Consider the following 57,671-nt stretch of genomic DNA (forward strand, 5'->3'; position numbering starts at 1 on the left):
GGCAACACCCATGACAAAAATTCCTGTAACTGTACTCAGCGGCTATCTGGGTTCTGGCAAAACCACCTTGCTGAATCATATTCTGAACAATCGCGAAGGCTTGAAGGTCGCTGTTATCGTCAACGATATGAGCGAAGTCAACGTTGATGCCAATCTGGTGAAATCGGGCGGGGCGTTGTCCCGCACGGAGGAGAAGCTGGTGGAAATGTCCAACGGCTGCATCTGCTGCACCTTGCGAGACGATCTGCTGCGTGAAGTGGAGAAGCTGGCATTGGAAGGCCGTTTTGATTATATTCTAATCGAGTCCTCCGGTATCAGCGAGCCTGTGCCCGTTGCTCAGACCTTTACTTACGAAGATCCTGATCTGGATATTGACCTGACCACACTGGCTCGCCTGGATACTATGGTTACCGTGGTGGATGCGAATCGCTTCTGGCATGATTTTGCTTCCGGCGACAGTCTACTCGACCGGGGGGAAACCGCTGGTGAAGGGGATGTCCGCGATATCGTGGACCTGCTGATCGATCAGATTGAGACCTGTGACGTGCTGTTGCTGAACAAATGCGATCTGGTGGAGGAAAAAGAACTGAACAAGCTGGAAGCGGTACTCCGCAAACTTCAGCCTACAGCCAAGATCATCCGTACCGTCAACGGTGTTGTTGATCCGAAGGAAATTCTTAACACGGGCTTGTTTGATTTTGATAAAACAAGCCTGTCCTCCGGCTGGATTGCCGAGCTGAACAAGGAGGAGCATACGCCAGAGACCGAGGAGTATGGCATCAGCTCCTTCGTGTACCGGCGCAGAACGCCGTTCCATCCGCAGCGGCTGAGCTTTTTCTTCAGCAATTGGCCGGATGAAATCGTACGGGCCAAGGGTTTTGTGTGGTTGGCGGCGAAAGGCGATATTGCCGGCAGTCTGAGCCAGGCTGGACCATCGATTCAGTTCGGGCCAGCAGGGTACTGGCTGGCTTCAATGGCGAAGGAACAGCAATTGGAGGTATTGGAGAGCGAGCCTGAGATTAAGGCGAAGTGGGACGAAGAGTGGGGCGACCGGATTAACGAGATCGTGTTCATCGGTGTTAGCGCAGACCGCTCGGAGATCGAAGCTAGATTGGATCGCTGCCTTCTGACTGCTGAAGAGATGAAGCAGGACTGGGCAACGTTCAATAATCCGCTGCCGTGGCCAGCGGAGCAGTTGCTCGCAGCGGCTGCGGAATAGCAGGAGCTAAGCTGCCGGCTCTTTATTGCTCTTTATTGCTCTTTATTGCTCTTTATTGCTCTTTATTGCTCTTTATTGCTCTCTATGAAACCGGAATCCAAATGGGGATTCCGGTTTTTTTGCTCAATGGCTGATCCACCAACGCCAGCAACCGCAGCAATGGTAGCAACCCCGCGAACCTCGCGAACCCGACTAACCCCTGTCCCGTTTCCTTAACAATGCGAAATTGACCTACCTTTTCAATTAACGGCAATTTTGCACCTTAATTTTCTTGAAAATAGGAAAATGGAGGAAATAAGTGCATTGTTGTACCTTATTTTTGGAAAATTACCCGGAAAGGACGATTTTGAGAAATTTAACATACAAAAATGCCTTTAATTACCGTTCTACCTTTGAATGCAGAGTATTAGGGTACAAAAATGCCGCTAATTACACTTCGAAAACGCGCTATTCTCCAAAATATCATCTTGATTGCATAAAACTCTCATTTTCTAGCGTTGTCTTTTTAATACGTTCTATATAGCTAGATTGCTAGGACCGCCTAAGGAGAGCGATTAATCGTTGTTTTTACGATTTATTTTATAATAATGGTTTACAAATCGTAATAATTACGATATTATCGTAAAAGTTAAACGTAATAATTACGATTATTGGTTGGATTGGTTGGATTAGTTTGATTTTGGTTTTGGTTTTGGTTTGGTTCGATTACATTAGTCCAATTATTTCGGTTCGATTACGTTAATCCGATTATATTGGTTCAGAAAAGCAATTCAGAAGGGAAGTTGCATTACCATGATTTTGTCATCTATGCAGAATGTCGTGTTCGGCTACGGGAATGAGCCTGTGATCGACCATATTTCGCTAGACATTCATAGCGGAGAGTTCATTGGGATTACCGGGCCAAATGGTGCGGCCAAGACGACGCTGCTTAAACTAATGCTCGGTCTGCTTCGTCCCTGGAGCGGTACGGTTACGCTGAATAAAGACGGTGCCGGGAACAGAGGCTTGACTATCGGTTATGTTCCTCAGCAGGTAGCCTCCTTCAATGCCGGGTTTCCGAGCAAGGTGATCGAACTGGTCCGTTCGGGCTGCTACCCACGGTTGGGTCTGTTCCGGCGCTTCACTGCTGAGCAGGAAGACATTGTGAAGCGCAGTCTGGAGCAGGTGGACATGTGGGAGTACCGGAACCGCCGGATCGGCGAGCTCTCCGGTGGGCAGAAGCAGCGGATATGCATCGCCCGCGCACTGGCCCAGGAACCACAGGTTCTGGTGCTTGATGAACCGGCTACCGGCATGGATCTGGAGAGCCGCACAGGTCTGTATCGGCTCATGCGCCATTATGTCAGTAAGCATGGACGGACGGTGATCATGGTTACGCACGGCCTGGAAGAGACGAGCCCTTACCTGGACACTGTCATCAGCTTGGAGCGAAAGGAGAATGAGGGCTGGAAATGCTTGGTTACGAATTCATGCAGCGCGCATTTTGGGCCGGAGGCCTGATAGGTATCATTGGTCCGCTGCTCGGTGTTTACCTGATGCTCCGTCGTCAGGTGTTGATGGCGGACACATTATCACATGTCTCCCTTGCGGGAGTTGCCCTGGGCTCGGTGATGCACCTCAATCCGGCACTTAGCGGCTTTGCCGTGGCTGTCATTGGCGGGCTCGTCATCGAGCAGCTTCGCCGCTCATACCGTACATACAGCGAGCTTCCAGTGGCTATTATTATGACCTCGGGCCTGGCGCTGGCAGTTGTACTGATGAGTCTGAAGCAGAATCTGAGCAAGAGCTTCAGCTCGTACCTGTTCGGGTCCATCGTGGCCGTCAGCGACACTCAACTGCGGATTATTGCGGTGGTGGCGGCTGTGGGTCTTGTATTCTTCATCGTACTGCGCAGGCCACTTTATAACCTGACCTTTGATGAGGAGACAGCGGCCATTGGCGGTGTGCATGTTGGTTTGTTGTCCTTCTCCTTCGCTGTGCTAACCGGAATGACTGTTGCTGCGGCGATGCCGGTGGTTGGCGTTCTGCTGGTCTCTGCATTGATCGTGCTTCCAGCTTCCATTGCCCTGAGAATTTCCTCTGGTTTCACCGCTGCGGTTCTGATTGCGATCGGTACGGGTCTGACCGGTGTTTTCAGCGGTCTGACGGCTTCCTATTACATCAACACTCCGCCCGGTGGCACGATTGCACTGATCCTGCTGGTCTTCCTTCTAATGGCAATTGCTATACAGAAGCTGATTCGGCGCCGGAATCGAAAAAAGCATTCATAATTCATAACTAACAATCCCTGTTCAAGAAAAGGAGTCTACCTTCATTATGAAATTTAGTATCCGTCATCTAGCTGTTCTGTCTCTGTCCTCTCTGTTGATTGCTGCGGGTTGCGGCAACAACAACGCATCTACCAACACAGGGTCCTCTTCTAATACATCTGCCACGGCTACAGCTGAAGCGCCTACTGCACCAGCATCCCATAAGCTAAACATTAAGGTCAGCTTCTATCCAATGTATGAGTTCACGAAAAATATTACCGGTGACCTCGCCGATGTGGAAGCCCTCATCCCGCCGGGTATTGAGCCGCATGACTGGGAACCCACGGCACAGGATATGGCCCAAATCACTAAGGCGGATGTGCTGATCTATAACGGAGCCGGCATGGAGAGCTGGGTGGATCAAGTGTTGGACAGTGCCTCCGGCAGCAAGCTGGTCGCCGTTGAGGCCAGCAAGGGACTGGATATTATGGAGGGGGCTGAAGAGGAAGAAGATGAACATGATCATGCCCATGGAGAAGGCGAAGATCATCATCACGATCATGGTGGGCTAGATCCTCACGTCTGGCTGGACCCAGCTTTGGCGGTCAAAGAAGTGCAGAATATTGAGGCCGCCCTGGCAGCTGCTGCCCCAGAGCATTCGGAAGCTTTTAAAGCCAATGCTAGTGCCTATATCTCCAAGCTGGAAGCCTTGGATCAGGAATACAGGGAAGCTATTAAAGAGGTCAAGCGCAAGGACTTCATCACCCAGCATGCCGCCTTCGGTTATCTTGCTAAGGAATATGGCCTAACCCAGGTGCCGATTGCCGGACTGTCCCCTGAAGAGGAGCCTTCCGCGGCTAAGATGGCCGAGATCGTGGAATTTGCCAAAACGCATAACGTGAAGACAATCTTTTTTGAAACCTTAGTTTCCTCTAGTGTAGCAGATACCATTGCAAAGGAAATTGGAGCCAAGACTGCAGTGCTGAATCCGATTGAAGGCCTTACTGAAGAGGACCGCAGCCATAATCTCGATTATCTGGGCATCATGCGTCAGAACCTGGAAGCACTGAAAATAGCGCTGAACGAATAAGGAAGATAAACAACCATTGAAAGGGTGAACGTTACATGGCGAAAAAGTCTAAAGTGGTTAAAGCGTTGAAGCGACAGGAAATCGTGGCTAAATACGCGGAGAAACGAAGAGAACTGAAGGCTAAAGGGGATTATCTGGGTCTGCAAAAGCTGCCGCGTGATTCATCCGCTACTCGCCTCAAGAACAGATGTGAGGTCTCCGGCAGACCGCGGGGTTATTTGAGCAAATTCAAAGTCTCGCGGATTGTCTTCCGCGAACTGGCGCTGAAGGGCCAAATCCCCGGCATAACCAAATCCAGCTGGTAATGTGCTGTTGCCACCGAAATTAAGGTATATTCTTATCAGAATGGCGGTTCCTCGAAAGGGGGAATACGCCTTTTTGCTATGGTTTGGAGGAAGCGCGAATTATATATAGAAGAAACATGTCTGCACGTCATATTCAGGAGTCGTTCAAGCTTGAGCTATTCTAGGAAAATAAAACAGGGCAGTCGCTGGTCATTACATAGCGGTCAGATCCTGCCCTGTTTTCTGTCATTCAACTATACATACTTCCCTTGTCCTGGCACGGCCAGTTCCTTGAAGTAACGGCATAGATGAGCTATCTGCTGAGAGAGGTCTATGCCATGCATAGGGGCTCCATGTCCGCTCAGCACAATCTGCGGGTCCAGCAGACCCAGTTGACGGACTGACTTCTCGGCGTCTTCCCAGTCTGTAGTGAAATAAGCAGGAGGTCCATGGACCTCTTGATCCTGCTTGATCACGTGAAACGCAGACTCCTGCTTGACGGTTAGAAAAGCATCCCCGGCAATCAGAACCTTGTCCTTGTCCCGGAACAAGGAGACATGTCCGGGACTATGTCCGGGACTGTGTACCCATCTCCATTCACTGGTACCGGGAATGCTGCCATCCGCCGGCAATGGAACCGCACGGGGGCCAAGGTCAATGCCGCGGTAAGGATACAGTGGTGCAGCCATGGACATGAGGCCACCTCCAACGGCGGGATCAGCAGGGGGATAGTCCTCCTTTCCCGTGAGATAAGGAAGCTCCAGATGATGTGCATAGACCGGAACATCCCATACTTCGAGCAGTTCTTTGAGGCCCCCCACATGATCGAAATGCCCATGCGTCAAAATAATGGCCCGCGGGGGTCGGCCGAAGCGTTCCATGGCGGTATTGTGTACAGTCCCGGCATACATGCCAAGGCCCGTGTCCACCAGTATCCAGTCCGGTGCGTTAAGCTCTATAAAAGCAACATTCACAAACAATGTACGAAGTCCAACAACCCCGGGAGCTACTTCCCAAAGCTCCGTGTGCCCGGAAGCCAGCATACCGCTAAAGTTCATAGTGCGCCTCCTGATTCTTTTTTTCGAGTTAGAGCAAGTAGCCTTTACCTTAGCATTGCCCTAATGTATCCAAAATAAAGAGAGAACGGCAAAAAACCTTTCATTGCTCATGCAGGGCATGACAAGAAAGGTCCTGTGTTATTAGTTGTGGCTTGCCTATGTAAACAGGTTGCTTATTCCGGTTCACAATCGGCGAATAAAATAGTCCGGGGAATCCGGAAGAACGCTTCCGCCTTCTCCTGCAGGGCCGGGCTAGGCAGATGACTGAAATGCAGCCATTTGCGGAATGTGCCGGGATGGACACCGATCCAGATGCTGACATCTGTGACGGAAAGATCATAGACCATACATAGTCCAGTCAGAATCGTGTTGCTGGAAGGGGAATGGGACGATGTTCGTTTCATGTACCGGGAAGGTGTTGGCTGGCATAGAATCGGACTTTGCCGCAGCAGAGCTTCGTTGAACAGGACATGAGGGGGATACCCCAGAAAACGGCAGACCTTCTCTAAGTTTTTACGGGAAGGAATACGGCCTTCGTACACCCAGGCGCTAACGCTGCGTGAAGAAACGGGAAGCTCTTCGGCTAGACGTGACAGCTTGATGTCTTTAGCCATCAAGACGGCGAGCAGGACCCTGTTGCGGATCTGGCTGCGCTGGGGACGACGGAATCTTTTCACCCGAACGCCTTGTCCAAGATATTTGCGGTTGATCAGAGACCACGCCTGGATATTATGAGAGTCTGGTTGATTATTAGGCATACTTCCTCCGATGTTTAAGTTAGCTCCGAAAGGCTTGGATTACATTGAAATATCACCCGTGTCGGAGGCTATAAGAGTAGTAAAAAATGCAGTGAATGGAATGGCATACATTTAGTTGTTGAATAGGCCATGCATCGCAGTCCCGCCAAATAATTCCGCTTATGGAATGAACCATAGTGATTCAGCTTCTGGAGAGCTTTTTTGGCCTTCTATGACTTTAACATTTCAATAATGGTTTCGTCTAGATGAAATGAGGTCATGGAACTTTTTGACTTGATTCCTCTTATCATGTCCTCTTTGCTTTCGGAACTACGGGTCTTATGATATATTTTTAATATTCAACGAACAATTAATAGAGACAGGGAGCGAATAGAATGATCAAGCATATTGTGTTTTTTAAATTGAAAGACCGGTCGGCAGAAAGTGTGGAGGCAACGGCTGTCGTACTGCGGAACATGGAAGGGAAAATCCCACAGCTGCTTTCCATTGAGGTCGGCACTGATATCATTCATTCCGAACGCTCCTTTGATCTGGCCCTTGTAACCACCGTGGCTTCTCTGGAGGATTTGCAGGCCTATCAAGTTCATCCGGCGCACAAAGAGGTTATTGCCCATATCAATGAGGTTAAAGAACTGTCCATTGCTGTAGATTACGAGCTGTAAGATTACCGGGTTTGTGAGTGTAACGTAAACTACAATATATCGGAAAGCGGTGAAGACATGCGTGAGCTGGAATATCCGATGGAAGCGTTAACTTATCTGTTTGTATTTCTTGCGGCCTGCTTTGTTATGTTCTTCTGGCTGAAACGCCGCGGCCGTCGAAGCAAGTAGAATATCTGGGCGTAAGGTCTTAGGAAAGACTCCGAAAGGAGTTTTTCTTTTAAATATAAGGATATATATGTTGTACGGTATAAATCATCCTTATATTTCTCGCTGAACGGATACCGTCCGTTAGAGGACGGCAAAGCTGTTTCTGCTTGACTATAACCGAGTTGGAGGGCTTGCTGTGTATTATGTCAACCGAAAACAGATCGAAACCATTCTGGGGCAGATTCCTGATATTAATTTCGGCCTGCGGACAGCCGCGGATTCCTGGGACGGAGGAACACTGCTTGGTCTTGTGCAGGAACGCAGTCTTCATCTCGCGATCGAGGTCGTCACAGATGTCGGAAGCTGCTTGATTGACGGATTCATTATGCGCGACGCAGGAAGCTATGAAGATATTATTTCCATTATCCATGAAGAGAAAGTATTCGGTGAAGACGGGTTATTCGATACGATGATCCGGTTGGTTGGACTACGTAAACCGCTGGTTCAAGATTATTTTGCATGGAATCGCAGTGAGCTGCACCCGCTGACGCAAGAGCTGCCTGGGGCGCTTGAACGGTTCGCAGCAGAGGTTCACCAGTATCTGGACCAGGAATTGGGAGCCGAAGTATTGAAATAATGAGGGAACAGAAGGCCTCAGGAAGTGTATAACTAGGGCAGTTAACGCTACGATTGATCGAAGACATCCAGTTAGTAAGGCAGGCTTTGTAAAAAAAGTTGAGCCAGTCAGTCACAGGACGAACTCCCTCTGCTTATGATAAAGCAGAAATAGGCACTTGCCCGGTAGGGCGGGGAGGAGGAGAAGCCATGGACGGCTGGCTGGCTGCGGTTCTGGTGACTGGGATAGGTATTCTGGCCACTGCTGCCTTGCTATTGACCGTATCTGTCATGAAGACCTTGGCTGCACTGCGTGAAACGGTGAGTCGTTTGGAGCTTGCCGGTACTTCGCTTGCTGCCGAAACTGCAGAAACCCTGCAGCGGACGGCTGCCGCAGCAGAGAATGCCGAAGCAAGACTAAGAGAAATGGAGCCGCTTGCTTCGGGGCTGGCTTGTGTCGGAGAATCTTTGGGCGAGGCCGGGGGACAGCTGAAGACGTTAAGCCGCAAGACAGCAGCTTCTGTGAATCATGCGCTGGAGCGGGCCCGGGAGCGCAATGAGCCGGGATTGGAGCATGCTCTGCGTGCCCTGGATGCTGGGCTGACCCTCTGGACAGCCTGGAACAAGCGAAAATAGCCCGGACACGTCTTGTTCGGAACCGGAGTACATCTTAAATTCAAAGGAGAGATCACAAGATGAAAAAAGATTCGAAAAACTTGCTGTGGGGTATTGTTGCAGGAAGTGTCATCGGTTCGGTAACCGCCCTGCTCTTTGCTCCCAAGCCAGGGAAAGAGCTGCGGAAGGATATTGCTGATGGGGCATCGGCTACCCTGGAGAAGAGTAAAGAACTGGCTGTACAGGTAGGCGATAAAAGTACGGAATTGTACGGAAAAGCTAAAGATGCTGTAGGCAATGTGGTGCACGAGGTACGGGAATGGAGTAAACAGTATACCGAAGCCGATGAAGGAGAGAAACTTGCGGTCAGCGAAAGTATTACTGTTATTGAGGACACTAAAGAAGCTGCGGATGTGGTCAGTAGTATAGATGCCGCAGACGCAATAATTACTGAAGAAGCAGTAGAAGCAGTAGAAGCAGTAGAAGCAGTAGAAGCAGTAGAAGCAGTAGAAGCAGTAGAAGCAGTAGAAGCAGTAGAAGCAGTAGAAGCTGAAGAGGCTGTAATCACGGCGGTTGTTGCCGATGAAGTTGCCGCAACTGCTGAGACAGTCAGTAATGCTACAGAGGTTGAAGCTGTCTCCAAGGACGGAAGTGAGTCCACCGTTACCAATGTAACTGGGAACAACGAAGTGGTGTAACTAAAGTCTGCTTTTTCCATAAAAGCACTAAAACCAGGAGGTCTATATCTTTGAGCAGAGCCGGTTTCCGCAGGGAGCGGAGAGCGGCTTATCTGTGTCGTAAGTAGGCAGAAATGGTGAGATGCTCAGTAAATTGCCTTGAACTACGGGTGGAAATGGAGTAACATCTGCAATTGGGGTAACAGATAGGTACCTTTTGTTTTCGCCTTACATAAGCTACACAAAACAAGTAGAAGGAAGCGGTGTGTTCGTGCAGCAAGCTATTGCAATATTGGATTCAGGTGTGGGAGGATTGACGGTTGCCAAGGAAGTGATGAGACAGCTCCCAAGGGAGAAAATCATTTATTTCGGAGACACTGCGAGAGCCCCGTACGGACCCCGTTCGACCGAGCAAGTGAAGTTGTTCACCGAGCAGATCGTGGACTATTTGATTCAGTTCAATCCTAAAATGATCGTCATCGCCTGCAACACAGCCACGGCGGCGGCACTTGATTATATCTCGGCCAAAGTTAACATTCCAGTGATCGGTGTCATTCATCCGGGTGCCAGGGCAGCGATCAGTGTCACCAAGAGCGGTCAGGTCGGTGTAATCGGTACCGTTGGAACGATCGGAAGCGGAGCGTATACGGCTGCGCTGCAGCAGTTGTCCCCGTATGTTCAAGTAGTCAGCCAGGCATGCCCGACACTGGTTCCGCTTGTGGAGCAGGGGATGTTTCGTTCGAATGAAAGCCAAGAGGTTGTGGGGCAGGCTCTTGAAGGTATTAGGCACAGCAATATTGATACTTTAATTCTAGGTTGTACTCATTATCCTTTTTTAGTGGAACCTATCGGAAAGACAATGGGTGCAGGCGTCAAACTGATTAGCTCAGCCGATGAGACGGCCCGGGAAGTTAGCACCATTTTATATGACAAAGGCAAGCTGGCCAGGGGAGACGAGAGCCCCATCCATCAATTTTTTTGCAGCGGGGATGCAGAGATGTTCCAGAAAATCGCTCGTGACTGGCTGGGAGAGCAGATCAAGCGCACACCGGTCGTATGGCAGGTGTCCACGCTGTAATTATGTTTGCCGCAGCTTGGAACAGGGACAACCTGCAGGATTCCTGAATCGGTCGACAACTAAAAAAAGGGTATCGCCTACTTAGGCGGTGCCCGTTTTTTATATCGTGTACCGAAAGCGGCTACATGAAGTTTCCTGGTGTCCTCATGTGGGACAGCTGGGGCTGCATACAATAGAGCAGAGGGCTGTGTTCCGCTGTTATCCAGGCCATGCACCAGGTGAACACCTTCAGCGGGCAACGGCAAATGATGGCCGAGAGGATGAGACATATGCAGCAATACATTGCACGCAGGGGAGATACCGTAAGCCGAATTGCCGCCATGCATGGACTAACGCCTGAGCATGTCATTCAAGGTAACCCGTGGGCATCCAGGCAACCGTACCTGTATCCCGGACAAATACTGTTTCTCCCCTCCGCGCCCCGGAGAAGGTATGCGGTACAGGAAGAGGATCATGAGGAGAAAATATCGACTTTATTCGGAGTCAGCCCGGAGGCACTGGAGCAGTTGAATCCCGGTTTCCTGTCCGGACGCTGTTGTATTCCAGGTAAGGTATTGGTGATTCCTCCACCAGAACCGCAGCGCATAGTCTATCTGCGCGGAGAGTACGGCCCAACCGAGGTAGAGGCCGATATCGACCGACTGGTTGATCGTTATCCCTTCATCGTGAAGGAGACGATTGGCAGTAGTGTACTGGGTAAGCCGCTACAGCTGCTCCGGCTCGGAGCAGGGCCGCGTCATCTGCATGTCAATGCGGCATTGCATGCCAATGAATGGTTGACCTCGCCCTGTCTGATGGCGTTTCTGGAGGAATACGCAGCCGCATATGCAGAAGGCCGGCAGTGGAACGGCCACCGCCCTGCTGAGTGGTTCAACGATTGGACGATATGGGCGGTGCCCATGGCTAATCCGGATGGGGTGGAATTGGTACAAGTGGGGGTCTTGCCAGGCCATCCTTATTATGATCAGCTGATGGAATGGAATGGCGGACGGCGCAGCTTCCGCCACTGGAAGGCTAACATCCGAGGGGTGGATCTAGGCGATCAGTTCCCGGCCCACTGGGAAGAGGAGGCGGCACGCCGGGCTACCTTGGGCCCGGGGCCACGCGATTATGGTGGCAGCGCCCCACTCAGCGAACCTGAAGCTGCGGCGCTGGCGACAGTGGCAGAGCGGGAGCCAGGACACGCGGCGGTGTCACTGCATAGCCAGGGGGCGGAGATCTACTGGAATTACCGTGGCTATGAGCCGCCGGAAAGCAAGGCTCTCGCAGCCAAGCTGGCTGCAGCCAGTGGCTATCGGGCTGTGCATCTGACGGGCAGCGATGCTGGATACAAGGACTGGTTCATCCAACGATTCCGCCGGCCGGGCTTTACGGTGGAACTAGGCATCGGCAAGAATCCGCTGCCGTTGGGTGATTTTGAGGATATGGCACTGGAAACCGGGCTGATCCTGGGAAGTATTTTGTCAGATGTGAAATCATTCTGAAACATTTTCAATAATGTTGAGTAATATAGGTTATAGGGTACGGCCGCTGTTCATACTACCTGCGGCTGTATCCTTTTTATATGGGATTTGGACAACAGGAGGGACATCCGATGAAATGGAGAAGATGGTTTTCGCTTAAGATGTGGTCCCAGATCTTCCGTGCTTCCTGGAGATATATTATATCTTCTCAGGTTACTTTGGGGGACAAGCTGCTATTTACGATTCCCGTGCTGTTGTATTGGGTGCTACCGGATGTTATGCCATTTGTGCCTATTGATGATATCGGGGTAACGATGCTGCTGGCCGGCTGGTTCGTATCCAGAATGGACCGCAAATACCCGGGACTTCGCAACGGAAGATGAATGTTCAGATTATTTCAGTGTCCGGAAGACGTGTCTATTTTGTCAATATGGTTGCTTTTAGCAGCGGCTTTCCCTTAAAATAGGTTATTGAGTATTTAAACTATAGATGCTGGGAGATGGATTGCAGATGAACGTCAAAATTACCCGCAATGCGGCTAAAGTGATAAAGAAGCAGATGGAACTTGAAGGCAATAGCGAACTGAAACTGCGCGTTGCGGTTACGCATGCCCATGGCGACCATGCCCACTATGGCCTGGATTTGGACACGCCCAAAGAGAATGATGTTGTGGTTTCTACAGACAAGGAAATCGACGTAGTTCTGGAAGCGGGACAGCCGCTACTTGACGGCGTTAAAATTGACTATCTGTACTTCCCGGAAGAAGGTTTTGTCATCACTAATCCGTCTAAAGGAAATCACGGCGATCACTAAGCATTCGCCCCGGATTTTCGGACATAAAGAAGGGTTGCTTCATGGCTAACGATATACGAGTATGCGATAAGTGCAATTTCACCAGTCTCAAAAGCATTGTGCCGAAGCTGCAGAAAATGGCGCCAGACGCCGAGATAAAGATCGGCTGCAAGTCCTACTGCGGACCTTGCGGCAAACGGGCATTTGTCTTCATTAACGGACGCTATATCAGCGCTCCCACAGAGGATGAAGTGCTGAAGAAAGTGGAATCTTTCGTCAAGCGGCCCGTTGCCCAGTAATAATAATATGACGCACATCCGGCCGCCGCTGCATTTTGCAGGGCGGTTTTTGTGAACATATAAGGAGTTATATGTTTTACACTATATCAGAGGGGTGAAGACAGTTATGAAGCATATTACCGATGTAACGATATTGAACAATGGGATAGCGATGCCTTGGTTTGGACTGGGTACTTACAAGGCGGAGGGAGAAGAGGTAGCCAAGGCAGTGACGGCAGCGCTGGAGCTGGGTTACCGGAGCATTGATACTGCAGCGATCTATGGAAATGAGGAAGAAGTCGGACAAGCCATTGCGTCAAGCGGCGTGTCGCGCGACAGTCTTTTTGTAACGACAAAGGTATGGAACACAGATCAGGGCTACGATACTACACTGAAAGCCTTTGATCTAAGCAGTCGTAAGCTGGGGCTGGAGGTTATTGATCTCTATCTGATACACTGGCCGGGCCAAGATAAATATAAGGATACATGGCGTGCACTGGAACGGCTGTACGAGGAAGGGCGGGTACGGGCGATCGGGGTGAGCAATTTTCAGATTCACCATCTGCAAGAATTGATGAAAGAAAGCTCCATTGTGCCTGCTGTCAATCAGGTGGAGCTGCATCCTCGCTTCATACAGAAGGAACTGCATGATTTTTGCAAGCTTCACCAGATCCAAATCGAAGCCTGGGCGCCTTTAATGAAAGGCAGACTCCAGGACAATGAATTGCTCGCGGAGATTGCGTCAAGGCATGGGAAAACAGTGCCACAAGTGATTTTGCGCTGGGGACTGCAGAATGAAATTATCATTATTCCAAAATCGGTGACAACTTCTAGAATAAAGGAAAATAGTGAAATCTTCGATTTTGAATTGTCCCAGGAAGAACTGAACGCGATTACTGGGTTGGATGCGGACGAGCGGATCGGTACGAACCCAGATAAACTCTTCTTCTAGATTGATTCTAGAGTAACAAGTATAAACAAACAGCCTTAATACGTGTGATTCACACGCCTTTAAGGCTGTTTTATTGCGGTGCAGAGAATGCAGAGAAATGAGCAGTACCATTAAAAAACGGACATTCTCCCTGGTGGGAGAGTGTCCGTAGCTCTTTGTTTACTGTGGCTTGCGCGGCGGCAGTGGGCCAAGATATTGATAATATTGGCATTCAATACGCCCGTTATAGAGTTTGCGGCGTTTATCGGCTTTACGGCCGTAATATTGCTCGAATTCTTTGTAAGGGCTGATGGCGAAGAAGGACCAGGTTGGCAGATAGACCATCATCTCACCGAACTGGCGAGTCAGTTTCTCTACTTCCTTATCACTGCTTATCCGTTCACCGTAAGGCGGGTTGGTGATAATACAGCCGTACTCTCCGTGTGGTCTGACCTTGGCGGCAGCCTGCACGGTAAAAGTAATCTCACCGGAAAGTCCGGCACTCTTGGCCGCAGCTTCGGCAATCTCAATGGCCTCAGGATCAATATCGCTACCGAACAGCTGCAGCGGGTAATCATCACGCACTGCGTCGATTGCTTCCTCGCGGGCATCCTCCCAGAGGGACTTCGGAATGACCGGCCAATGCTCGGAAGGGAAGGAGCGGCGCAGGCCCGGGGCGATGTTCCAGGCGATCATCGCGGCTTCAATCAGAATGGTACCGGAACCGCAGCACGGATCATATAGCGGACGACTGCCGTTCCAGCGACTGAGCTGCAGCAGTGCTGCCGCCATCGTCTCCTTGATCGGAGCTTCGGTAGCATGTCTGCGGTAGCCGCGCTTATGTAGCGCCGGTCCCGTTGTATCCAGCGTGATTAAGGCGATATCGTTCAGTAGAATCACTTCAATGACATAACGTGGCCCATTCTCTGGGAACCAATCGGTCTCGTACGACTGCTTCATTTTCTCGACAATTGCTTTCTTGACGATACCCTGGCAAGCCGGTACACTTGTCAGCTGTGATTTATGGGAACGGCCTTCCACGGGGAATTCTCCATGTTCGGGGATCCAGTCGGCCCAAGGCAGTGCCTTGACGCCTTCGAACAACTGATCGAAGGTGGACGCCGGGAACTGACCCATCTTGACCAGAACACGGTCGGAGGTGCGTAGCCACAAATTGCAACGACAGATGTCGATGTAATCTCCGCTGAACAGAACTCGTCCGTTTTCGATTGTGGTCTCATAGCCCAGTTGGTTCAGTTCGCGGGCCACAACGGCCTCCAGGCCCATCGGTGCCGTAGCGATTAATTGTAATTTGCTCAAAAAGGTCTCAACTCCATTTAACTTGTAGATAAATACATAAAGCCAGTACAATCAAGTATAGGGGAATGCGCGGCAGTTCACAATGACCGTCACTCCGTAAAAAATAAACAGTACACTTACCGAGCTCTCTTAGGGAGATATCGGCAAGTTGATCAAAGGAGATTATACATGCTTAATCAGGAAGAATACAGTGAACAGCTATATACAGAAGATCAATTGCTGCGGGATGTCAAAACAGCGATTGTCGCCGCAGGGATGCCAGAGGTGTCTATTGCTCCGGGTTACGGACGGCTGCTCGGCATGCTAGTCAGCCTCTCCCGGTCATCGCGGATTCTGGAGATCGGCGCACTTGGCGGTTACAGCGGCATCTGCTTGTCCCGCGGGCTGGCGCCTGGCGGCAAGCTGACTTCGCTGGAACTAAAGGCCGAATATGCCGAGCTGGCGCGTGGTCATCTGGAGCAGGCCGGCTATGGGGCCGAAGCAGTAGAGTACAGAGTAGGCCCGGCGCTTGACAGTCTTAAGCAACTGGAAGCCGAGGGTGCCAGATTCGATTTCTTTTTCATCGATGCGGATAAGGAGAATTACCCGAACTATCTGGAATATGCCATCCGGCTGGCGCAGCCGGGAGCGATCATTGCCGGGGATAACATCTTCCTGCGCGGTCGTACGCTGAACACCGAGAAGAACGGACCTGCCGTGCAGGCCATGCGTCGTTTCAATGAAATGATTGCCAGCGATGATCGGCTGACCAGCACATTGCTGCCTGCTTACGACGGGTTGGCCCTGGCTGTTGTTAAATAGCGTTAACGGAACAGCCGCGGGGTGGTATGTTTATACAGCCTAATCCGCACCCAGAACATATTGATCAGGAGCAGACTGCCTGAAATGATGAATAGTCCTTCGATCCCGATATACCCGGACAGGAAGCCGCCGATCATAGCGCCCAGCATATTGCCAAGGGCTAGAGTACTGCTGTTGAAACCAAAGGCGCGGCTTTCCTTACCGTCAGGCGTGTAAGTACGGATAAGCGCATTGACGCTGGGTAGCAGGCCGCCCATGAACACGCCCATCAGGAAGCGGATGATGATCAGCTGCCAGACAGTTGAGACAAAAGCCTGCGGGATCAGGAATACTGCCGCTCCAATCAAGGCATAAGTTAAAATACGGTGCGCCCCAATTTTGTCGCTTAGCTTGCCCAGGACGGGGGACGCCAGCATATTCGAGACGCCGGTGACCGCGCTGACCATGCCAGCCCAAAAGGCGATGTTGACAGCAGATCCATTTAGCTTCTCTACATACAAAGGCAGCAGCGTCATGGGGCTGATCATGGCGAACTGCAGCAGGAAGGTAATACCGAACAAAGCGGGCAATTGAGGAACCTTCGTGAGCTCCTTCAAGCCAGCCATCACCGAAATCTGCGGTACATGCGCGGCTTCCTGCCGGTCGAACTTTTCTTTAACGAGGAAGAGTGCCAGTAATGAGGCGATAAAGAGCAATGCGCCTACGACATAAAAAATCGGGCGGAATCCAATCCAGTCGGCCAGCAAACCACCGATTAGCGGCCCCAGAATAGTACCTGCCACCGAACCGGACTGCATGAGGCCCATCGCAAAGCCCATGCGGTTCTTCGGCGTTGTGCCGGAGACGAGGGCGATGGAGGCGGGATTGAACCCGGAAATCGTACCGTTCAACAAGCGCAGTAGCAGCAGCTGCATCGGGGTCTGGGCAAAGCCCATCAGCACGATGACAATCGCCATGCCGAAGCTGGAGCGCAGCAGCATAATTTTGCGCCCGTATTTGTCGGCCAGCTTGCCCCATAAGGGCTGAAACAGAAACGAGGTCAGGAAATTGGCGGCAAAGATAAGGCCGGCCCAGATTCCGATCGCATGCTCGCCCTGCACGCCAAGATCCTTGGCAAGGTACAGTGTCAGAAATGGTGTAATCATCGTCATGCCTGCGTTGACCAGAAATTGTCCAAACCAAAGCACCATGAGATTGACTTTCCAAGTCTCCCAATTCTTCAAAGTGCTTCACTTCCTTTCAGGGAAATCATAGGAATAAAAATTCACGAAAAATTGACATTCTATCAGTATATCACATTTTTCGACATCTCCGGTGCAACACTTGTCATAGTAATGTCATAGGATTGTCATTCTGCAGGGGGTGTGGCGGTTGTTACATCCCTGCAAAAAGGGCATAATAGGTAATATGTGAATTTCAGATTTTATTAAATCTTATGGAGATATTATCATGACCTACAATGATACTTTTATCCGTGCCTGCAGGAAGCAGAACACGGAACACGTTCCCGTATGGTACATGCGGCAGGCCGGTCGTTATGATCCCGACTACCGTAAAATCAAGGAGAAATACTCGCTCCTCGAGATCTGCAGACAGCCCGAGCTGGCCGCGGAAGTAACGATGATGCCTGTGAAGAAGCTGGGTGTGGACGCAGCGATTTTATATTCGGATATTATGAATCCTGTGGCATCCATCGGGGTGGACTTTGACATTGTCAAAAACATCGGGCCAGTGATTGAGAATCCGATCCGCAGCGCAGCTGATGTGGACAAGCTGAAGCCGATCGACATTGAGGGCGACCTGAGCCACATTTTGGAAACGATCTCTATTTTGGAGAAGGAACTGGATGTGCCACTGATCACGTTTGCTGGCGCACCTTTTACGATTGCGAGTTATTTAATTGAAGGTAGACCGTCCAAGAGTTATATCCGTACCAAAGAGATGATGTACAGTGAGCCGCGAGTATGGGAAAAGCTAATGAACAAACTGGGCGATATGGTCATCGCTTACTTGCGCAGTCATGTCCGTAGCGGAGGCAAGGCGTTCCAGTTGTTTGACAGCTGGGTAGGCTCCTTGGCGCCTCAGGATTTCGAGATCTATGTACTGCCGACGATCCAGCGCATTTTTGCCGAGCTGTCCGATCTGGACGTACCGAAAATTTATTTCCCGGGCGTGAGCTCAGGTGAACTGCTGCCAAGCCTTCAAGGCCTTCAAGCCGATGTTATCGGCCTGGATTGGCGAGTAAGTCTGACCGAAGGACGGCGTAGACTCGGCGGCCAGTTCGCAGTACAGGGCAATCTGGACCCTTACCTGCTGACAGCGCCAATGGATCTGCTCAAGGAGCGGGCCAAAGACCTGATTGATGAAGGTGTGCTGGAGCCGGGCTATGTATTCAATCTGGGTCACGGCTTATTCCCCGAGGCTTCACTGGACAAGCTAAGGGAATTGACAGAATATATTCACGAGTATTCGGCGGGTGTATTGGCGAAAGCTGGCAAATAGCGTTCCCGAACAACTGGATCTAAAACTTACTAAAGGGGATGGAAAACGTGACAACAAAAATTGGTGTTTTAGTCATGTCGTACGGCACTCCTGAAAGCCTGGATAATGTAGAAGCCTACTATACGCATATTCGGCGCGGCAATCCGCCGTCAGCAGAACAGCTCAAGGAATTGAAGGATCGTTATGAAGCGATTGTCGGTGGTGTATTTCCACTGAGAGAGAACACAGACCGTCAGGTTGAGGCGTTGCAGGCCAAGTTGAATGAGGACAAAGGCGGGCGTGATCTGGAGTTTGTCTGTTATCAGGGATTGAAGCATGCCCGTCCGTTTATTGAAGATGGTGTGGAAGCTATGGCGAAGGCCGGCATTACACAAGCGGTAGGGATTGTGCTGGCGCCTCACTACTCCATTATGAGTGTAGGTACCTATATCAAGCGGGCACAGGCTAAAGCCGAAGAGTGCGGCGTTAATATGTCGTTCGTGGAGAGTTACCATATGCATCCTGAGCTCATTGATGTGTTGAGCCGGAGAGTGACAGCTAAGATGGATCAATATGTGGAAGCAGGGGCGGCACGTAACGAGATCCGTGTCCTGTTCAGCGCCCATAGCTTGCCGGAACGCATTCTGGCCATGGGTGATCCGTATGTTGACCAGTTGATGGAGACATCCAAGGCCATCGCGGACAAAGCGGGTGTGGGTTCATGGCAATTCACATGGCAAAGTGCGGGGCGCACGGCTGAGCCTTGGCTGGGCCCGGATATCCTCGACACATTGCGCGATCTCAGCAAGGAGCAGGTGGAATACGTATTGTCCGCACCCATCGGCTTCGTGTCTGATCATTTGGAGGTCTTGTACGACCTTGATATCGAAGCAACGGCGATCGCTGCCGAGCTGGATATGCGTTTTACGCGGACTGAATCGCTGAACAGCGATCCGGCCTACATGTCTGTTCTGAGCGATGTCGTATTAAGTCAAGTGAACCAGATGAAGGTGACCCAGTCATGACCGCTTCCCCCAGGAAGATTGTCATTATCGGCGGAGGCCTGAGCGGCCTCAGCGCCGCTTTTTATGTGCGTAAGTTCTATAAAGAGGCTGGGGTAATCCCCGATATCGTATTGATCGAAAAGGATAAGACGTTAGGCGGCAAGATTGAGACCTTGCACCGGGATGGCTTTGTCATCGAGAAAGGCCCTGATTCTTTCCTGGCCCGCAAGACGGCGATGAGCGACCTGGCGAAGGAATTGGAGCTTGACCATGAACTGGTCACCACCAATCCCAATGCGAAGAAGACTTACATCTTGCAACGTGGCAAGCTTCATCCAATGCCGGCGGGTCTGGTGCTCGGTATTCCTACAGAGATTGGACCGTTTCTGAAAAGCGGACTCGTGTCATTCGGCGGCAAAGCCCGGGCGATGATGGACTTTATCCTCCCGCCACGGCGCAGTAAGGAAGATGAATCTCTTGGCTCGCTGATTGAGCGCCGGCTTGGAACAGAGGTATTGGAGAATATGACCGAGCCACTACTCGCCGGGATTTATGCGGGGGACATGCGCAAGATCAGCCTGCAGGCGACCTTTCCGCAGTTCGGCGATGTGGAGCGACAGTACGGCAGCCTGATTCGCGGGATGACCACTGGACGCAAGCCAGCTGAGACACATACGGGAACTAAGAAAAGCGCCTTTCTGACCTTAACCAAGGGACTACAAAGCCTCGTGCACGGACTGATTCATGAACTGCACGATGTGGAGCAGCGCACAGAAGTTTCAGCTGCCTCCATTAAAGTACATAGTGGATCTGAGCGTAAACACCGCTATGAAATTACGCTGGATAACGGTGAGAGCCTGCAAGCGGATGATATTTATGTGACGACGCAAAATTTTGCCGCGGCAGAACTGCTGCGTCCGCATGTTGATGTGTCAGCACTGGATGCAGTGAACTACGTCTCCGTGGCAAATGTGGTCATGGCGTTCAATAAGCAGGATACTGTCGGCGAATATGATGGTTCCGGCTTTCTCGTTCCGCGCAAGGAAGGTCGTAACATTACCGCCTGCACCTGGACTTCGTCCAAATGGCTGCATACCAGCCCCGATGATAAGGTTTTACTGCGGTGCTACGTAGGACGTTCTGGTGATGAACAGAATGTGGAGCTGCCCGACGACGCATTGGCAGAGCTGGTGCGCAAGGATCTGCGTGAGATCATGGGTATTACCGCGAAGCCTCTGTTTACAGAAATCACCCGTCTGCGGCATTCAATGCCGCAGTACCCGGTAGGCCATCCGGCCGCGATTGCCCGGCTCCGTAGTGAAATGGCTGAGAGTCTTCCTGGAGTGTATGCTTTCGGCGCTGGATATGATGGTATTGGCATGCCAGACTGCATCAAGCAGGCCAAGCTTCTGGCCGAAGCTGCTGCGGGTGCCTTGAAGGAATAGTTGGTTTACCTGTGGTATAACCTATCTTTTTTCTTTATTTGTTATTTTAATAAGATTCATATAAATATAGAATTTGGAAACGGTGAGGCGTACTTCTAGCGCTTCACCGTTTTTTTTTGACATTAATTAAGGCTCTATTAAATGCAAGTGGCAATTCTCGCATTTGCGGGGACAAGCCCGTGATATGATATAATAGAAACAATTTTAAACACAAAGGAGAACTATTGTACCCATGTATTCGCCGCGATCAAGCTCCAGACGTAAAGATAAACCTAACAGACGTCGTCGTAGAACGATCTGGGCTTGGATTAATGTAAGTTTACTATTGATGATTACGGCCTTATTGACTTATGGTTTTACCAGCGAAAATGGTTATAGATCTTCCTATCCGCCTCCAGTGGCGCAGGCTACCGACTTGCCCTCCCCGGACCCGGCGGTACAGGAAAGTGACCCGCCCGCCTCGGCGAACAATGAAGACGAAGTGGCAGTCACACCTGAAGTTACGGCAACTCCCGAAGTAACGCCAGAACCTGAAGTAACAGTAACACCTGAGGTAACGGCAACAGTGGCACCAACGGCGACACCGACACCGAGCAGCACCTCGGAAGACGATGGAAGTGGTGGGAATACCAAGGGTACGGCTGGAGGACGGGCTTCAGCAGGGGACAGTTCCTCACCTACTGACGCCGGAGGGAAGAACGGAACGGGCAGTAAGCCCCCTTCGGACAGCAAGACGGGAGATTTGCAGGGCAAAGACAGTAATTTCATCGCAGGACTGCCTGCAGGCCTGGCAGGGGAACGTACGGTTAAGCTGAGCTTTGCCGGGGATGTGATCTTCTCTGGCAAAGCTGGAGAACTGCTCAAGCAGAAAGGTTATGATTATTCGTATTCCGCGCTTGATGGCATGTTCAAGAAGGATGATCTTACCGTGGTGAATCTGGAGACGCCGATCACAACCCGGGGAGTTGGCGCTCAGAACAAACAATTTGTGTTTAAGGGCGCTCCCGAAGCACTGGATGCTCTCAAGGCAGCTGGTATTGATGCTGTGAATCTCGCTAACAACCATACCCTGGATCAGGGACAGGAGGGCCTTAGAGATACAATGGCTCACCTGGATAAGAGAGGCATTCCCCATGTCGGAGCAGGCCTCAATAGCAAGGAGGCTTATAGCGCGCAATATTTTGAACGCAATGGAATCAAGATCGCGCTCCTGGGATTCACACGGGTGATGCCGGTTATGAATTGGAAGGCGGGACCGAACACTCCGGGTATCGCCTCCGTCTATGACAGTGCAGAAGGACTTCAAGCGATTGCCGCTGCCAAGAAGAAGGCGGATCTGGTGGTTGTAGTTGTGCACTGGGGCAAGGAACGTGTGGATCAATACGACAGTGTTCAGCAAAAGCTGGGTCATAGTTTTATAGATGCAGGAGCGGATCTCGTCATTGGCGGACATCCGCATGTGCTGCAGGGCATAGAGCCTTACAAAGGCAAATGGATCGCCTACAGCACAGGTAATTTTATTTTCACCAAAGGCTCCATCCCCACTACTTGGGAGACAGCGGTTTTTCAGGCTGAGTGTAATATCAAAGGGCAATGCTCGATGAAACTTAAACCGATGGACGCTGAACTAGCCCGGCCTGTCCCAATGAATGATGTGGCAGGAGGTATTCTCTTGAAGCGAATCGAGTCCTTGTCTTCCGGTCTTGTGCGGATTGGTGCTGATGGCAAAGTAACTCAGAAGGCAAAATAATAAATATTAAGCGCGGAACTGGAAAGATTGCATAAAGTATCGTCGCTTGCAGATGTGAATGGTCAGGGGGATAAGGATGAGGAACCCTTGTGTGGCGCACCGGGGATTTTCCGGCAAGGCGCCGGAGAATACGCTGGCCGCTGTGCGGATGGCGCTAGAGCTTCCCTTTGTGCGCTGGATGGAGATTGATGTTCAGCTATCACGGGACGGCGTGCCGGTGGTCATTCATGATTACACTCTGGATCGGACCACCAACGGGCACGGGAAGGTCAGGGAGATGAACTGGGAGGGGATCCGTCGGCTGGATGCTGGCGGCTGGAAAGGAAGGGTTTTTCGTGGCGAGAAAGTGCCTTCGCTGGATGAAGTGCTGGCGTTGGTGTCGGGCAAGCTACGCCTAAACATTGAGCTCAAAACCGTAAACGATATGTACCCTGGTCTTGAGCAGGCGGTTATCGATCAGGTCAACGCCCGCAATATGCGGGATGAGGTTGTCCTGACTTCGTTTGATCATGGAGCACTGAGGAGAATCAAGGCACTCGACTCTCGTTTCAGAACAGGGCTGATCTATGATTCCAGGTCGGGGGACCCGGCTTCGAAGTTACAGGAGCTGCAATGTTCCTTCCTTTCGATCCGCTATTCACGACTGAATCCGCTTTTAGCCAGCCTGCTGGCGGAGCAAGGCATCAAAGTGATGGCCTGGACCGTGAATAAAACACGGGAGATGCGTCGCTTGGCGGCCATGCATTCTGATATAATGATTTGTACGAACCGTCCTGATCTATGGGGCGATACGTTTATTGGAAAATAATGAATTTAACATTCAACAGGAAAGAGAGCTGAATCTAACCATGTGCGCGGCTATAAATAATCTGTATTGTGTCGGACGAAATTACCTGCTACATGCAGAAGAACTGGGCAACAAGGTCCCGGCTGAGCCGATGATCTTCCTGAAGCCCTCTCATGCGGCAGTTCCTCTTGATAAAGCCATTATCCAGCTTCCGAAGGATGCCGGTCAGGTTCATTTTGAAGGTGAGCTTGTCCTGCGTATCGCGCGTGATTATGTGCCTGGAATGAGTGTGGAGGAACTGGTGGATGTGATGGCATTGGGACTGGACTTCACGCTGCGTGATGTGCAGAATGACCTGAAGAAGAAAGGTCTGCCTTGGACTGCAGCCAAAGGCTTCAAGAATGCGGCTCCGTTGACTCCGTATATTGCTTTTCCCGAACAGGATGAGCTGGAAGCTACGGATTTTGTGATTTTGAAAAATGGTGCGGAAGTGCAGCGCGGCAACGTGAAGGATATGATTTTTTCCCTACAGAAAATCGTTGACTTTATTGCTGACCGCTACGGGCTAGGCAAAAATGATCTAATTTTCACCGGAACCCCTGCGGGTGTAGGACCTGCGGTCACTGGTGATTCCTTCGAATTATATTGGGGAGAAAGACTGCTTGGCACCTGCCTGATCGGCTAGTGCGGGAAGCAACCCTATAGTGGCAGGAGTTGAATTCATGCAGCTTATAATCGGGGCCTGTGGTGCTCTGCTAGTCGCCGGAGCCGCGTATTGGAGACAGTCGCTAAGCTTCTCGGGTATGCTGGCGGCAGTGCTGATGGGCACGATTTATTTTGGAGCAGGTAACGCCTTCTGGTTTGGTGTTCTACTATTGTTCTTTATTACCTCAAGCCTGCTGTCCAAGCTTAAGCATGACAACAAGGCAGAGCTGGAAGAGACGTATGCTAAAACGGGCCGCCGCGATGCCGGACAGGTATTCGCTAATGGCGGGATCGGCATGCTGGTGGTACTGCTGAACGCCTTGTACCCGTTGGAGCTGTGGAGCTTTCTGTTCATCGGTGTAATGGCTACCGTGACCTCAGATACTTGGGCTACAGAGATAGGCACGCTTAGCAAAAGGCAGCCGCGCTCCGTGCTCACGGGCAAAGTGCTGCCTGCGGGTGCCTCTGGCGGGGTGTCGCTCCTGGGAACACTGGCGGCTGGTGCCGGGGGTGTCCTGATCGGTGCGGGCTCATGGCTGCTGCAGAGGGGTGCCGGAATGACGGACCAGGCCTTCTGGACGTTGGTTCTGGCCGGGCTGCTGGGCGGGCTCGCAGGCGCTTTTGCCGACTCGTTCCTCGGTGCAACCGTACAGCAGATGAATCGCTGCACAGTCTGCGGCCGTGAGGTAGAGAGTCCGCAGCACTGCGGCGTCCCTGCCGTACACGCCCGCGGTTGGCGCTGGATGACCAATGATGCAGTTAATGCCATTAGCTCGGCGGTGGGCGGGCTCGTGGCGCTGCTAGTTGGACTGGCCTGGTGAAATACTCAGTAAGGGGGTGGACTGCCTGGGCAGCGCATCCAATGTTAAATATACGTCCATTCTCGATGCTGCTTACAGACTTTTCGGCTCCGCCGGTTTCTACGAGACGAAGATGTCGCAGGTAGCGGAGCAGGCGGGAATTGCCAAGGGAACGATATATCTCTATTTCAAGAGTAAAGAAGAGCTGTTCATGGCCGTTACGCGGCGTGACTGCGAAGGTTTTCTGGGGCAGCTAGAAGAGAAGCTGGACGCCGAGAACAGCCTGACCGGCAAGCTGGCGACTGTAGCGGATCATCACCTGTTCTATTATTATGATCGCAAGCAACACACGAAGCTGTTTTTTCGGGCGCCCAACAATAACCCGGAGCTCGTGGCGTACATGACTCAATTCATGGAGCAGTACATGCAGGCAGTCATGAAGGTATTAGTGGAAGGCGGGGCCACGGAGCCGGAGTTAATGGCGCAGTCCTACATTGGCATGCTGGACAGGCTGAAGATGGATATTCTGTTCCATCCGGATTTCACGGCTGACGATGCCCGCAAGCGGTCGCAATTTGCTGCGAGTCTTTTCATTAACGGGGCGATGAACGCTCTACATATGCCAGAAATAGAAATGCCGCCGGACTGAGACACGTTGAGATTGTACCGGCTGGAAACTACGCAGCATCAGAAGATAAGGCCGTCCGGATTCCGGGCAGTTTTCTCCAGAATGTTATCAACTTCAAATATAAACTAAGGCAAGCGAGGATAAAGCATGAATATTATGACCGTGGAGCATCTCTCCAAAAGCTATGGTGAAAAAACGCTGTTCAAAGACGCTTCATTCGGGATGGATGACCGGGATAAGATCGGTATTGTTGGCGTGAACGGTACGGGGAAATCGACGTTTTTGCGTATCATCGCGGGCCTGGACACGCCGGATGAAGGACAAGTTGCCATCGGTAACGATGTGCGGGTACAATTTCTGGCTCAAAATCCCCCTTACGAGCCTGGTAATACGGTTCTTCAGCAGGTTTTTGCCGGAGAGGACCCGGCGTTGGTTGCGACCCGTGAGTATATGGATGTAGTGGCGCAACTGGAAGTCGATCCGGGCAATTCCGCGCTGGAGCGCAAGCTGGCCGCACTAGGCCAAGCTATTGACGCTGCTGATGCCTGGCATCTTGAAAGTGAAGCCAAGAGTGTCTTGACCAAGCTTGGTATCACTCGCTTCGATGCTCTTATGGAGAATCTGTCCGGAGGACAGCGCAAGCGTGTGGCCCTTGCCGCGGCGCTAATCACACCGTCAGAGCTGCTGATTCTGGATGAGCCTACCAACCATATTGATACGGATTCCGTAGCCTGGCTGGAGCAGTATCTGCAGAAACGGCGCGGCGCGCTGCTCATGATTACGCATGATCGGTATTTCCTAGATCGGGTTGCCAGCGTAATGCTGGAGCTGGATGGTGGACGACTGTTCCGCTATGAAGCGAATTATTCCCGCTTCCTGGAGCTGAAGGCTGACCGTGAAGAGCGGGAGGCGTCAGAGGAGCAGAAGCGTAAAAATCTGCTGCGTACAGAATTGGCCTGGATTCGCAGAGGGGCGAAGGCGCGTACTACGAAGCAGAAGGCCAGAATCGATCGCTTCGAGAAGCTCAAGGAGGCGACCGGCAATGCCTCCGGCGGTACACTTGATCTGTCCGTAGCTTCGACCCGGCTGGGGCGTAAAATCATTGAAATTCAAGAGTTGTCCAAATCATTGGACGGGCGACAGCTGATTAGCGATTTGACCTATATTGCTGTTCCGCAGGATCGAGTGGGAATAGTTGGCTCGAACGGTAGCGGTAAGTCTACGCTGCTGAACCTGATCGCGGGGAAATTGCAGCCGGACAGCGGTGAAGTTCAATTGGGCGCTACAGTGAAGCTCGGCTATTTCACGCAAGAGCATCAGGATATGGATCTAAACTTGCGGGCCATCGAGTATGTGAAGGAAGAGGCGGAAGTGGTCCGTACAGCGGATGGCAGCGTCATTACGGCTTCTCAGATGATGGAACGCTTCCTGTTCCCTCCGGCAGCGCAGTGGACCCCAATCTCCAAGCTCTCCGGTGGGGAGAAGAGACGCCTATATCTTCTGCGTGTCTTGATGGGAGCGCCGAATGTTCTGCTGCTGGACGAGCCGACCAATGATCTTGATATTGGTACATTGGCGGTTCTGGAAGACTATCTGGATGAATTCCCGGGTGTTGTCTTCACAGTATCCCATGACCGGTACTTCCTGGACCGGACGATCGACAAGCTTATCGCCTTTGAGAATGGTAAGATCCGGCTTCATGTCGGCGACTACAGTGAATACGAAGAGTGGCTCGCCAAGAATGTTGCCCCGGGGAGCGGGGCAGGGGGCAAAGGCGATGCTGGTGCCGGTGGTGCCAAACGCAGTGCACCCCAAGCCTCCGCAACGGATAATCCAGCACCGCCTCAAGCCAAGGAGAAACTCAAATTCACCTTCAAGGAACAACGTGAATTTGAAGGTATTGACGAGCAGATTGAGCTGGCAGAGCAGCACTTGGTCGACATCAGTGTGAAGATGGAAGCAGCCTTTGCCGACTCTGCACTCTTGCAGGAGCTGGTGGAGCAGCAGCGCCAGGGTGAAGCCGAACTGGAGCGTCTAATGGAGCGCTGGACGTATCTCAACGAGCTGGCAGAGAAGATAGCAGGCAAAGCTTAACGTTGCAAGCTTCATCCTACAGCGGACCATGTAACTGGAAAGGATGAGCGCTAGTGGTGGAGGGGATCATAGAAGCCGCTGTGGCCCTTAGAAGTGGTGGGCAGGCAGAGCAGGCTAGAAAGCTGCTGTTAGAGCAGCTTGAAGGATACCCGCAGCATGCCAGGCTGTATTATCAGCTGGCTTGGACACATGATGTGCTGGGCCTCGAACGAGCGGCAGTGCCATATTACGAGAAAAGCCTGTCGCTAGGTCTCCCGCCGGAGGATCAGGCGGGTGCGATGCTTGGGCTGGGAAGCACCTACAGAACGCTCGGGGAATATGAGCGTGCCAAGGCTATTCTAGCCCAGGGCATGGCAGAATTCCCGGATCGCGGGGAGTTTCCGGTATTCTACGCGATGGCGCTGCATAATCTGGGGGCCCATAGTGAGGCGATGGGCATCCTGCTGGAGCAACTCGCGGACACCTCGGCTGATGAGGGAATCCGTAGCTACAGCAAGGCTATAGCCTTTTATGCTGATAAGCTGGAACAAACCTGGGATTAAGATCCGTAGAGTAGAGATTCCGTGGCTAGAGATGCCAAGGATAAGATTAATACACAGCACAAAGAAGCTGACACCGGTAACGGACGTCAGCTTCTTTTTATGTTACCTGAAGGCCTCACTCAGTGAGGCTCAGAGGTGCTCATTTTAACTTTTTACTTCTATGAAGTGAAAGGTGATTTCACACAGAAAAGCAGGCGTTATTTTGTGAATTTAGGGTTGTAGGGTACAAACCTCCCATCTCCTTCACTAGTCGTTTTATAGTGAGAAAGATGGGCCATCTCCCCGACTAACGGCATTTTTGTATCTTATTTTTATTGAAAAGAGGAAAATAAGGGGAATAAGAGCATTTTTGTATCTTAATCTCTCTAGAAAGCTCACTTGGCGGGTATTCAGAAAGATTTAAGGTACCATATTGCACTTAATTCTCACTAACCCCTAGTTGCGGAGTAATTAGGGTACAAAAATGCTGTTAATTGTACTTCGGGAATCCCTATGGCGTGTGTATAGCCATACGGGGAGTGGAGTTGTCTTGTTGAATCTTTATTGTAGACTCTCTCTTTTCCCGGCCATGTTGGATCTTTAATGTGTGCTTTAAATCCGCTCTTTAAATCCATTCTATATAGATTCACTATTCCCGCGACACGGCGATCATTTGCACGACCGCTCGTTGATCACCGGTCAAGACGGCCTCATCGGCATTCATCTGCGAGGAGCCATCCCCGTCGAGAAAGATACCTTCCCGGCCTTCTCCCGGCACGCTCTCCAGGATAGCTGCCCGGAACGCCTCCGCCGTGCAGAGTGTCGGGGTTACGATCAGCCACAACGCTCCAGCCTTGTCATAGACCATGCCTGAGCGCATCCGCTGTTCATCGGCATACGGCAAATGCTCGTCTGCCGCTGTCACTGCCCAACGCTCCTCATCCTCCAGGTTCATGCTAATGCCACCCTGGGCAAAATAATGATTACGGTCGCTGACCTCCAGTTCATCACCGCTGGATACCACCTGAACCGAGAACTGGCGTTTCGCGCCGTCCCAGACCAAGGTACCACGGGCATACTTGGCATTAAACCAGCCTGAGCCGTAATCATGTCGCCCGCCGCTGACCGGATTGTCATTCATAATGGCAATGGACAACAGATCCTTGCCATAAAAGAAGCCGCCGTTGATTCCATAGGCGGCAACCTGCCGTAGCGGCACACCAGCGGGACGGAGAACTACACGGTCAGGGGAGAGGGACATCATGTGCAAAGCCACTTTGCCTGAACTTTCGGTCTCCCGGTACGTGTAGGCGTGGGGGAGGCCGTTAAAGACCTCCCGTTTTTCCTCTTTGTCCAGCAAGATCCAGGTAATGGCTATCAGAGCGATTGATAACGTAAGGCCGGTAAAGAACAGCCGGGGCTTGCGTTTCCATAACCGTTCCTCACGGACGACAAGGCTCTCAGTTGGCTCCGACATAAGCGGCAAGAAGCTTTGTCGTATTCAAGACAGCCTGCTTATGTGTACGTTCCATGGAGTGAGAAGCATGTACGCCCGGACCGATCAGGGCTGCACGGATATTGTTGCCGCCTTTCAGTGCGGCGGAGGCATCAGAGCCATACATCGGATAGATGTCTACGGCATAAGGGATGGCCAGCGCCTGTGACAACTCGATCAAGCGGCCGGTCATAGCATAATCGTAAGGGCCAGACGAATCCTTCGCACAGATGGAGACATCTGTCTCCTTGCAGCTCAGGTCATCGCCCATGGCGCCCATATCTACGGCGATCATCTCGTTGATATCGCCGGGAATCCACGAGGCACCGTGTCCAACCTCTTCGTAGTTGGAGATCAGCAGGGAGAGATTGTGCAGGGGCTTCCAGCCCTCGCGTTTGATGCTCTCCAGTAGGCCGAGCAGGGCAGCTACACTGGCCTTGTCATCGAGGTGACGGGACTTGATATAACCGCTAGGCGTAATCACCGCACGGGCATCAAAGGAAATGAAGTCTCCCACGGAGATGCCGAGCTTAAGCACATCATCTTTGGAAGATACTAGTTCGTCAATACGGACCTCCATGTTCTCTTCCTGACGTTTGAAGTCGCGTGCATCGGCATAGACATGGACGGAAGGATGACTCGTCAAGATTGTACCTGTATAGGTCTTGCCGCTGCGGGTGTGAATAATGCAGTATTCATTTTCGATACTATTCATCGTAAAGCCGCCTACGGAAGTCAGGCGCAAGGTGCCGTTGGATTTAATGGAACGGACCATCGCGCCCAGGGTGTCCACATGGGCGCTAATACCTACCGTACGGGAAGGATCTAGGCCGGAAACGGTCAGGACCACGCCGCCCTTCTCATTCCAGGACAACGGGATATCCAGCGCAGCTGCCTCTTCGGCTACAAGGTTCATCACCTCAGCGGTATAGCCGCTAGGGCTGGGAGTATCGAGCAATTTTTTAAGAATGGATAGAATGTATTCTTCATTAGGTTGAATCGTAAGCATGGATTAAAGCCTCCAGTTCATGGGAAAATAGGGCCCTCGGCAGAAGCCGATGCCCTTATGTATTTTACACCTGTGTAGAGCTGTCTGCTGACACACTCTCATCGCTCAGCGTGAAGCTATCCAGCGACGTGCTGTTTTCACGCAGCTTGGCCAGTTCGGCGGTCAGCTGTTTAATCTGCTTCTGCAGTTTGTACTGACGGAAAATGCCATAGGACCCGACGATAATCCCGCCGATCAGGGCGCAGCCCAAGATGACGAGAATCAGCGGCATGCTGACGACAGTGAAGAAGAAATTGACCTGTACCGGATCGACATTAATCACCGCAAAAACTGCGGTAAGCAGCGCGAAGATCAGACCCGCGATCAATGACCATTGTAATTTCATGAGGGTATTCCTCCTTAAAGGGCTACAGTATAAATCCCCTGCCCGCGACCGGGCAAGGGATTAACTTTATACTAAACGTTCTTTTTTACTTGGTCAACTGTTCCATCTGCTCGATCACGCTTTCGAACACGCTCATCGCTTCACGGATCGGTGCAGGGGAGGACATGTCAACACCGGCTTTGGACAGAATGTTGATGGAATAGTCGCTGCCCCCGCTCTTCAGGAAGCCGAGGTAACGATCCACCGCCGGTTTGCCTTCCTCCAGAATCTGTTTTGCAAAGCTGGTGGCTGCCGAGAAGCCTGTAGCGTATTTGTAAACGTAGAAGCTGTTGTAGAAATGGGGAATACGTGCCCATTCCATTTCGATATCCTTGTCAACAACCATGTCCTTGCCATAGTATTTCACGTTCAGGTCATAGTAGATGGTGGACAGATCCTGCGGAGTCAGGGACTCACCGGCTTCTGCGCGTTCATGCACAATCTTCTCGAATTCAGCAAACATTGTCTGCCGGAATACAGTTGTACGGAACTGGTCGGCATAGTAGGTGAGCAGATACATTTTTTCCTTCGGATCAGTGGACTTATTAAGCAAATAATCCATTAACAGTGCTTCGTTGGTAGTGGAAGCAACCTCCGCCAGGAAAATCGTGTACTGTGCATCACGATACTTCAGCGTATTGTCCGAATAGTAGGAATGAAGAGCGTGACCCATCTCATGTGCCAGCGTGAACATACTGTTCAAGTTGTCGTTATGGTTCAGTAGCACGTAAGGGTGAGTGCCGTAAGCTCCCCAACTGTATGCACCTGTACGTTTGTTCTCATTCTCGTAGACATCGATCCAGCCGTTGTCATAACCTTCTTGCAGCACCTTCAGATAGTCCTCGCCTAACGGCTTAAGGCCTTCTTTGGTAATTTTCTTCGCTTCATCAAAGGTAATGTCCAGCTTGTATTCGTCCACCAGCGGAGCGAACAGGTCATACATATGTAGCTCGTCAACCCCAAGCAGCTTCTGGCGAAGCTTCATATAGCGGTGCATCAGCGGCAGACTCTCATGGATCGTATTGATCAGATTGGTGTATACCTCTTTTTGGATATTGTCACCGTAGAGGGACATTTCCAGCACCGACGGATATTTACGTACGCGAGAGTAGAACACATTCTTGTTCACATTGGCACTCAGCGTGGCTGCAATTGTATTCTTCTGTTTGGCGTAAGTCTCGTACACCGCTTTAAAAGCGTTCTTGCGGACCTCACGGTCCGGGCTTTCCAGGAACTTAATGTAGCTGCCATGCGTGAGCTCTACTTCTTTACCGGTCTCGTCCTTAATCTTCGGGAACTTAAGATCGGCATTGTTCAGCATGCCAAAAATGTTTTGCGGCGCCTGGGACAGGTTCCCCACTTGGGCTAGCAATGCCTCCTCGGCTTTGGTGAGAATATGCGCTTTCTGGCGCTTCATCTCCGTGAGCGTGAAGGTGTAGTCGGACAACTCGGAATCAGCGATGAACTGGTCGAGCTTCTCGACTGGCAGGGCCAGAATTTCCGGTGTGATAAAAGAAAGCGCCTCGCCGGCTTCTACACTAAGCTGCTTTGCTTTCTGGGAAAGAGCCTGATAGACCGGATTAGCAGTGTCTTCATCCTGACGCATATGTGCATAGACATAGAGTCTTTCAGTGAGCAGGGAGAGCTTGTCATCCAGTTCGAAGCAATCCTTCAGTGCTCCGGCAGTATCGAGCTTGCCCTGAAAATCGGCAGCCTTTTTAATGAGACCTTTGGTTTCGGTGTAAGCGTCATCCCAGTCTTTCTGCGAAGCAAACATATCTTCAAGCTTCCAGCGGTTCTCCGCAGGCACTTCACTTCTTTTTAGTAATTGTTCCATGGAAATCCTCCTCGAATGATGGGATGATGCAGGTGTTGATTCCTGCGGCAGCATGGCGGATGATAAATCACCCGGCAAAATAGAGAGCGCTAGCAGTAACGAGAGAGTGTGGGTCCATACAGGCAAGTCGGAAGCCTCCTTATAATAAAAGGTGTTCCTAATATGCCCAGCTGGACCATGATTATGTAATCTCCGCGTCGCTTATGCGCAGGTTATGCCAGAAAGCTGTAAATAATGAAGACAAAAGCCAGAAAAATCATAATGGCGGCTGTCAAGGCCATCCCCCGCTTCAATCGCTGCGGAACCCGGTCCCTGGACATAATCAGCACGGCACCGAGGCATAGAACAACGATTGTATAAACCGTGAGGTTCTCTGTGTTCATCCTCGTTATACCTGCTTGAAAGCTTCCATGATTTTCTTATACTCTTCTTCGTTGTCTTTATAAGATTCTTTGTTGAAGCGGTTGCCGACCCACTGCATCATGGCCGGACGGCTCATAAAGGTATGAGTTTCCTCACCCCATTGATCGGAAATTTCCCGAAGGATGATATAGCGGCCCTGTACCTCAACCGTCATCATGTTCCATTTGTCTGTTTTGTATATTTCGTGTTTTTTGATCATTTTCATTACCACCCTGGCGATTTTTGGCTTTTGGGTCAATGATAACGCACCGGGGAAGGGAAAAGCAAATTAATTCAAGGATACGGGGGGAAGATGGATTGCGCTGGACAATAAAATGGAGTATAATGTAAGCATACGCCATATATGGCGCTATTTTTAGGAGGTTGTTCATTTGAAAGGTACAGTAAAATGGTTTAACGCAGAAAAAGGTTACGGTTTTCTTCAAGTAGAAGGCGGCGAAGACGTATTCGTTCACTTCTCAGCAATCCAAGGCGATGGTTTCAAGACTTTGGATGAAGGTCAAGCTGTTGAGTTTGACATCACTGACGGCAACCGTGGTCCACAAGCAGCTAACGTAGTAAAACTATAAGAATCGGTTTTGACAGCCCGGCTGTCTGCTGAGAAAATATATATCTATTTTGGCTAGCTCTTGTAAAAGTGGTAACCAACGAATTATACAACACACAGTTCTCTCGGGAACTGTGTTTTTTTGTTATATCTGATAATGACAAAAACCCTGCGACCTCTTATCGAAGGACACAGGGTATGGTTGTTATCGCAGTCGATTCCTCACAAGAAATGAACACCTATAGCGTGCGTTTCTCAGCAGGAGCAGTTCCTGCCGGTTGCGATTCCTGAATTTGAATAGCCTGATTCTGGAGTGAAGCATTCGTTGTGAACCTTGGGTTGGCGGACAGCAAGTATTTTACCAAAAAACCAGCAAATGCGAGTATTGAAAAGAGTGCTGCAACCATGTAGAAGGTAGAGCGTCCGGCATTTTCATAGATGATCCCACCGAAGGCTCCACTCAGCAGCCCGGAAGCACTCGACCAGACGATAGTGAAGAGCGCCATGCCCGTGGCCCGCAGATGATCGGGGATTATCCGTGTAATGTAACGAACCGAGGTGACATAAAAAACACCAAAAGTCACACTGTGCATGGCCTGGATGAACACCATCGCCAACGGAGCATGAGCGTAGGACATGAGCAGGAAGCGCAGGGCGTACATGAGACTGGCAAAGACAAGCAGAGGCAGCTCCTTGAAGCGTTCTCCATATTTGCTAAGAAGAAAGAATACCGGAATTTCACTTAACGCCGAAGCAAGCAGCGCCCAGCCGATAATCTCTTCGCCAGCCCCAAGTTGCTTCAGGCTGATGGTCAGAAAAGCCTCATTCATCCGATGCCCCAGGGCAAGTAGAAAGACGATGCCAAAGAACGACAGTACTTCTTTTTGCAGCAAAATTTCTTTCAATCCACTGCCTTTGTCGCCCTTATGACTCTTCTCAGGTTTGCTCTTCAGCGCTGCCGGGTCCCGTTTTGCATCTTTTAAGGGAATGGTGATCAAGAGGGCAGCGATGACGATAGCAATACAGACAGCCATGCTCCAGGAGGAGCCTACAGCGCGCAGTAGGTAGCCTACTGTCAATGCGAAAAAGGCATAGCCGAGAGAACCGAAGACCCGAATCGTGATGAAATTCCGTCCATAGCGGGTAGCGGTTTTGATAGCCATTGTATCTGCAAGTGGAAAAACAGGGTAATAGAAGAAATAGAAAAGGGATAAAATAATCATAACCGATGAAAATTCCGTTGCCCTCGCTAAAAGAAGTGCTAGAACAAGCTGACCTGCCAGCAGGATGACCATGATCTTCTTGATAGTGCCCAGTCGGTCGCTGATCATGCTCCAGAACAGATTGGAGAGAATTGAAATAAGCGGTCCGAGAGAGTAGAGGTATCCTACCTGCGAACTACTGAAGCCGAGATGGGTATAGAATAATGGGAAATAAGATACAACCAGGACACTGGTGCCGAAAACCGTAAACATAAAGGATCGCAGCCAGTTCTGGTCACCTGAACCGCTGCTGCTCCGTTCTGAAAACATGATGTTTTGCACTCCTCCGAATATCAAATACGAGTAGTATAGCACAAAGGAAGGAAGCTATGTTTACGAAAATGGCGGTATTTCTGAATCTTGCAAGGATTTGCGAAAGTGATTTTGTTGTTTGTACAAATACGATGATCATATTATAATAATGATGATTTGGATAAGGAGACAACAATGTGGAGGCACTGTCATTGAATGAATTTGAGCAAGGCCGTTACCTAAGCCCGAAAGGTCCTATAGGACTTATGAAGAGGGTCTACAAGTACGTGCTGCCGGAAGTTAGGTCATGCCTGGGCTTCTGGCGTCAAGATGCGGAAGGGATTCCCGATCCCGAGCTCCGGAAGCAAGCGCTCGCCAGCATTGAAACTAAACAGTTTCATTGTGAGGGCGGCGGTATTTATGCGGCTGGTAATTTATCCATGAGACATATACTTATTCCGCTTATTGTTGCTTATCAAACGATCAGCGATTATCTGGACAACTTATGTGACCGTAGTACCTCGCAGGATCCTGCTGATTTTAGGCTGCTGCATCAGTCGATGCTAGATGCCATCAATCCTGAGGCGGAGCTCGTCAATTATTATGCGCTTCGCACCGAACAGAATGATGGTGGTTATCTGCACAGGCTGGTTCGCAAATGCCAAGAGATGATTTCCCTGCTGCCGGGTTATGCGGCTGCGGCGGATGAGATTGCCGATTTGGCTGTATTGTATACGGACCTGCAGGTGTACAAGCACATTCGCCCGGAACTCAGGGAAGCTGCCCTGAAGGAGTGGTGGGGGGAGCATGGGAGCCGTGCACCTCATTTGTATTGGAATGAGTTTGCAGCGGCTACAGGATCTACTCTGGGTGTGTTTATGCTTTTTCTGGCCTCATGTGATCCCAAGCTAAGTAAGGCACAGACGGCGTCCATTCGTGCCGCGTATTTCCCGCATGTGTGCGGTCTGCACATTATGCTGGATTACCTCATCGATCAGGATGAAGACAGGGCCGGCGGTGATCTCAATTTCTGCAATTATTATGACGACACTGATACCATGTTGAATCGGATCGCTTCCATCGTGGAGTGGGCCCGCAAGGATGTCCGGAATCTTCCCGAGACCTCGATGCATCGCATGGTCATCGAAGGTTTGCTGGCATTGTATTTATCCGATCCGAAAGTTAGCGAGCAGCGGGAAGTTCGCTCAGTATCAAAACGGCTGATGAAGGGAAGCCCGCTAACGAGGCTCTTCTTCTTCGTGAACAGCCGCTGGATACGCAAACACATGTATTAGGAATGCTGTGAAAGCAGTTTCTCGCAAGAGATACGGCCTTCGCACAATTTTAAGGAGGAACATCAGAATGGCAACAGTTAAAAAGATCGCAGTCTTGACCAGCGGCGGGGATTCACAAGGGATGAATGCCGCAGTTCGCGCAGTAGTGCGCAGCGCACTTTATTTCGGTATTGAGGTGTTCGGTATTCAACGCGGATACCAAGGACTTCTGAACCGGGATATCTTCCCGATGGACCTGCGCAGCGTGGGCGATATCATCCAGCGTGGGGGGACTATCCTGCAGTCGGCAAGATGTCTAGAGTTCGTGAAGCCAGAAGGCCAGCAGAAGGGTGCGGACATCCTTAATGAGATGGGCATTGACGGTCTGGTGGTTATTGGCGGCGATGGATCTTATCAAGGGGCCAACAAGCTGAGCAAGCTCGGAATCAGAACGATGGCCCTGCCGGGAACCATTGACAACGATATTTCCTACACAGACTACACCATTGGTTTTGACACTGCAGTAGGTGTTGTTGTGGACGCAATCAATAAGCTTCGCGATACAATGTCTTCACACGAACGTTCTTCGGTTGTTGAAGTTATGGGTCGCCACTGTGGCGATATCGCGCTGCATGCTGGTCTTGCTTCTGGCGCGGAGACCATTCTTGTTCCTGAAATGCCTTATGATCTGAATGAAGTAGCTGATCGTATGCGCGATAACTTTGTCAAAGGCAAGAGACACAGTATTGTGATCGTAGCCGAAGGCGTAGGCAAGGGCGAAGATGTTGCTCAAGCACTGAAGGACCGTCACTCCTCCCTGGATGCACGTGTTACTGTGCTTGGACACATCCAACGCGGTGGTACACCGACACCAGCGGACCGCAACTTGGCAAGCCGCCTGGGTGATTTTGCTGTGCGTAAACTGCTGGATGGCGAATCCGGTAAAGCTTGCGGTATCATTAAAGGTGAGCTTGTTCTGACTGACATTGACACGGTAGTCAATAGCAAGAAGAACTTCAACGTTGAATTGTATGAATTGGCTTCCCGTCTTTCTCAATAAGAGCGACAATGATTGTCTACTGAAATTATGATGTTTATGGAGCCCTGCGGCGATCGCAGGGCTTTTTTATGTTGGAAGTTGCGGGCACTGGGCTCTGACCAGTCCACCATGCCGTGCGATATGCGCACAGCGGTTCAGCGTAACGTGCACTATAGGAGATTGTGCGCGTTGCAGGCGATTTCCGGTGAGGACGATTGAAGATGACTGGATATTTTACGTTTGACAACATACCCCCACCCGTATAATATATACCCCATAGGGTATAATAAGGAGGATAAGAAATGAATAGAAGAATTGTAATCATTGGGGGCGTGGCCGGAGGGGCTTCCGCTGCGGCAAGGCTACGGCGTTTGAATGAGCAAGACGAGATCGTTATGTTCGAACGGGGCGAGCATGTTTCTTTTGCTAACTGCGGACTGCCTTACTATATTGGTGGTAGTATCAATGCCCGGGAGAAATTGTTCCTACAGACCCCCAAGGGGATTAAAGACCGTTTTAACATTGATGTGCGCGTGCTGACAGAGGTAACGGCTATTGACCGCGAACAGAAGATTATCCGCTTCCGCAACACGCTCACAGGTGAAGAAGGGACACAAGTCTACGATCTCGTAGTGCTATCGCCGGGTGCAAGGCCTATAATGCCAGAGATTCCGGGTATCGAAAGAGCGGCTAACTTGTTCACGCTAAGAAATGTTCAGGATACGGATAGAATTAAAGGCTTTGTGGATGAGCGTCACCCTAAACATGCGACGGTTATCGGCGGAGGGTTTATCGGACTGGAAATGGCCGAGAATCTGCGCGAACGCGGCATTGAGGTTACACTTCTTGATCGAGGGGAACAACTGCTGAATCCGCTCGATCCTGAAATGGCGATTCTTGTGGAGCAACATATGAACCTAAATGGGGTGGACATTCGGTTGAAAGAGGGCGTGAAGGAATTTAAGTCTGCAGGCCGGGAATTGCATCTGACCTCCGGAGATTTGCTACACACGGACATAGTTATTATGGCGATCGGGGTAAGTCCAGAGAATGATCTGGCCCAATCCTGCGGGCTTGAGCTTGGATTCCGTGGGGCAGTCAAGGTGAATGCCCAGCTTCAAACGAGCGACCCTGCCATTTACGCAGTGGGTGATGCCATTGAGGTCAAAGACCGGAATCATGGATTTGCTACGATGGTGTCACTCGCCTGGGGAGCGAATCGCCAAGGAAGACTGGTAGCTGATCATATCAACGGTAAGCCCATAGCGTATGAGGGTGCGCTTGGTACAGCAATCATTAAGATCTTTGCACTGACAGCGGCTTCGACGGGCAACAACGAGAAAACGCTGCGCCGGCTTAACGTTCCGTACAAGGCGGTTCATCTGCACCCGAACTCCCACGCAGGGTACTATCCTGGAAGCTCGCCGATCTCTATGAAGCTGTTGTTCAATCCAGGAACGGGGGAAATCTATGGCGCACAGGCTGTCGGAGCGGATGGAGTGGATAAAAGAATCGACGTTATCGCCACAGCCATCCGCGGTAAGCTGGATGTGCAAGAACTGGCTGACATAGAGCTGGCGTATGCGCCGCCTTACTCATCGGCCAAGGACCCTGTCAATATGGCCGGTTATATCGCCTCTAATCTGATGGATGGGCTGGTAGATACGCTGCAGTGGCATGAGGTAGATGCTTTTTACAGGAACGGTGGGCTGATCATAGATGTCAGAGATGCGGCTGAACTGCTGGCAGGGACTATTCCAGGCTCCATTCATATTCCACTTGGTCAGCTGCGGAGCCGGTTGGCTGAGATTCCACGTGAGCAGGAGATTGCAGTTTCTTGTCAGGTAGGGTTGCGCGGATATATCGCGGCACGGTTGTTAAGTCAACATGGTTATCGCGTACGTAACGTAGATGGAGGGTACAAGACATATGCTTCAATGCTGCGAGCTCGGCGACTGCCCCAATCCCCAGGAGAAGGCGAAGGTGCGGATCGAAGTGGTCCAGCTGAAGAAAAGAGTGAACAGCCGGGGCCCGAGCATCTCAGGCACGAACTCACCTCTGAGGTTCCAGTAACTCATAATCCAATAGGGACGAATGCACAGTTGACCCTGCTGGATACTTGCGGATTGCAATGCCCGGGGCCTATACTCAAGGTATACGAGACGGTACAATCATTGGAAGAAGGCGGCCAGTTGGAGGTAACCTCGACAGACTTTGGTTTTGCCGCAGATATCGAGCAGTGGTGCCACAAAACAGGCAATACATTGGAGGCGCTGGATGTGTCTCAGGGGAAGGTAACTGCTGTGCTGCGCAAAGGTCAGGATGCTTCTCGGAATCAAGATGATCGGTTATTGATCTCTGAATCAGATTCAGATTCTGGGAACAAAGATGGTTCGACCATGGTTGTGTTTAGTGGTGATTTGGACAAAGCGATCGCATCCTTCATTATTGCAACCGGAGCTGTCGCTATGGGCAAGCAAGTGACCATGTTCTTTACCTTCTGGGGTTTAAACATTTTGCGGAAAATACAGGCGCCTGCTGTAGAGAAAAGTGGCATGGAGCGAATGTTCGGACTCATGATGCCACAGGGCAGCAAGTCCCTGCCGCTCTCCAAAATGAATATGGGCGGGCTGGGGCCGAAGATGATTCGCCATGCGATGGAGCAGAAGAATGTAGACTCTTTGGAGCAACTGATGCAGGGAGCTATGAACGCAGGAGTGCGGATGATTGCCTGTACGATGAGCATGGATATTATGGGGATTAAGAAGGAAGAGCTGCTGGACGGTGTGGATTTTGGAGGTGTAGCCAGTTATCTCGGCGCTGCCGACGATGCAGGCGTTAACTTGTTTATTTAAAGGAAGTGTGAAGCTATGGAGTATGATAAAGCGATCAAAAATAGACTGAAGCGGATCGAGGGCCAGGTTCGCGGTGTATTGGGGATGCTGGAGGAAGGCAAGGACTGCCGCGAGATTGTTACCCAACTGACGGCCATCCGTACAGCGGTCGACCGAACTGTAGGGACTGTGATCGGCTCCAATCTGCAGCATTGTATTCAAGAAGAACTGGAGCAGGGCCATTCGCCGGACAAGGTGATAAAGGAAGCTGTGGAGCTGCTCGTTAAGAGTAGATAAGGGACCAGAGCGAGCGTTAAGTGACTTAGAGGTTGGAAAAGCAAGCAATTAGAAGTTAAGCATTTTGGTAGTGAATTGTGGCCCAATAGCTGCCGATAGGTGACAGACCGCAGATAGCAGGCTGGAGCACGTGTGCAGCGAAATAAGGACAATTCTGTACCTTAATTTCCTGCGAAATCATATTATTTTGCAAATAAGAGCAATATTGTATACTAATTTCATAGATGCAGCCTCTTTTCGGACAAAAGTAAAGAATTAACATACATTTCTGCCCTTATTTCCCGTTTGGTGTGTTTACATCTAAAATTAAGATACAATTTTGCCCTTATTATTTTTTTGTGTACTCTGCGAGATGAGTTTGTCTACTATACCTCAAGGTGGAGGCAAGGGGCCGAAGTTGAGCGTATGGGGGTATGGGGATGAATTGGACTAGATTTATCAACGATTTCTCCTCCCCGAGTTAACTATTTATCGCAAAAGGGGAAAGCTCCGCAGCCTTTCAACTTACATTCGAACTTGCATTCGAACTTACATTCGAACTTACATTCGAACTTGCATTCGAACTTGCATTCGAACCGAGCTTATTCCTGTACTTAGCAACCAATCAGGTTATATAAGCTACTATCATCATATGAAAAAAAGCAGCGATCACGCTATACGTGTATCGCTGCTTTGTACATTCATTTCTAACAGGCTTATACTTCGCCTGCTTTCACCTTGGCAGCAAAATGGCGCTGCACGATAACGAGTCTTGACATCAGCAGTATCGCTCCGATTGCCAAACCGGTGATCAGTCCGATCCAGTAGCCATAAGCACCTAAATCGGTATAAGTCGCCAGTACATAGCCTACGGGAAGGCCAATCACCCAGTAAGCGATAAAGCAAATGATAAAGGCAGGGTTCACGTCTTTATAGCCACGCAGCACACCTTGGGTTGGTGTGGCGATCGCATCCGAGATCTGGAAGAAGATCGCATAGATCAGGAAATGTTGGATCAACGAGATAACCGCTGGTTCATCAGAGTAGAGTCCAGCGACATGATTGCCTGCGAATAGTAGCACTAGTGCTGTTGCGAATGAAAGTACCGCCGCTGTGCCGATGCCGATAATCCCGTACTGACGAGCGTCCTTGAGCCGCCCGGAGCCGGTCTCGAAGCCAACAAGAATTGTAAGGCTCATACAGATGCTGAGCGGGATCATATACAGGGTCGAAGCGAAATTGATCGCTGCTTGATGGGCGGCGATGGTCATTGTATCGAATCGGCTCATCAGCAGGGTCACCGCTGAGAAGACCGCCGTCTCGAAGAAAATCGAGAAGCCAATAGGAACACCAATTTTGAGCAGTTCCTTGAAGGTAGATAGCGACATGAAATGGAACTTGCGGAACAATCTGAGGCCCACAAACGGCTCTGCCCGGTAGATAAAGACCAGTGCAACGAGGAATATCACCCAGTATGTGATCGCGGATGCAACACCGGCACCGACACCGCCCATTTGCGGAAAGCCAAATTTTCCGAAGATCAATAAATAGTTAAGCCCCACATTAACTGGCAGCGCAATCAGTGTGATGAACATGGAGACACGTGTCTGACCGAGCGCATCAATGCAGCTCCGTAGGACGGTGTAACCGAAGAGCGGGATTATGCCAAAAGAAATGGCAGTCAGAAAGCGGGCCGCGATGTCTCTAACGGCAGGCTCCAGATTCATGAAGTTCAGAATCGGAGACAGTGACAAGAAGCCGAGCAGTAGGACAAGTACAGAGACGATCAGGGATAGCCAAATTCCCTGGGTAACTTTATAAGCGACTTCGTTGTCTCTTTTGCTGCCGACAAGATGTGAGACGATAGGGGTAATCCCCATCAGAATACCGTTCAATCCGGTCTGGATCGGAATCCAGAGGCTTGTGCCGATAGCAACGCCTGCCAGGTCGGCTGTACCGAACTTACCGGACATGTTTGTGTCAAAAAAGGTAATCGCGGACAGTGCGATCTGGGTGACCAGAATCGGAAATAGAATGTGTAGAAATTGTCCCATTTTTTGTTTAATAGAATTGGTTTGAATCATTATATTTGCCTCGGGTTCTATAATTTTTTTCAGTTGCTTTTTGCCAAACTGCCCGGCAAAAGACCCGGCGGATGCCGGGTCCTTAATAAGGATATACTATCAGATTCCGTATAAAAAAATAATGGCCTTAAGCTTATTTTCCATAATTAACATCAGCAGTGTAGCGGTTATTGGCGTTCCAGAGAAGGAATTCTTCAACGTTCTGATCTTTTAAGGCACGTATCTGATCTTCCACTTGTTGCTTGCCGTACTTCACATAGTGGCCGCTTCCAAGCCAGCTGGCTGTGAAATCCTGAATCCACGGCCGGATCACAGGTTTATAGCTGCCGAGCGGATCAAGCTTCTTGTGTGTATCCACCATAGAGCCTTTGATGGTTGCATAAGGGTCTTTGTCAGGGTCCTTAACACTAAACCAGCCGGTTGTATAATGGCTTGGGTAGACCATCGGACTGATGACATCGACATTCTTGGAGATCTTCACAAAATCCTGTCCGATGCCTTCCGCAGCAGGGACGGAAGCAGCATAGCCGAAGATATCAACGGAGACGCGAACACCGAGCGGGTTAAGCTCTGACTTGGCATATTTTACGAAATCCGCAATGATATCAATGCGCGTCTTATCGCTCTTGGTGTATTTCAGCGTTTCCGCACGTTTCTCAAAGCCCTCAGGGAAACGGACATAATCGAACTGAATTTCCTTGAAGCCTAGCTTAACTGCTTCCTTCGCAATATCCACATTGTATTTCCACACGTTTTCATTGTAAGGGTTAACGAAGCTGTCGCCGCCCTTGTTCTTCCAAATGGTGCCGTCCGGATTCACAAAAGACAATTCGGGATGTTTCTTGGCGAGCACGGTATCCTTGAATACAACGATCCGTGCAATCGGATAGACCTGATGCTGTTTCAGCCGCTCCATGAGTTTGTTGATATCTCCGATGAATGGCTTGGGCTCGCCCATTTGCTGAAGCTCCGGGTTGTCTGTCTTGTAAGTGATATACCCGGCATCATCTTTGATATCAATAACCATGGAATTAAGCTCCGTGGAATCAGTCAGGTTAAGCAACTGCTCCATACGTGCACCGCCCGCACTGTAAGCAGTGACATATATACCTTTCACCTTAGGCGCATCCGGTTGAGGATCAGCAAGAGGTGCACTGCTCAGGCCACCGGTCTGTGGTACTGGTGTAGCCGACGGGGCAATGATTCCTCCGCCTGTGGTATTCTGGCTCGGATTGGTGCTGTTTTGTGCAATGATGGCAGGATTCTTAGCTGCGGCTTGCAAAGCGGCTGTAACATTGGCTGAATGCTGGTCCTGCTGAATGCCTACGCTTCCCAGTGTCATCATCAATAGAGCCCAGGTGATGTTCATTCTTCATTCTCTCCCTTTATGTACGTTCCTTAGAATTATACAGGAACAGCTGCTCCCAAAAAGAACAGACTTGTCATAAACTTGCTGACAATGTGTTCCTGTGCAGCGGCCCTTTTCAGTTTATAAACGGGATGCACTGATTTTAAACGGAGGATTAAAAAGTAAATGCCGCTCGGGTTCAGCACATGGCCAAACCCAGAGCGGCAACAATCAAGAAAATGTTCTTGCGGACTGCTTAGTGAAGATACGCAGAGTTCTGATGCTCACAGATGCTGTAATGGATGATGTCCATGGCATCTGCCGGTTCCAAAATACTTAGTCCGTCGCGCAGCACGATCACCGAATTCAGTTCGTCCTGCTTGAGAAACGGCATCATATCGGGATACCATCTCATGACGATTGCTGACAATTTTACCGTTTCCATTTCCACAACAATCACCCTTCCTTTTTCGAATGGTACTGAACTTGAATTCAGGGTTCACCCAGAAAAACGAGATGCTTGGAATAAGAAGGTAAAGCACAATCTTCATGAAATTATAAAGGGTCCTGCGTGACTATAATATACCACAGATTTAAAGCATGTGCATTGTTTCTCATTTACCTTTTGCGGAATGAACCCATGACGCCTACAGTCTCCACGATATTAACAAAAGCTTGCGGGTCCGTTGTTTTAATGATGCGTTTTAGCTCTGCAAGTTCATACCGTGTAGTTACTGTCATTAGCATGTCCTTTTCCACGTGAGAATAAGCACCTTCGGTTCTGATCTTTGTCACTCCGCGCTGCAGAACGAGCAACTGCTTAAGCAGCTCTTCCGTACGGTTAGTTACAATATATACAGTTACCTTGATATGGCTGATGTGAATCATGTCGACTACCTTGCCGGTAACGTAGATCGAAACCATGGATGCCAAAGCAAGGTTCCAATTGTTGTCAAAATAAGCTGCTGCCAGAATGACCAGACCATTCATTCCCGCAATTATAGTACCTACCGGAAAATCACGGTAGCGGGTAATGATGGAGCCAAGAATATCGAAACCCCCGGAAGATCCGCCAGCACGGAAGGAGATCCCGCTCCCGATGCCGACCATCACGCCGCCAAATACAGAGGCAAGCAGCATATCTGAGGGTACCACTCTTACTGGAATTAGCGTCATCATCCAAGTGGTGGAGGCGACGGAGAGAATACTGAGGACGATAAACCGTCGGCCGAGCTGGAACCAGCCTGCCACAAGCAGCGGAATGTTGAACAAAAGATACAGCAGACTGATATTTAATGGAGTAAAATACCCCACAAGCATCGACAGACCTGACACGCCGCCGCTTAGCAAACGGTGCGGAATCAAAAAAAGATTAAAGCCGCTGGCGATCAAAGCAGATCCAAATATGACTGTTACATAACTTCCAATACGTTTTAACAAGCAAATTCACCTCTGGTGTGTATTGTAAACCATGAAAGAAAGGAATACACTGGTATTCCCCTTTATGTTTGTGATATAATGTATAGGATATTCTTGAGTAGGACGTTACAATGGTACTTTTGCATTGCTTCGGATGTGAAGCTACAATTGCTCAGGCGATTTTGAAGCGCTTGATGATAGGACGGCTTTTCGTCCCAGGTACGCGTTAACCATGCAGAGATTCTGGCATGATTGGACAGCCTATAAATGTGTTTACCGCTACTTAAGAATACAGACAAGCATGTGGAATGTCCACTGTATAGAAGGAGCATGAATAATTTGAAAACATTCGCAGAATTCGGCCTGGAGCCAAAAGTTCTCCAGGCAATCACAGAGCTAGGATTTGAGGAAGCAACACCCATTCAAGCACAGTCGATTCCCCTGGCATTGACCGGATCGGACCTAATTGGTCAAGCACAAACAGGTACTGGTAAGACTGCTGCTTTTGGTATTCCCCTCATTTCCAAAATCAGCCGTGAAGATGAGAAGATTCTCGCACTCGTTATGACCCCAACACGGGAACTGGCTATCCAGGTTGCTGAGGAAATCGGAAAATTGACCCGCTTCAAAGGACTTCGTTCCCTGGCGATCTATGGCGGACAGGATATCGGCCGTCAAATCCGCGGACTGAAGAAGAAACCACAGATCATTATCGGTACCCCAGGACGTCTCCTGGATCACATTAACCGCAAAACCATCCGTCTGGACGATGTACAGACTGTTGTCCTTGACGAAGCAGATGAAATGCTGGACATGGGCTTCATGGAGGACATCCAGTCCATCCTCAAGCTTGTTCCGGAAGAACGTCAAACTATGCTGTTCTCTGCTACTATGCCCCCGAACATCCAACGTCTTGCTCAGCAATTCCTGAAGAATCCGCAGCACGTGTCGGTTATTCCTAAGCAAATCAGCGCACCGCTGATCGACCAGGCTTATATCGAAGTTCCTGAACGTCAAAAGTTCGAAGCGCTGAGCCGCTTGATCGACATGGAGTCTCCTGACCTTGCTATCGTATTCGGACGCACGAAGCGCCGGGTTGATGAATTGGCTGAAGCCCTCCAGAAGCGTGGATATTCCGCTGATGGACTTCACGGTGACCTTTCCCAGAATCAACGTGATGCCGTTATGCGTAAATTCCGTGACGGAAGCATTGATGTACTGGTAGCTACAGACGTAGCAGCGCGTGGTCTCGACGTATCCGGCGTAACCCATGTAATTAACTTTGACCTTCCACAAGATCCTGAGAGCTATGTACACCGTATCGGCCGTACTGGTCGCGCAGGTAAAGAAGGTACAGCATGGTCCTTTGTGACTCCACGCGAAATGGATCACTTGCACCTGATTGAACGTGTTACTCGTCATCGTATTACTCGTAAGCCGTTGCCAACTATGGCTGAGGCTATTGAAGGTAAACAACGCATCACTGCAGAGCGTCTACTTCACATGGTGGAGAATGGCGAACTGAATGAATATAAAGGCATTGCCATTCAATTGTTGGAACAATACGATTCCGTACAATTGCTGTCTGCAGCAATGAAGCTTTTGACCGGCGATAAGAAAGATTCCGAAATCGAATTGACTCCTGAAGATCCAATCCGCGTAAAACGTCGTGGTGGCAAGAACGACATTCGCAGCGGACGCAAACCTAACGGTGGCTACGGCAACCGTGGCGGCTACGGTGGTGGTTCCGGCGGCGGCGGTGGATACCGTGGAAACCGTGACAACAACAATAGCGGCGGAAGTAGCCGTGGCGGCTACAGCAGCAACTACGGTAGTGGCAGTGGTGGCTACGGCGGCGGCTATAAAGGCAACCGCGACAACGCAGCAGGTCGTGATTCCTCGGCATCCCGCAGCGGTGAGCGCAGACCTTCTACCCGCCCAAGCGGCAGCACTACCAGCACACGTCCAGCGGTAAAACGTGAGGATTCCTCCGACGTTTAAGCTGAACAGGTCAGCAACTGCTGATGACTGAACATATGAAGAAGACGGGACACCGCTACGCGGGTCCCGTCTTTTTTGGTATAAGTAAGAATTTTTTAGTAGTACATTGCTTATCGTTGTTAGGAGAACGGCTAATTGTCCGCTGGACGATATAGACGCTCCAAGGAATCAACTGGCACAGGTTAGATGAATGTGCGAGTGATGATAACGAGCAGGATGAACAGAACCAGAATCGTGCCGGTGGAAGTCCAGCCGCCGTAGCCAACAGGTGAGGACATAGGAATACCTCCTTTGAATAGTTGATTGAATTGGTTACGTTTCTAATATATGGACTTATTATATGGACGGTATAGACCATGACCCATGAATCAAAAACTTGGGCGCTGGAAAAGAACGGGGCAAATAGGGTATAGTTAAGATACGCAGTATGCGCGAGACAGACAGGAGGAAGGGAAATTGGAGTTTAAAGGAGCAATGGGTGGTTTATACCGCATCACAGAATGGATTTCACGGATTGCGTTCAGCAATATTTTATGGGCGCTCTGTTCGATTCCGTTTCTGTTTGCAGCTGTTCTGAAAATTATTATGTTGGGTACGGGCACAGGCGGTCCCAACGAACAGCTGACCTTGAATTGGGCAATGGGTATTTTAGCACCATTTACTGTGTTTCCGGCTACGGCCGCGTTATTCACGGTTGTGCGCAAATGGGTAATGGGAAATACGGATGTCAGTACCTTCCGTACGTTCTTCCAAGGTTATAAGGAGAATTATGTGAAAAGCATGCTCGGCGGCCTGATCTATACGCTGCTGATCGTCATTATGTACGTCGATGTGACCGTATACATGACGCAAATGGCCAACTTTAAAATTGTGGGCATTCTGATGCTGGTGCTGATGATTATTTTATTCGTGTCCATGTTTAATTTCTTCTCGATCGTGGTTCACTACCAAATGACCTTCAAACAGGTTGTCACCAACTCGTTCTTGCTGACCGTCGCTCGTCCGATTCGTGTATTCATGACTTTGATCGGAGCGGGGGTACTGGGTTATATAGGTCTGAAGTATCCTGCATTGTACTTTATTGCTATTCCTACGCTGATAGCCATGCTTGCTTTCTTTAACTTCTATGCAACCTACAACAAGCTGCAAATGCAAGTCGAGCAGAGTAAGTTGAAGGAAGAGGAAGAAGCACGGAAGCTTGAAGAAGAGGGCGAATCCGGGGAAGACAAGATTGAAGACGAAGACGATAGAGATACCAAACGAATTTAAGGCAATATCGCATAACGCTGCGGAAAACTGGCGAAATTTCTAATCCGTTATAATTTTAAAGCGCATACAGGTTTACATTTTCGTCAAAACGCAATATAATAGTTCTAAATCCTGCGATGTACGTTATGGCTGCTCGTTGTTTTGAACCAATGACAATGTCTCGGGAGATCAAAATTGAAACGTGGCTGAAAGGCCCCGCCTATATGGCCCGGGGAATTCAAAAGCGAGTTCTGCGATCACCCACCTGCTCTAGCAGGTTCAGAAGACACTGTGGCCGGACGGCATAGGCGGGTTTTCCAATGGTTATGACAGGCGCCCTATTTTCCGTATTTTGCGGATAGGGCGCCTTCTTGTCTTGTGCGAACATTCAGAAAGTGAGTATTGCTCTTTTGTTCCTGAGGCAAGAGTGTTACACTTATACTAATGAACATGGGACTTGAAGAGGGGGAAGTATTTTGTCGTTGAAAAGAACCTTGGTCGGCTTGTTCCGCAGCCATGATGGAACAAGCGACCGCGCAAAAGATCCGGCATTGAAGACGCGTTACTACAATTTGCAGAAGGACAAGGCTTGGGAAGAAGTATCTGCAACACTTAAAAAAATTCCGGGTTATAGAGTGCTGCATGAGGTGGAGTCCGTCGGAGAGATTATTTTGGAGAAAAAAACAGCCTTAGGCCGTACGCTTGATATCACCGTCTCGGTACTCAATACGACGCCGGTGCGCTGTGCAGTTGATATATATTCCGCTTCCAGGGGTTCCCTGGGTGACCTCGGCGGCAATTACCGCGTAATTCAGCGCCTCTATGGTTCGCTGGACAAGAAGCTTGGCAAATATAAAGTGGATTGAGAACAGCGGCATAGCCGAATAACAATTCCATTTGGGGATTGTATGCGTTTTCGAGAGATACTCGCATAAGAAAAGCGGAAGAAGGGAGGCCTTCTGCCGCTTTTTTCACAAATAATAAAGTGCATACGTGCGTTTGTCCTGCGCTAAGCTTACAGAAGCTCTTTAACAGCGGCGATAGCAGCTTCATAGTTTGGATGCTCGCCCATTTCGCTCAGGTATTCTACATAAGTTAATTTGTCATTCTTGTCGATCACGAAGATGGAACGCATGTCCAAACGGAGTTCCTTGATCAGAACGCCATAGGCTTCACCAAATGAAGCTGTCTTATGATCGGAAAGGGTGATTACACGGTCGATGCCTGCAGCGCCGCACCAGCGGGCTTGGGCAAATGGCAGGTCTACGCTGACAGTGAGAATGGCGACATCATCGCCAAGTTCAGCGGCTTCCGTATTGAACCGGCGAGTCTGTGCATCGCACACACCAGTGTCCAGAGAAGGGACAACGCTGATTAGCTTGATTTTGCCAGCGTAATCACTGAGGGATACCTCTTCTACAAGATTCTTGCTGAGTACGAAGTCCGGTGCTTGATCGCCGGCTTTCAGTGCGGGGCCAATGAGTGTGATGGGGCTGCCCTTTAAAGTGGCTACGCCTGTTCTTTCTTGCGTCATATCCTTGTTTCCTCCTCGAGTGGGCATATTGGAATGTTACTGCCACAATAAATTATAATCTTTTTAAAGGGAGAATGTCCAACAGGATAACTTGTATAAAAGGATGGATGTTTATGATATTCATACGATATGAGAATTGGCGAAGCTATATCCGGTATTATCCGGTGACTACGCTTCTGCTTCTGGCGAATGTGGTCATGTTCGTTATTTTAACAGCTAATGGGGGATCGACGAATCTGGATACCCTGGTGCATTATGGAGCCATCGTGGATAATGGACCCTTCAGGGCAGAGTGGTGGCGCTACGGAGCTGCGATTTTCCTTCACAACGGTTTTTCTCATTTATTTTTTAACAGTTTTGCATTATTGGTGTTTGCGCCTCCACTAGAGCGCTTGCTTGGCTGGTGGCGGTATGCGCTGCTTTATTTAGGCGGTGGTGTGTTGGCTAATGTAATGTCAATCGTGCTAAGCACTCCCGATGTCAACATGTGGCGGGTCTCGGTAGGGGCCTCAGGCGCAATCTACGCTGTATATGGGGCGTTTCTATACATTGCCCTTATGCAGAGAACAATGATGGATGAAGGATCGCGCAAGACCCTCTATGGGCTTCTGCTTACGGGTCTTATTATGACGTTTGCAGTTCCTAGAATAGACTGGGTAGCGCATATCGGCGGTTTGGTTGCCGGCTTTTTCCTCTATGGACTGATTATTCGCTTATTTAAAAGAAGCCGAAGACAGGAGAGATGACAAGCGTGGAGCTTAGACAGCTGCAATATTTTCTCAAGGTTGCTCAAAAGGAGCACGTCACCCGCGCGGCGGAAGAGCTACATGTGGCTCAATCTGCGGTCAGTCGCCAGATTCATCAGCTGGAGCAGGAACTCGGTGTGGACTTGTTCATGCAGAAAGGGCGCAACCTGCAGCTAACGCCGGTCGGCCAGTTATTCTGCAAGAGGGTAGAGGTCGTACTCAAGGAGCTGGAGCGTTCGGTGGCGGAAGTGCACGAGTTTCTGGATCCGGAGCGGGGTGAGATTCGTATAGGATTTCCACATAGCCTGGGTACGCATCTCATCCCGAGTATTGTAGCGGAGTTCCGCAAGCATTATCCCCATGTCAAATTCCGTTTTAAGCAGGGGACGTACCCGTCGCTAATCAAGGATGTACTGATGAATGAAGTGGATTTAGCTTTCATCTCGCCTTTTCCGGAGAGCAATGATCATCTGGCAGGAGATGTCGTGATGACGGAGGAGCTGTTCGCGATTCTTCCACAGAATCATCCACTCGCAGGAGAATCGGTCATTCGACTGAATCAACTGAAGGATGATAAGTTCGTTCTATTCAGTCAGGGATACTCTCTACGGCCTATTGTTTGGCAGGCTTGTCTTCAGGCAGGGTTCAAGCCGCAGATTGCCTTTGAGGGCGGAGAGACGGACACCATACGTGGTCTTGTGGCGGCTGGAATGGGGGTAAGCCTGCTGCCGGAGATGGCGCTCTTCCAGACGAACCCGCTTCAGCCAGCACAGGTGAAGGTGGTTGAACCCGTTGTGACTAGAACGGTCGGCCTGATTCACCGGACTGACGGCAAGCTACCGCTCGTGGCTCGTTCTTTCCGTACCTTCTTGCTATCCTATTTTAGGCTGAAGAACTCGAGTGCTCCGGTCGGCTAATTTTGCATTTTAAGTACTATAGAAGACTTAAAGAGACCTCTCTTTGGAAATGGTTGATGTGCCATTTTAACAAGAGAGGTTTTTTGCGTGTCAATTCACACGAATAAGGGGTGTCCCCTACCGCAGATACGGTGTTTGGGACACCCCTTAAAAGGATGGCAGATCAGATATTAGTCACGATTGCCGAGGTAGATAGTGATCAAGCGGAACAACTCAAGCAAGGATACCAGTGCTGCAGCCACGTAAGTCAAAGCTGCGGCGTTCAGAACCTTTGCAACACCGTGTTCCTCATCATTACGAATGTAGCCCTGCTCAACCATGACCTGACGGGCGCGGTTGCTGGCGTTGAACTCTACCGGCAAGGTGATCAACTGAAAAGCTACGGAAGCTGAGAAGAAAATGATGCCAAGTCCGATCAAATTGAAAGAGCTGAAGAGGATTCCGGCGATCAGCATGAAAGGGGCAATGCCGGAAGCGAAGTTAACTACCGGGAATATCCGGTGACGCAAGGCAAGCATCGGATAGTGCACTTTATGCTGGATCGCATGGCCTACCTCGTGGCAAGCCACGGATACGGCGGAAATAGAGCTTTCATAGTATACAGGCTCCGACAGACGTACAACACGGTTGATCGGATCATAATGGTCAGATAGAGCGCCGCGTACAGGCTCGATAGGAACATCGCTGAGACCATTGGCATCCAGCATGTGGCGTGCGGCATCGTATCCTGTCATTCCGTTGGCGGTAGCTACCTTCGACCATTTGTTGAAGGTACCTTTGACCCTAAATTGGGCCCATAACGAGAATAGAAACGCAACAATTACTAATAAGTACATCATCATATGTCATTCCTCCAGAGTGTTGTGTGAACAAGCTGCTTACATTGGCGGTCCGTGGGTCAGAAGGAGCCGTATGGCTTCAATACAGGCTACGCCTTGAGGGAGAAGTGCGGACAAAGCTCTGTTCGCCTGCCCGGGCTTCAGCCCACTAATCATTGGTTCAAGGGCTTTGACTTCGCGTTCTAGCTGTTGCATGTGAAGTTCTAGCTCTACAAGCTTATCGGATACATCCGCTTCAGGAGCGGCCGTTTTCCATTTGCTCATCATAATCTTGATTTCTTCCAATGTATACTTGTCATGCTTCAATTGATTAATACGTTCCAAAGCGGCCAAGGTTTCATGATTGTATAAACGATAATTCTTCATGCTCCGGGACTCCGGAGAAATAAGCCCTAACTTGGTGTAGTAATCAATCGTACGTTCACTGATGCCGGCAAATTTAGCCAACTCTCCAATTCGATACAGGGTCATATCCCCAATGTTAACTCACCTCGCTGCTGGGAATCAGACCACCGTGTTGTGGCAGTCATTCCTTATATTTGGCAATCTCAAACCTGTCTCTACAATGATAACAAACTGTAAACCGTACAGTCAAACGTGATACTTACCTAAAGTATATGCATGCTGTGAGACGAAAATACCTGACATGAACAAAGGAGTGATCCCTTCAATTCTTCTTATGTCAGCTTTGGAGGAAGAGGAGGTATATATCGCTCGATTCTATAAAAATGTATAGAAACAGCATGAATGTAACATATTATGTTAGGTGATAAGTGTCGTAAGTGTTGGTTAGAATAAACACGAACAATTCAGATGCATTAATTGTAATGTTCATTAAAAATCATTGAAATTTTGATTAGATGCAGTTATTTTCTGGATGCGGTTACATTAAAGACGAATGTATGTTTAGCGTTAATCTGATGTGTTATTGGTTGTCTGATCTCCATATCTTAAATTAGCGCGTTGAAAGCCGGTTATAAAATAAATAATGAAAAGTTTAAAAATACCCTTGTCAATTTACCTTACTCCTGATTATAATGACATTAAGAGTTTCACGAAGTGTTAGAAAATATAACATTAGGGGAGTGGGGAACAATGGAAAAGAAATGGTTGGTTTTGGTGTTAGCCATGATAACACTGATGATCTACCCGGTAAGCGCATTTGCAGCGGATGGTCCGACAAGTCCGGAACTGCAAATTGGGCTCGACACAGTATTTACCTTCCTGGCCTTTATTCTGGTATTCTTTATGCAAGCCGGTTTTGCACTGCTGGAGGCTGGTTCGGTAAGAATGAAGAACGCCGGTCACGTTGCTGGTAAAACAGTACTGACGCTGGCGATCGCGAGCCTTTGCTTCTGGGCTGTTGGCTTCGGACTCGGCTTCGGAAATGGCAACGGGTTCTTCGGTACAACGGGCTTCCTTTATGGAGGGGATAGCACTTCAGCTTCGTTTGAATCCCTGGCTGGCTCTGATGTAACTCTAAATATTAAATTCCTGTTCCAAATGGCCTTTGCGGCGGTGTCGCTGGCCATCGTATCCGGTGGTATGGCGGAACGTGCTAAACTTAGTGTATATATTATCTTCGGTATTATTTTCTCGATAGTTATTTATCCGGTAGTTGCCCACTGGGTATGGGGCGGTGGCTGGTTGTCCTCTCTGGGCATGCAAGATTATGCAGGTTCCACAGTAGTCCATCTGACGGGCGCAACTGCGGCATTAGTGGCTACAATATTGCTGAAGCCGAGACTTGGCAAGTTCAATAAAGAAGGCAAACCGGTTATCATCCCGGGTCATAACCAAGTCTTCACTGTCCTGGGTGTTATCATCCTCTGGTTCGGCTGGTTCGGCTTTAACCCCGGCAGTGCTCTGTCGCCAATGGGTGGTTTCTTCGGCCACGTAGCAGTGACTACAAATATTGCAGCCGCAGCAGGCGGATTGGCAGCACTGATCGCTTCCTGGCTGTATTTTGGTAAATCGGATATCCCAGCGATGCTGAACGGTGTACTGGCAGCCTTGGTAGCTATTACAGGAGCATGTGCCTTCGTTGAACCTTGGGCTGCAATCCTGATCGGTTTTGTAGCGGGAGCATTCACTTTCATGACAGCACAATGGCTAGAGCGTGCAGGTCTGGATGATCCAATCTATGCTTTCTCTGTTCACGGTCTCGCTGGGATGTGGGGTGCGGTATCCACTGGTTTGTTTGCAACACCTGAATTGGCTGAGACGACGGGTGTTGGTCAAGCGGGCTTGTTCTACGGCGGTGGCTTCCATCAGCTAGGTGTTCAAATCCTTGGCGTAGCTGGAACGTTCGTCTTCGTAGCTGTGCTGTCCTTCATCATCTTGTATGTTATGAAACTGGTGAATGGTATCCGCGTAACGGAAGAGGAAGAGTTGATGGGACTGGATATCAGTGAGCATGGTACCTATGGTTACCCTGAGCAAATGAAGTTGATTACGGATTCGGAATCCAAAACCTTCAAGTAATAATATAACTTCACTTATAAAGGAGGCGGACCGATTGACTTCGATGGAGTCTACAGGATGGATGAATGAGAACTACTATACTTCCATCGCAACGGCCGGTTCGCCACATGAACTTAAGATAAAGCGCATCGCCTGTCAAAATGTGCTTCTCCAGCAGTTGAACATGATTCCGATTGGGGAATGGCTGTCACGCGTGAATGCCATGCATGACCTCATCGCCAAGGCTGCTGTGCAAATATGCGAGGCGCAGATGAGAGAGGCGGGCTACGGCCCGCCTCCCTGCGCTTATTCCTTTATCGTATTCGGCAGTGCGGGCCGACAGGAAGCTACATTATGGAGCGACCAGGACAACGGTTTAATTGTGGATGGGGAACCGGATGGAGCCAAGAACCGGTATTTTGAGGTCTTCGGTACTTTGCTATCCGATGTGCTGGAAGAAGCGGGGTATGAGAAATGCGAAGGCAAGGTCATGTGTTCCGAGCCCATGTGGCGCAAGACGCTCCAGGAATGGAAGGAACAGCTTGAAGGATGGAGAAACCAGCTGGAATGGGAGCCAGTCCGTTATCTCATTATTGCTTCAGATATGCGTCATGTCGCTGGGGACGTTGAATTGTCGGCACAATGGTTGAAGGCTTACCACGAAGGATTTATTGGCAATGAGAAGCTCAGCGTTGCCGTATTGCGTAATACAGTTCGTCACAAGGCGACACTTAACCTGTTAGGTCAAGTGCTTACTGAACGTTTCGGAGATTACGCTGGAGGATTTGATATCAAATACGGCATGTATATCCCGCTGGTTAATAGTGTAAGGCATTTGTCTCTACTGCATGGAATTCAGGAGAGTGCTACCTTGAATCGGCTTATGAAACTGGAGAAACTTGGGCAGTATGATCATCTGGTAGATATCCACACAGCCTTCCTGACAGCGCTACGAATGCGATCCAATACATCTTATATCACCCAGGATGGATTGTTGCTCAGCAGTGATTATGTGTCGGAGCAGGACCTTAAGAACAAGCAGTTGATGTCGGATTTGCGTGGAAGTCTGCTATTGGTCAGGCGTATTCACCGTGCTTTGCAGAGACAGCTTAGAGCAGCGGAGAGGAGACAGTCATGAAGGAGCCGAACAAGGGCGGCGGATTCTGGAACAACTTGAGACAAGGTGGGATGCCGTCGGCGATTGCTTCTATGCGGGGCGGAGAAACGGCGCAGCAGACCGCCCAGCAGATGGCTTTTATCCGCTCGCTGATGCGGGAGAAACGACGGCCCGAGGTGCTGCATACTCCGTTGTCACAGCTGGAGACGGTGATTTTCGACTTGGAGACAACAGGCTTTTCTCACCAGCACGGGGACGAGATTATGTCCTTCGGGGCGATTCGGGTAGTGGGGGAGGAGATCAAGGAGGAAGAATGCTTCTATACCTTGGTCAACTGTCAGACGTCCATTCCGGGTAACATTACGGAGCTCACAGGAATCTCGGAGGAAATGACCAGGACAGCGCCGCCTCTGATGGAGGGGCTTCATAACTTCATGTCCTTTGTAGGGCAGCGGGTGCTGGTGGCTCATGCCAGTGCACATGACAAAGCTTTTCTAAATGCGGCCCTTTGGAAAACCTCCAAGGTTCAGCTAACTCATCGTGTGTTGGATACGATGATGCTGGCTAGATGGCTGGAGCCACAGCGGAGCAACTATACGCTGGATGAACTGCTGGCCGTACACAGTATACCGATTACAGAGAGACATCATGCTCTGGAGGATGCCAAAATGACGGCGCAGCTCTGGGTGGCTTACCTTCGTGAGATTGCCAAGCGGCGTCAGGTGGAGACGTTAGGTGATTTGTACGCTTATTTAAGCAGAGCCTAGCACCACTAATTCATAAAAGTCATTATGTGTATAACCGTGGGCATGGGGATACAAAACGCAGCGGGTAAGGCGCTACGCCTGCGCTTGACACGAGCTGTCGATGCGCATGCCTCCCGCTGCGGCAGCAACCGGCAGGACTCCTGATGTATGACGCGGACAACTGGACAGCGGGTGCCTCCCCAGCGCTTGCTGTAAGAAAGACTCCATCCAATGGATTGGACATTTCTCCGGCGGTCTGTCAATTGTTCACCCCTCTCTTCATTT

58 protein-coding genes and 1 other RNA gene are annotated in these 57,671 nt (G+C 50.1%); 40 read left to right on the plus strand and 19 right to left on the minus strand.

Annotation, left to right across the window (positions count from 1 at the left end; genetic code table 11):
* Nucleotides 1-10: 10 nt before the first annotated feature.
* The 5 genes from ACFVRY_RS16610 (at nt 11) to rpsN (ending at nt 4,863) form a co-directional block, all read left to right on the plus strand.
* A complete protein-coding gene (locus ACFVRY_RS16610) occupies nt 11-1,219 on the plus strand; it encodes a GTP-binding protein (protein ID WP_387501337.1) in 1,209 nt (402 codons plus the stop codon).
* A 792-nt stretch (nt 1,220-2,011) separates the two neighbouring features.
* Entirely contained in the window at nt 2,012-2,719 is a 708-nt protein-coding gene (locus ACFVRY_RS16615) for a metal ABC transporter ATP-binding protein (RefSeq protein ID WP_387501338.1), read from the plus strand.
* A complete protein-coding gene (locus ACFVRY_RS16620) occupies nt 2,665-3,489 on the plus strand; it encodes a metal ABC transporter permease (protein WP_387501412.1) in 825 nt (274 codons plus the stop codon). Before ACFVRY_RS16615 ends, ACFVRY_RS16620 begins: the two co-directional genes overlap by 55 nt.
* A gap of 46 nt (nt 3,490-3,535) precedes the next feature.
* Nucleotides 3,536-4,558, plus strand: coding sequence for a metal ABC transporter substrate-binding protein (locus ACFVRY_RS16625; protein ID WP_387501339.1), 1,023 nt, complete (start codon nt 3,536-3,538; stop codon nt 4,556-4,558).
* Between the two features lie 35 nt (nt 4,559-4,593).
* Nucleotides 4,594-4,863 carry a 30S ribosomal protein S14 gene (rpsN, locus tag ACFVRY_RS16630; protein WP_387501340.1) on the plus strand — a complete coding sequence of 90 codons (270 nt, stop codon included), beginning with the start codon at nt 4,594-4,596 and terminating at the stop codon, nt 4,861-4,863.
* Nucleotides 4,864-5,096: 233 nt separating this feature from the next.
* Here rpsN and ACFVRY_RS16635 read toward each other — a convergent pair whose 3' ends face one another.
* Both ACFVRY_RS16635 and ACFVRY_RS16640 read right to left on the minus strand, forming a co-directional pair.
* A complete protein-coding gene (locus ACFVRY_RS16635) occupies nt 5,097-5,900 on the minus strand; it encodes an MBL fold metallo-hydrolase (protein WP_387501341.1) in 804 nt (267 codons plus the stop codon).
* A 173-nt stretch (nt 5,901-6,073) separates the two neighbouring features.
* Nucleotides 6,074-6,658: a helix-turn-helix domain-containing protein gene (locus ACFVRY_RS16640; protein WP_387501342.1), complete on the minus strand. Its 585-nt coding sequence runs from the start codon at nt 6,656-6,658 to the stop codon at nt 6,074-6,076.
* A 374-nt stretch (nt 6,659-7,032) separates the two neighbouring features.
* Between ACFVRY_RS16640 and ACFVRY_RS16645 the strand changes: the two genes are divergently transcribed.
* The 10 genes from ACFVRY_RS16645 (at nt 7,033) to ACFVRY_RS16690 (ending at nt 13,937) form a co-directional block, all read left to right on the plus strand.
* The gene (locus ACFVRY_RS16645; protein WP_066371957.1) at nt 7,033-7,320 is read left to right on the plus strand and encodes a Dabb family protein; all 288 of its coding nucleotides are present in this window, start codon (nt 7,033-7,035) and stop codon (nt 7,318-7,320) included.
* Nucleotides 7,321-7,663: 343 nt separating this feature from the next.
* Nucleotides 7,664-8,104, plus strand: coding sequence for a DUF86 domain-containing protein (locus ACFVRY_RS16650; RefSeq protein WP_387501343.1), 441 nt, complete (start codon nt 7,664-7,666; stop codon nt 8,102-8,104).
* Between the two features lie 188 nt (nt 8,105-8,292).
* Nucleotides 8,293-8,718 (plus strand): hypothetical protein, encoded by a 426-nt coding sequence (locus tag ACFVRY_RS16655; protein ID WP_387501344.1) that lies wholly within the window; start codon nt 8,293-8,295, stop codon nt 8,716-8,718.
* 59 nt (nt 8,719-8,777) lie between these two features.
* Nucleotides 8,778-9,395: a YtxH domain-containing protein gene (locus ACFVRY_RS16660; RefSeq protein WP_387501345.1), complete on the plus strand. Its 618-nt coding sequence runs from the start codon at nt 8,778-8,780 to the stop codon at nt 9,393-9,395.
* Between the two features lie 250 nt (nt 9,396-9,645).
* The gene (gene racE / locus ACFVRY_RS16665) at nt 9,646-10,452 is read left to right on the plus strand and encodes a glutamate racemase (RefSeq protein ID WP_387501346.1); all 807 of its coding nucleotides are present in this window, start codon (nt 9,646-9,648) and stop codon (nt 10,450-10,452) included.
* Between the two features lie 269 nt (nt 10,453-10,721).
* On the plus strand, nt 10,722-11,936 hold the full coding sequence (locus tag ACFVRY_RS16670; RefSeq protein ID WP_387501347.1) for a M14 family zinc carboxypeptidase: 1,215 nt from the start codon (nt 10,722-10,724) through the stop codon (nt 11,934-11,936).
* 110 nt (nt 11,937-12,046) lie between these two features.
* Nucleotides 12,047-12,298, plus strand: a complete 252-nt coding sequence (locus ACFVRY_RS16675) for a hypothetical protein (RefSeq protein WP_387501348.1) — start codon at nt 12,047-12,049, stop codon at nt 12,296-12,298.
* Nucleotides 12,299-12,425: 127 nt separating this feature from the next.
* On the plus strand, nt 12,426-12,728 hold the full coding sequence (locus ACFVRY_RS16680; RefSeq protein WP_387501413.1) for a HesB/IscA family protein: 303 nt from the start codon (nt 12,426-12,428) through the stop codon (nt 12,726-12,728).
* 41 nt (nt 12,729-12,769) lie between these two features.
* The gene (locus ACFVRY_RS16685) at nt 12,770-13,006 is read left to right on the plus strand and encodes a YuzB family protein (RefSeq protein WP_387501349.1); all 237 of its coding nucleotides are present in this window, start codon (nt 12,770-12,772) and stop codon (nt 13,004-13,006) included.
* A gap of 106 nt (nt 13,007-13,112) precedes the next feature.
* Nucleotides 13,113-13,937, plus strand: a complete 825-nt coding sequence (locus tag ACFVRY_RS16690; RefSeq protein WP_387501350.1) for an aldo/keto reductase — start codon at nt 13,113-13,115, stop codon at nt 13,935-13,937.
* A 159-nt stretch (nt 13,938-14,096) separates the two neighbouring features.
* Here ACFVRY_RS16690 and ACFVRY_RS16695 read toward each other — a convergent pair whose 3' ends face one another.
* Nucleotides 14,097-15,236: a THUMP domain-containing class I SAM-dependent RNA methyltransferase gene (locus ACFVRY_RS16695; protein ID WP_387501351.1), complete on the minus strand. Its 1,140-nt coding sequence runs from the start codon at nt 15,234-15,236 to the stop codon at nt 14,097-14,099.
* Nucleotides 15,237-15,404: 168 nt separating this feature from the next.
* On the opposite strand from ACFVRY_RS16695, the gene ACFVRY_RS16700 reads away from it, so the two are divergent.
* Nucleotides 15,405-16,037: an O-methyltransferase gene (locus tag ACFVRY_RS16700; protein WP_387501352.1), complete on the plus strand. Its 633-nt coding sequence runs from the start codon at nt 15,405-15,407 to the stop codon at nt 16,035-16,037.
* Between the two features lie 2 nt (nt 16,038-16,039).
* On the opposite strand, the gene ACFVRY_RS16705 is transcribed toward ACFVRY_RS16700, so the two are convergent.
* Entirely contained in the window at nt 16,040-17,260 is a 1,221-nt protein-coding gene (locus ACFVRY_RS16705; protein WP_387501353.1) for an MFS transporter, read from the minus strand.
* Between the two features lie 226 nt (nt 17,261-17,486).
* On the opposite strand from ACFVRY_RS16705, the gene hemE reads away from it, so the two are divergent.
* The 10 genes from hemE (at nt 17,487) to ACFVRY_RS16755 (ending at nt 28,273) form a co-directional block, all read left to right on the plus strand.
* Nucleotides 17,487-18,539 (plus strand): uroporphyrinogen decarboxylase, encoded by a 1,053-nt coding sequence (hemE, locus tag ACFVRY_RS16710; RefSeq protein WP_387501354.1) that lies wholly within the window; start codon nt 17,487-17,489, stop codon nt 18,537-18,539.
* Nucleotides 18,540-18,586: 47 nt separating this feature from the next.
* Nucleotides 18,587-19,543, plus strand: a complete 957-nt coding sequence (hemH, locus tag ACFVRY_RS16715) for a ferrochelatase (protein ID WP_387501355.1) — start codon at nt 18,587-18,589, stop codon at nt 19,541-19,543.
* Nucleotides 19,540-20,967, plus strand: a complete 1,428-nt coding sequence (gene hemG / locus ACFVRY_RS16720; RefSeq protein WP_387501356.1) for a protoporphyrinogen oxidase — start codon at nt 19,540-19,542, stop codon at nt 20,965-20,967. The genes hemH and hemG overlap by 4 nt, the downstream gene beginning before the upstream one ends.
* A gap of 232 nt (nt 20,968-21,199) precedes the next feature.
* On the plus strand, nt 21,200-22,717 hold the full coding sequence (locus tag ACFVRY_RS16725; protein ID WP_387501357.1) for a CapA family protein: 1,518 nt from the start codon (nt 21,200-21,202) through the stop codon (nt 22,715-22,717).
* 76 nt (nt 22,718-22,793) lie between these two features.
* Nucleotides 22,794-23,525, plus strand: a complete 732-nt coding sequence (locus tag ACFVRY_RS16730) for a glycerophosphodiester phosphodiesterase (protein WP_387501358.1) — start codon at nt 22,794-22,796, stop codon at nt 23,523-23,525.
* A 40-nt stretch (nt 23,526-23,565) separates the two neighbouring features.
* Complete coding sequence (locus tag ACFVRY_RS16735) at nt 23,566-24,189, plus strand: fumarylacetoacetate hydrolase family protein (protein WP_387501414.1); 624 nt, start codon at nt 23,566-23,568, stop codon at nt 24,187-24,189.
* A gap of 37 nt (nt 24,190-24,226) precedes the next feature.
* Nucleotides 24,227-25,030 carry a DUF92 domain-containing protein gene (locus ACFVRY_RS16740; RefSeq protein ID WP_387501360.1) on the plus strand — a complete coding sequence of 268 codons (804 nt, stop codon included), beginning with the start codon at nt 24,227-24,229 and terminating at the stop codon, nt 25,028-25,030.
* Entirely contained in the window at nt 25,014-25,658 is a 645-nt protein-coding gene (locus ACFVRY_RS16745; protein WP_387501361.1) for a TetR/AcrR family transcriptional regulator, read from the plus strand. Before ACFVRY_RS16740 ends, ACFVRY_RS16745 begins: the two co-directional genes overlap by 17 nt.
* Nucleotides 25,659-25,784: 126 nt before the next feature.
* Nucleotides 25,785-27,731 carry an ABC-F family ATP-binding cassette domain-containing protein gene (locus ACFVRY_RS16750; protein WP_387501362.1) on the plus strand — a complete coding sequence of 649 codons (1,947 nt, stop codon included), beginning with the start codon at nt 25,785-25,787 and terminating at the stop codon, nt 27,729-27,731.
* 56 nt (nt 27,732-27,787) lie between these two features.
* Nucleotides 27,788-28,273, plus strand: coding sequence for a tetratricopeptide repeat protein (locus tag ACFVRY_RS16755; RefSeq protein ID WP_387501363.1), 486 nt, complete (start codon nt 27,788-27,790; stop codon nt 28,271-28,273).
* Between the two features lie 628 nt (nt 28,274-28,901).
* Here the strand turns inward: ACFVRY_RS16755 and ACFVRY_RS16760 are convergent.
* The 6 genes from ACFVRY_RS16760 to ACFVRY_RS16785 form a co-directional block, all read right to left on the minus strand.
* On the minus strand, nt 28,902-29,729 hold the full coding sequence (locus ACFVRY_RS16760) for a hypothetical protein (RefSeq protein ID WP_387501364.1): 828 nt from the start codon (nt 29,727-29,729) through the stop codon (nt 28,902-28,904).
* Nucleotides 29,713-30,756, minus strand: coding sequence for a M42 family metallopeptidase (locus ACFVRY_RS16765; protein ID WP_387501366.1), 1,044 nt, complete (start codon nt 30,754-30,756; stop codon nt 29,713-29,715). The genes ACFVRY_RS16760 and ACFVRY_RS16765 overlap by 17 nt, the downstream gene beginning before the upstream one ends.
* A 64-nt stretch (nt 30,757-30,820) precedes the next feature.
* On the minus strand, nt 30,821-31,141 hold the full coding sequence (locus tag ACFVRY_RS16770; RefSeq protein WP_379468709.1) for a LapA family protein: 321 nt from the start codon (nt 31,139-31,141) through the stop codon (nt 30,821-30,823).
* A gap of 85 nt (nt 31,142-31,226) precedes the next feature.
* Complete coding sequence (pepF, locus tag ACFVRY_RS16775; RefSeq protein ID WP_387501367.1) at nt 31,227-33,017, minus strand: oligoendopeptidase F; 1,791 nt, start codon at nt 33,015-33,017, stop codon at nt 31,227-31,229.
* Between the two features lie 212 nt (nt 33,018-33,229).
* The gene (locus ACFVRY_RS16780; protein ID WP_175406426.1) at nt 33,230-33,400 is read right to left on the minus strand and encodes a hypothetical protein; all 171 of its coding nucleotides are present in this window, start codon (nt 33,398-33,400) and stop codon (nt 33,230-33,232) included.
* A 5-nt stretch (nt 33,401-33,405) separates the two neighbouring features.
* Nucleotides 33,406-33,639, minus strand: a complete 234-nt coding sequence (locus tag ACFVRY_RS16785; protein WP_066371860.1) for a hypothetical protein — start codon at nt 33,637-33,639, stop codon at nt 33,406-33,408.
* A 172-nt stretch (nt 33,640-33,811) separates the two neighbouring features.
* On the opposite strand from ACFVRY_RS16785, the gene ACFVRY_RS16790 reads away from it, so the two are divergent.
* Nucleotides 33,812-34,009 (plus strand): cold shock domain-containing protein, encoded by a 198-nt coding sequence (locus ACFVRY_RS16790; protein WP_019911834.1) that lies wholly within the window; start codon nt 33,812-33,814, stop codon nt 34,007-34,009.
* A gap of 217 nt (nt 34,010-34,226) precedes the next feature.
* Here the strand turns inward: ACFVRY_RS16790 and ACFVRY_RS16795 are convergent, their stop codons facing one another.
* Nucleotides 34,227-35,519 carry an MFS transporter gene (locus ACFVRY_RS16795; RefSeq protein ID WP_387501368.1) on the minus strand — a complete coding sequence of 431 codons (1,293 nt, stop codon included), beginning with the start codon at nt 35,517-35,519 and terminating at the stop codon, nt 34,227-34,229.
* A 194-nt stretch (nt 35,520-35,713) separates the two neighbouring features.
* Between ACFVRY_RS16795 and ACFVRY_RS16800 the strand changes: the two genes are divergently transcribed.
* The 4 genes from ACFVRY_RS16800 to ACFVRY_RS16815 all read left to right on the plus strand — a co-directional run bounded on the left by ACFVRY_RS16800 (nt 35,714) and on the right by ACFVRY_RS16815 (nt 40,945).
* Nucleotides 35,714-36,796 (plus strand): tetraprenyl-beta-curcumene synthase family protein, encoded by a 1,083-nt coding sequence (locus tag ACFVRY_RS16800; protein ID WP_387501416.1) that lies wholly within the window; start codon nt 35,714-35,716, stop codon nt 36,794-36,796.
* A gap of 67 nt (nt 36,797-36,863) precedes the next feature.
* Nucleotides 36,864-37,835: a 6-phosphofructokinase gene (gene pfkA, locus ACFVRY_RS16805; protein ID WP_387501369.1), complete on the plus strand. Its 972-nt coding sequence runs from the start codon at nt 36,864-36,866 to the stop codon at nt 37,833-37,835.
* A gap of 281 nt (nt 37,836-38,116) precedes the next feature.
* Entirely contained in the window at nt 38,117-40,669 is a 2,553-nt protein-coding gene (locus ACFVRY_RS16810) for a CoA-disulfide reductase (protein WP_387501370.1), read from the plus strand.
* Between the two features lie 15 nt (nt 40,670-40,684).
* Nucleotides 40,685-40,945: a metal-sensitive transcriptional regulator gene (locus tag ACFVRY_RS16815; protein WP_387501371.1), complete on the plus strand. Its 261-nt coding sequence runs from the start codon at nt 40,685-40,687 to the stop codon at nt 40,943-40,945.
* A gap of 695 nt (nt 40,946-41,640) precedes the next feature.
* Here the strand turns inward: ACFVRY_RS16815 and ACFVRY_RS16820 are convergent.
* From ACFVRY_RS16820 to ACFVRY_RS16835, 4 genes are all read right to left on the minus strand, one after another.
* On the minus strand, nt 41,641-43,008 hold the full coding sequence (locus ACFVRY_RS16820; protein ID WP_387501372.1) for an MATE family efflux transporter: 1,368 nt from the start codon (nt 43,006-43,008) through the stop codon (nt 41,641-41,643).
* Nucleotides 43,009-43,141: 133 nt separating this feature from the next.
* Nucleotides 43,142-44,377 carry a putative glycoside hydrolase gene (locus tag ACFVRY_RS16825; RefSeq protein ID WP_387501373.1) on the minus strand — a complete coding sequence of 412 codons (1,236 nt, stop codon included), beginning with the start codon at nt 44,375-44,377 and terminating at the stop codon, nt 43,142-43,144.
* 235 nt (nt 44,378-44,612) lie between these two features.
* Nucleotides 44,613-44,801 (minus strand): hypothetical protein, encoded by a 189-nt coding sequence (locus ACFVRY_RS16830; RefSeq protein ID WP_175374354.1) that lies wholly within the window; start codon nt 44,799-44,801, stop codon nt 44,613-44,615.
* Between the two features lie 173 nt (nt 44,802-44,974).
* Entirely contained in the window at nt 44,975-45,796 is an 822-nt protein-coding gene (locus ACFVRY_RS16835) for a YitT family protein (protein WP_387501374.1), read from the minus strand.
* 318 nt (nt 45,797-46,114) lie between these two features.
* Here ACFVRY_RS16835 and cshA point away from each other — a divergent pair, with 318 nt between their 5' ends.
* A complete protein-coding gene (gene cshA / locus ACFVRY_RS16840) occupies nt 46,115-47,776 on the plus strand; it encodes a degradosome RNA helicase CshA (RefSeq protein ID WP_387501417.1) in 1,662 nt (553 codons plus the stop codon).
* Between the two features lie 182 nt (nt 47,777-47,958).
* Here cshA and ACFVRY_RS16845 read toward each other — a convergent pair whose 3' ends face one another.
* Nucleotides 47,959-48,054, minus strand: coding sequence for a hypothetical protein (locus ACFVRY_RS16845; RefSeq protein WP_042186834.1), 96 nt, complete (start codon nt 48,052-48,054; stop codon nt 47,959-47,961).
* Between the two features lie 178 nt (nt 48,055-48,232).
* Between ACFVRY_RS16845 and ACFVRY_RS16850 the strand changes: the two genes are divergently transcribed.
* From ACFVRY_RS16850 to ACFVRY_RS16860, 3 genes are all read left to right on the plus strand, one after another.
* On the plus strand, nt 48,233-49,045 hold the full coding sequence (locus ACFVRY_RS16850) for a YesL family protein (RefSeq protein WP_387501376.1): 813 nt from the start codon (nt 48,233-48,235) through the stop codon (nt 49,043-49,045).
* A 105-nt stretch (nt 49,046-49,150) separates the two neighbouring features.
* Nucleotides 49,151-49,343: non-coding RNA, 6S RNA (ssrS, locus tag ACFVRY_RS16855), on the plus strand.
* Between the two features lie 157 nt (nt 49,344-49,500).
* Nucleotides 49,501-49,890: a DUF1499 domain-containing protein gene (locus ACFVRY_RS16860; RefSeq protein WP_387501377.1), complete on the plus strand. Its 390-nt coding sequence runs from the start codon at nt 49,501-49,503 to the stop codon at nt 49,888-49,890.
* 149 nt (nt 49,891-50,039) lie between these two features.
* Here ACFVRY_RS16860 and tpx read toward each other — a convergent pair whose 3' ends face one another.
* Nucleotides 50,040-50,558, minus strand: a complete 519-nt coding sequence (gene tpx, locus ACFVRY_RS16865) for a thiol peroxidase (protein ID WP_387501378.1) — start codon at nt 50,556-50,558, stop codon at nt 50,040-50,042.
* Between the two features lie 113 nt (nt 50,559-50,671).
* On the opposite strand from tpx, the gene ACFVRY_RS16870 reads away from it, so the two are divergent.
* Both ACFVRY_RS16870 and gltC read left to right on the plus strand, forming a co-directional pair.
* Nucleotides 50,672-51,304, plus strand: coding sequence for a rhomboid family intramembrane serine protease (locus ACFVRY_RS16870; RefSeq protein ID WP_387501379.1), 633 nt, complete (start codon nt 50,672-50,674; stop codon nt 51,302-51,304).
* A 5-nt stretch (nt 51,305-51,309) separates the two neighbouring features.
* Complete coding sequence (gene gltC, locus ACFVRY_RS16875) at nt 51,310-52,221, plus strand: glutamate biosynthesis transcriptional regulator GltC (protein ID WP_066372939.1); 912 nt, start codon at nt 51,310-51,312, stop codon at nt 52,219-52,221.
* A gap of 170 nt (nt 52,222-52,391) precedes the next feature.
* Here gltC and ACFVRY_RS16880 read toward each other — a convergent pair whose 3' ends face one another.
* The gene (locus ACFVRY_RS16880; protein WP_387501380.1) at nt 52,392-53,063 is read right to left on the minus strand and encodes a zinc metallopeptidase; all 672 of its coding nucleotides are present in this window, start codon (nt 53,061-53,063) and stop codon (nt 52,392-52,394) included.
* A gap of 36 nt (nt 53,064-53,099) precedes the next feature.
* On the minus strand, nt 53,100-53,531 hold the full coding sequence (locus ACFVRY_RS16885; protein WP_066371807.1) for a MerR family transcriptional regulator: 432 nt from the start codon (nt 53,529-53,531) through the stop codon (nt 53,100-53,102).
* A 624-nt stretch (nt 53,532-54,155) separates the two neighbouring features.
* Here ACFVRY_RS16885 and ACFVRY_RS16890 point away from each other — a divergent pair.
* Genes ACFVRY_RS16890 through ACFVRY_RS16900 form a run of 3 tightly spaced genes read left to right on the plus strand, consistent with a single transcriptional unit; the run spans nt 54,156 to nt 57,407 of the window.
* Nucleotides 54,156-55,544, plus strand: a complete 1,389-nt coding sequence (locus tag ACFVRY_RS16890) for an ammonium transporter (protein ID WP_387501381.1) — start codon at nt 54,156-54,158, stop codon at nt 55,542-55,544.
* Between the two features lie 43 nt (nt 55,545-55,587).
* Complete coding sequence (locus ACFVRY_RS16895; RefSeq protein ID WP_387501418.1) at nt 55,588-56,661, plus strand: DUF294 nucleotidyltransferase-like domain-containing protein; 1,074 nt, start codon at nt 55,588-55,590, stop codon at nt 56,659-56,661.
* Entirely contained in the window at nt 56,658-57,407 is a 750-nt protein-coding gene (locus tag ACFVRY_RS16900) for an exonuclease domain-containing protein (RefSeq protein ID WP_387501382.1), read from the plus strand. The genes ACFVRY_RS16895 and ACFVRY_RS16900 overlap by 4 nt, the downstream gene beginning before the upstream one ends.
* The last annotated feature ends 264 nt before the right edge of the window (nt 57,408-57,671 follow it).

Source organism: Paenibacillus sp. NPDC057934, from assembly GCF_042887565.1.
Lineage (GTDB): Bacteria > Bacillota > Bacilli > Paenibacillales > Paenibacillaceae > Paenibacillus_AQ.

Coding starts and splice junctions, on each gene's coding strand:
- ACFVRY_RS16610 (WP_387501337.1), top strand. CDS start 11: ATGACAAAAATTCCTGTAACTGTACTCAGCGGCTATCTGGGTTCTGGC.
- ACFVRY_RS16615 (WP_387501338.1), top strand. CDS start 2,012: ATGATTTTGTCATCTATGCAGAATGTCGTGTTCGGCTACGGGAATGAG.
- ACFVRY_RS16625 (WP_387501339.1), top strand. CDS start 3,536: ATGAAATTTAGTATCCGTCATCTAGCTGTTCTGTCTCTGTCCTCTCTG.
- rpsN (WP_387501340.1), top strand. CDS start 4,594: ATGGCGAAAAAGTCTAAAGTGGTTAAAGCGTTGAAGCGACAGGAAATC.
- ACFVRY_RS16635 (WP_387501341.1), bottom strand. CDS start 5,900: ATGAACTTTAGCGGTATGCTGGCTTCCGGGCACACGGAGCTTTGGGAA.
- ACFVRY_RS16640 (WP_387501342.1), bottom strand. CDS start 6,658: ATGCCTAATAATCAACCAGACTCTCATAATATCCAGGCGTGGTCTCTG.
- ACFVRY_RS16645 (WP_066371957.1), top strand. CDS start 7,033: ATGATCAAGCATATTGTGTTTTTTAAATTGAAAGACCGGTCGGCAGAA.
- ACFVRY_RS16655 (WP_387501344.1), top strand. CDS start 8,293: ATGGACGGCTGGCTGGCTGCGGTTCTGGTGACTGGGATAGGTATTCTG.
- ACFVRY_RS16660 (WP_387501345.1), top strand. CDS start 8,778: ATGAAAAAAGATTCGAAAAACTTGCTGTGGGGTATTGTTGCAGGAAGT.
- ACFVRY_RS16670 (WP_387501347.1), top strand. CDS start 10,722: ATGCAGCAATACATTGCACGCAGGGGAGATACCGTAAGCCGAATTGCC.
- ACFVRY_RS16675 (WP_387501348.1), top strand. CDS start 12,047: ATGAAATGGAGAAGATGGTTTTCGCTTAAGATGTGGTCCCAGATCTTC.
- ACFVRY_RS16680 (WP_387501413.1), top strand. CDS start 12,426: ATGAACGTCAAAATTACCCGCAATGCGGCTAAAGTGATAAAGAAGCAG.
- ACFVRY_RS16685 (WP_387501349.1), top strand. CDS start 12,770: ATGGCTAACGATATACGAGTATGCGATAAGTGCAATTTCACCAGTCTC.
- ACFVRY_RS16690 (WP_387501350.1), top strand. CDS start 13,113: ATGAAGCATATTACCGATGTAACGATATTGAACAATGGGATAGCGATG.
- ACFVRY_RS16700 (WP_387501352.1), top strand. CDS start 15,405: ATGCTTAATCAGGAAGAATACAGTGAACAGCTATATACAGAAGATCAA.
- hemE (WP_387501354.1), top strand. CDS start 17,487: ATGACCTACAATGATACTTTTATCCGTGCCTGCAGGAAGCAGAACACG.
- hemG (WP_387501356.1), top strand. CDS start 19,540: ATGACCGCTTCCCCCAGGAAGATTGTCATTATCGGCGGAGGCCTGAGC.
- ACFVRY_RS16725 (WP_387501357.1), top strand. CDS start 21,200: ATGTATTCGCCGCGATCAAGCTCCAGACGTAAAGATAAACCTAACAGA.
- ACFVRY_RS16730 (WP_387501358.1), top strand. CDS start 22,794: ATGAGGAACCCTTGTGTGGCGCACCGGGGATTTTCCGGCAAGGCGCCG.
- ACFVRY_RS16735 (WP_387501414.1), top strand. CDS start 23,566: ATGTGCGCGGCTATAAATAATCTGTATTGTGTCGGACGAAATTACCTG.
- ACFVRY_RS16740 (WP_387501360.1), top strand. CDS start 24,227: ATGCAGCTTATAATCGGGGCCTGTGGTGCTCTGCTAGTCGCCGGAGCC.
- ACFVRY_RS16750 (WP_387501362.1), top strand. CDS start 25,785: ATGAATATTATGACCGTGGAGCATCTCTCCAAAAGCTATGGTGAAAAA.
- ACFVRY_RS16760 (WP_387501364.1), bottom strand. CDS start 29,729: ATGTCGGAGCCAACTGAGAGCCTTGTCGTCCGTGAGGAACGGTTATGG.
- ACFVRY_RS16765 (WP_387501366.1), bottom strand. CDS start 30,756: ATGCTTACGATTCAACCTAATGAAGAATACATTCTATCCATTCTTAAA.
- ACFVRY_RS16770 (WP_379468709.1), bottom strand. CDS start 31,141: ATGAAATTACAATGGTCATTGATCGCGGGTCTGATCTTCGCGCTGCTT.
- pepF (WP_387501367.1), bottom strand. CDS start 33,017: ATGGAACAATTACTAAAAAGAAGTGAAGTGCCTGCGGAGAACCGCTGG.
- ACFVRY_RS16780 (WP_175406426.1), bottom strand. CDS start 33,400: ATGAACACAGAGAACCTCACGGTTTATACAATCGTTGTTCTATGCCTC.
- ACFVRY_RS16785 (WP_066371860.1), bottom strand. CDS start 33,639: ATGATCAAAAAACACGAAATATACAAAACAGACAAATGGAACATGATG.
- ACFVRY_RS16795 (WP_387501368.1), bottom strand. CDS start 35,519: ATGTTTTCAGAACGGAGCAGCAGCGGTTCAGGTGACCAGAACTGGCTG.
- pfkA (WP_387501369.1), top strand. CDS start 36,864: ATGGCAACAGTTAAAAAGATCGCAGTCTTGACCAGCGGCGGGGATTCA.
- ACFVRY_RS16810 (WP_387501370.1), top strand. CDS start 38,117: ATGAATAGAAGAATTGTAATCATTGGGGGCGTGGCCGGAGGGGCTTCC.
- ACFVRY_RS16815 (WP_387501371.1), top strand. CDS start 40,685: ATGGAGTATGATAAAGCGATCAAAAATAGACTGAAGCGGATCGAGGGC.
- ACFVRY_RS16820 (WP_387501372.1), bottom strand. CDS start 43,008: ATGATTCAAACCAATTCTATTAAACAAAAAATGGGACAATTTCTACAC.
- ACFVRY_RS16825 (WP_387501373.1), bottom strand. CDS start 44,377: ATGAACATCACCTGGGCTCTATTGATGATGACACTGGGAAGCGTAGGC.
- ACFVRY_RS16830 (WP_175374354.1), bottom strand. CDS start 44,801: ATGGAAACGGTAAAATTGTCAGCAATCGTCATGAGATGGTATCCCGAT.
- ACFVRY_RS16845 (WP_042186834.1), bottom strand. CDS start 48,054: ATGTCCTCACCTGTTGGCTACGGCGGCTGGACTTCCACCGGCACGATT.
- tpx (WP_387501378.1), bottom strand. CDS start 50,558: ATGACGCAAGAAAGAACAGGCGTAGCCACTTTAAAGGGCAGCCCCATC.
- ACFVRY_RS16870 (WP_387501379.1), top strand. CDS start 50,672: ATGATATTCATACGATATGAGAATTGGCGAAGCTATATCCGGTATTAT.
- ACFVRY_RS16880 (WP_387501380.1), bottom strand. CDS start 53,063: ATGATGATGTACTTATTAGTAATTGTTGCGTTTCTATTCTCGTTATGG.
- ACFVRY_RS16885 (WP_066371807.1), bottom strand. CDS start 53,531: ATGACCCTGTATCGAATTGGAGAGTTGGCTAAATTTGCCGGCATCAGT.
- ACFVRY_RS16890 (WP_387501381.1), top strand. CDS start 54,156: ATGGAAAAGAAATGGTTGGTTTTGGTGTTAGCCATGATAACACTGATG.
- ACFVRY_RS16895 (WP_387501418.1), top strand. CDS start 55,588: ATGGAGTCTACAGGATGGATGAATGAGAACTACTATACTTCCATCGCA.
- ACFVRY_RS16900 (WP_387501382.1), top strand. CDS start 56,658: ATGAAGGAGCCGAACAAGGGCGGCGGATTCTGGAACAACTTGAGACAA.